The organism is Myxococcus sp. AM011, assembly GCF_013372595.1.
GTDB lineage: Bacteria > Myxococcota > Myxococcia > Myxococcales > Myxococcaceae > Myxococcus > Myxococcus eversor.
The window spans coordinates 1-56,402 of sequence record NZ_JABXEM010000013.1; the positions used below are offsets into that span (position 1 = coordinate 1).

Annotated in this window: 53 protein-coding genes and 1 pseudogene; 26 read left to right on the top strand and 28 right to left on the bottom strand. The window is 66.8% G+C overall.

Annotation, left to right across the window (positions count from 1 at the left end; all coding sequences use genetic code 11):
• From HUW62_RS04485 to HUW62_RS04510, 6 genes and pseudogenes are all read right to left on the bottom strand, one after another.
• Positions 1-400 (bottom strand): annotated as a pseudogene (locus HUW62_RS04485) (phage tail protein); the annotation flags it as partial.
• Between the two features lie 221 nt (positions 401-621).
• Positions 622-975 carry a phage tail protein gene (locus HUW62_RS04490; protein WP_176433652.1) on the bottom strand — a complete coding sequence of 118 codons (354 nt, stop codon included), beginning with the start codon at positions 973-975 and terminating at the stop codon, positions 622-624.
• Between the two features lie 24 nt (positions 976-999).
• Positions 1,000-1,653, bottom strand: coding sequence for a hypothetical protein (locus tag HUW62_RS04495; RefSeq protein ID WP_176433653.1), 654 nt, complete (start codon positions 1,651-1,653; stop codon positions 1,000-1,002).
• Positions 1,653-2,078 carry a phage tail tube protein gene (locus HUW62_RS04500; RefSeq protein WP_176433654.1) on the bottom strand — a complete coding sequence of 142 codons (426 nt, stop codon included), beginning with the start codon at positions 2,076-2,078 and terminating at the stop codon, positions 1,653-1,655. The genes HUW62_RS04495 and HUW62_RS04500 overlap by 1 nt, the downstream gene beginning before the upstream one ends.
• Before the next feature lie 8 nt (positions 2,079-2,086).
• Positions 2,087-2,503 (bottom strand): hypothetical protein, encoded by a 417-nt coding sequence (locus tag HUW62_RS04505; protein ID WP_176433655.1) that lies wholly within the window; start codon positions 2,501-2,503, stop codon positions 2,087-2,089.
• 36 nt (positions 2,504-2,539) lie between these two features.
• On the bottom strand, positions 2,540-2,956 hold the full coding sequence (locus HUW62_RS04510; protein ID WP_176433656.1) for a minor capsid protein: 417 nt from the start codon (positions 2,954-2,956) through the stop codon (positions 2,540-2,542).
• 176 nt (positions 2,957-3,132) lie between these two features.
• Between HUW62_RS04510 and HUW62_RS04515 the strand changes: the two genes are divergently transcribed.
• On the top strand, positions 3,133-3,420 hold the full coding sequence (locus tag HUW62_RS04515) for a hypothetical protein (RefSeq protein ID WP_176433657.1): 288 nt from the start codon (positions 3,133-3,135) through the stop codon (positions 3,418-3,420).
• An 84-nt stretch (positions 3,421-3,504) separates the two neighbouring features.
• Here the strand turns inward: HUW62_RS04515 and HUW62_RS04520 are convergent, their stop codons facing one another.
• From HUW62_RS04520 to HUW62_RS04555, 8 genes are all read right to left on the bottom strand, one after another.
• Positions 3,505-3,828, bottom strand: a complete 324-nt coding sequence (locus HUW62_RS04520) for a hypothetical protein (RefSeq protein WP_176433658.1) — start codon at positions 3,826-3,828, stop codon at positions 3,505-3,507.
• On the bottom strand, positions 3,828-4,484 hold the full coding sequence (locus tag HUW62_RS04525; RefSeq protein WP_176433659.1) for a hypothetical protein: 657 nt from the start codon (positions 4,482-4,484) through the stop codon (positions 3,828-3,830). The genes HUW62_RS04520 and HUW62_RS04525 overlap by 1 nt, the downstream gene beginning before the upstream one ends.
• A gap of 80 nt (positions 4,485-4,564) precedes the next feature.
• A complete protein-coding gene (locus tag HUW62_RS04530; RefSeq protein ID WP_176433660.1) occupies positions 4,565-4,978 on the bottom strand; it encodes a hypothetical protein in 414 nt (137 codons plus the stop codon).
• 11 nt (positions 4,979-4,989) lie between these two features.
• Positions 4,990-6,081 (bottom strand): phage major capsid protein, encoded by a 1,092-nt coding sequence (locus HUW62_RS04535; RefSeq protein WP_176433661.1) that lies wholly within the window; start codon positions 6,079-6,081, stop codon positions 4,990-4,992.
• A gap of 4 nt (positions 6,082-6,085) precedes the next feature.
• A complete protein-coding gene (locus HUW62_RS04540) occupies positions 6,086-6,832 on the bottom strand; it encodes an HK97 family phage prohead protease (protein ID WP_255203225.1) in 747 nt (248 codons plus the stop codon).
• A gap of 65 nt (positions 6,833-6,897) precedes the next feature.
• A complete protein-coding gene (locus tag HUW62_RS04545; RefSeq protein ID WP_255203226.1) occupies positions 6,898-8,244 on the bottom strand; it encodes a phage portal protein in 1,347 nt (448 codons plus the stop codon).
• 8 nt (positions 8,245-8,252) lie between these two features.
• Positions 8,253-9,590 (bottom strand): terminase family protein, encoded by a 1,338-nt coding sequence (locus tag HUW62_RS04550; protein WP_255203227.1) that lies wholly within the window; start codon positions 9,588-9,590, stop codon positions 8,253-8,255.
• 74 nt (positions 9,591-9,664) lie between these two features.
• The gene (locus HUW62_RS04555) at positions 9,665-10,129 is read right to left on the bottom strand and encodes a hypothetical protein (protein ID WP_176433664.1); all 465 of its coding nucleotides are present in this window, start codon (positions 10,127-10,129) and stop codon (positions 9,665-9,667) included.
• 310 nt (positions 10,130-10,439) lie between these two features.
• Between HUW62_RS04555 and HUW62_RS04560 the strand changes: the two genes are divergently transcribed.
• Positions 10,440-11,279 (top strand): hypothetical protein, encoded by an 840-nt coding sequence (locus tag HUW62_RS04560; RefSeq protein WP_176433665.1) that lies wholly within the window; start codon positions 10,440-10,442, stop codon positions 11,277-11,279.
• A 59-nt stretch (positions 11,280-11,338) separates the two neighbouring features.
• On the opposite strand, the gene HUW62_RS04565 is transcribed toward HUW62_RS04560, so the two are convergent.
• Positions 11,339-12,163, bottom strand: a complete 825-nt coding sequence (locus HUW62_RS04565) for a sigma-70 family RNA polymerase sigma factor (RefSeq protein ID WP_255203228.1) — start codon at positions 12,161-12,163, stop codon at positions 11,339-11,341.
• A gap of 530 nt (positions 12,164-12,693) precedes the next feature.
• On the opposite strand from HUW62_RS04565, the gene HUW62_RS04570 reads away from it, so the two are divergent.
• Positions 12,694-15,042, top strand: a complete 2,349-nt coding sequence (locus tag HUW62_RS04570; protein WP_255203229.1) for a virulence-associated E family protein — start codon at positions 12,694-12,696, stop codon at positions 15,040-15,042.
• Between the two features lie 105 nt (positions 15,043-15,147).
• Here HUW62_RS04570 and HUW62_RS04575 read toward each other — a convergent pair whose 3' ends face one another.
• Complete coding sequence (locus HUW62_RS04575) at positions 15,148-16,212, bottom strand: hypothetical protein (RefSeq protein WP_176433666.1); 1,065 nt, start codon at positions 16,210-16,212, stop codon at positions 15,148-15,150.
• A gap of 134 nt (positions 16,213-16,346) precedes the next feature.
• Here HUW62_RS04575 and HUW62_RS04580 point away from each other — a divergent pair, with 134 nt between their 5' ends.
• Complete coding sequence (locus HUW62_RS04580) at positions 16,347-17,648, top strand: PD-(D/E)XK nuclease family protein (RefSeq protein WP_176433667.1); 1,302 nt, start codon at positions 16,347-16,349, stop codon at positions 17,646-17,648.
• A 29-nt stretch (positions 17,649-17,677) separates the two neighbouring features.
• The gene (locus HUW62_RS04585) at positions 17,678-19,591 is read left to right on the top strand and encodes a helicase (RefSeq protein ID WP_176433668.1); all 1,914 of its coding nucleotides are present in this window, start codon (positions 17,678-17,680) and stop codon (positions 19,589-19,591) included.
• Between the two features lie 45 nt (positions 19,592-19,636).
• Here HUW62_RS04585 and HUW62_RS04590 read toward each other — a convergent pair whose 3' ends face one another.
• Positions 19,637-20,020 (bottom strand): hypothetical protein, encoded by a 384-nt coding sequence (locus tag HUW62_RS04590; protein WP_176433669.1) that lies wholly within the window; start codon positions 20,018-20,020, stop codon positions 19,637-19,639.
• Positions 20,021-21,265: 1,245 nt separating this feature from the next.
• On the opposite strand from HUW62_RS04590, the gene HUW62_RS04595 reads away from it, so the two are divergent.
• From HUW62_RS04595 to HUW62_RS04610, 4 genes are all read left to right on the top strand, one after another.
• The gene (locus HUW62_RS04595) at positions 21,266-21,796 is read left to right on the top strand and encodes a hypothetical protein (RefSeq protein ID WP_176433670.1); all 531 of its coding nucleotides are present in this window, start codon (positions 21,266-21,268) and stop codon (positions 21,794-21,796) included.
• Between the two features lie 83 nt (positions 21,797-21,879).
• Entirely contained in the window at positions 21,880-23,889 is a 2,010-nt protein-coding gene (locus HUW62_RS04600; protein ID WP_176433671.1) for a DNA polymerase, read from the top strand.
• 58 nt (positions 23,890-23,947) lie between these two features.
• Positions 23,948-24,121 (top strand): hypothetical protein, encoded by a 174-nt coding sequence (locus HUW62_RS04605; RefSeq protein WP_176433672.1) that lies wholly within the window; start codon positions 23,948-23,950, stop codon positions 24,119-24,121.
• Positions 24,122-24,144: 23 nt separating this feature from the next.
• Positions 24,145-24,681, top strand: coding sequence for a hypothetical protein (locus HUW62_RS04610; protein ID WP_176433673.1), 537 nt, complete (start codon positions 24,145-24,147; stop codon positions 24,679-24,681).
• Between the two features lie 292 nt (positions 24,682-24,973).
• On the opposite strand, the gene HUW62_RS04615 is transcribed toward HUW62_RS04610, so the two are convergent.
• From HUW62_RS04615 to HUW62_RS04630, 4 genes are all read right to left on the bottom strand, one after another.
• On the bottom strand, positions 24,974-25,999 hold the full coding sequence (locus tag HUW62_RS04615) for a tyrosine-type recombinase/integrase (protein WP_176433674.1): 1,026 nt from the start codon (positions 25,997-25,999) through the stop codon (positions 24,974-24,976).
• Between the two features lie 464 nt (positions 26,000-26,463).
• On the bottom strand, positions 26,464-26,946 hold the full coding sequence (locus HUW62_RS04620; RefSeq protein ID WP_163870678.1) for an MgtC/SapB family protein: 483 nt from the start codon (positions 26,944-26,946) through the stop codon (positions 26,464-26,466).
• 72 nt (positions 26,947-27,018) lie between these two features.
• Entirely contained in the window at positions 27,019-28,419 is a 1,401-nt protein-coding gene (locus HUW62_RS04625) for a DUF2254 domain-containing protein (protein WP_176433675.1), read from the bottom strand.
• Positions 28,420-28,781: 362 nt separating this feature from the next.
• Complete coding sequence (locus tag HUW62_RS04630; protein ID WP_163870680.1) at positions 28,782-29,132, bottom strand: calmodulin; 351 nt, start codon at positions 29,130-29,132, stop codon at positions 28,782-28,784.
• A gap of 632 nt (positions 29,133-29,764) precedes the next feature.
• Between HUW62_RS04630 and HUW62_RS04635 the strand changes: the two genes are divergently transcribed.
• On the top strand, positions 29,765-30,271 hold the full coding sequence (locus HUW62_RS04635; RefSeq protein WP_163870681.1) for a hypothetical protein: 507 nt from the start codon (positions 29,765-29,767) through the stop codon (positions 30,269-30,271).
• A 31-nt stretch (positions 30,272-30,302) separates the two neighbouring features.
• Here HUW62_RS04635 and HUW62_RS04640 read toward each other — a convergent pair whose 3' ends face one another.
• Entirely contained in the window at positions 30,303-30,962 is a 660-nt protein-coding gene (locus tag HUW62_RS04640) for a pentapeptide repeat-containing protein (protein ID WP_240357130.1), read from the bottom strand.
• 208 nt (positions 30,963-31,170) lie between these two features.
• Here HUW62_RS04640 and HUW62_RS04645 point away from each other — a divergent pair, with 208 nt between their 5' ends.
• The 3 genes from HUW62_RS04645 to HUW62_RS04655 are packed head-to-tail and all read left to right on the top strand — an operon-like array spanning position 31,171 to position 33,298.
• On the top strand, positions 31,171-31,842 hold the full coding sequence (locus HUW62_RS04645; protein WP_163870683.1) for a carbonic anhydrase: 672 nt from the start codon (positions 31,171-31,173) through the stop codon (positions 31,840-31,842).
• Positions 31,843-31,844: 2 nt separating this feature from the next.
• Positions 31,845-32,903, top strand: coding sequence for a cytochrome-c peroxidase (locus tag HUW62_RS04650; protein WP_176433676.1), 1,059 nt, complete (start codon positions 31,845-31,847; stop codon positions 32,901-32,903).
• A gap of 8 nt (positions 32,904-32,911) precedes the next feature.
• Entirely contained in the window at positions 32,912-33,298 is a 387-nt protein-coding gene (locus HUW62_RS04655) for a hypothetical protein (protein ID WP_163870685.1), read from the top strand.
• Positions 33,299-33,304: 6 nt separating this feature from the next.
• On the opposite strand, the gene opgC is transcribed toward HUW62_RS04655, so the two are convergent.
• Positions 33,305-34,393: an OpgC domain-containing protein gene (gene opgC / locus HUW62_RS04660; protein ID WP_176433677.1), complete on the bottom strand. Its 1,089-nt coding sequence runs from the start codon at positions 34,391-34,393 to the stop codon at positions 33,305-33,307.
• A gap of 46 nt (positions 34,394-34,439) precedes the next feature.
• Positions 34,440-36,413: a CotH kinase family protein gene (locus tag HUW62_RS04665; protein ID WP_176433678.1), complete on the bottom strand. Its 1,974-nt coding sequence runs from the start codon at positions 36,411-36,413 to the stop codon at positions 34,440-34,442.
• Positions 36,414-36,595: 182 nt separating this feature from the next.
• On the opposite strand from HUW62_RS04665, the gene HUW62_RS04670 reads away from it, so the two are divergent.
• Both HUW62_RS04670 and HUW62_RS04675 read left to right on the top strand, forming a co-directional pair.
• Positions 36,596-36,901, top strand: coding sequence for a hypothetical protein (locus tag HUW62_RS04670; RefSeq protein WP_176433679.1), 306 nt, complete (start codon positions 36,596-36,598; stop codon positions 36,899-36,901).
• Positions 36,902-37,059: 158 nt separating this feature from the next.
• Positions 37,060-38,385 carry a ferritin-like domain-containing protein gene (locus HUW62_RS04675; RefSeq protein WP_163870689.1) on the top strand — a complete coding sequence of 442 codons (1,326 nt, stop codon included), beginning with the start codon at positions 37,060-37,062 and terminating at the stop codon, positions 38,383-38,385.
• Between the two features lie 17 nt (positions 38,386-38,402).
• Here HUW62_RS04675 and HUW62_RS04680 read toward each other — a convergent pair whose 3' ends face one another.
• From HUW62_RS04680 to HUW62_RS04695, 4 genes are all read right to left on the bottom strand, one after another.
• A complete protein-coding gene (locus HUW62_RS04680) occupies positions 38,403-39,674 on the bottom strand; it encodes an RNA polymerase sigma factor (protein WP_176433680.1) in 1,272 nt (423 codons plus the stop codon).
• Between the two features lie 52 nt (positions 39,675-39,726).
• Positions 39,727-40,089 (bottom strand): YciI family protein, encoded by a 363-nt coding sequence (locus HUW62_RS04685; protein WP_163870691.1) that lies wholly within the window; start codon positions 40,087-40,089, stop codon positions 39,727-39,729.
• Positions 40,090-40,192: 103 nt separating this feature from the next.
• Entirely contained in the window at positions 40,193-41,017 is an 825-nt protein-coding gene (thiD, locus tag HUW62_RS04690) for a bifunctional hydroxymethylpyrimidine kinase/phosphomethylpyrimidine kinase (RefSeq protein ID WP_176433681.1), read from the bottom strand.
• An 87-nt stretch (positions 41,018-41,104) separates the two neighbouring features.
• Positions 41,105-45,547 (bottom strand): hypothetical protein, encoded by a 4,443-nt coding sequence (locus HUW62_RS04695; RefSeq protein WP_176433682.1) that lies wholly within the window; start codon positions 45,545-45,547, stop codon positions 41,105-41,107.
• Between the two features lie 108 nt (positions 45,548-45,655).
• Here HUW62_RS04695 and HUW62_RS04700 point away from each other — a divergent pair, with 108 nt between their 5' ends.
• From HUW62_RS04700 to HUW62_RS04750, 11 genes are all read left to right on the top strand, one after another.
• Positions 45,656-46,987 (top strand): glycoside hydrolase family 2 TIM barrel-domain containing protein, encoded by a 1,332-nt coding sequence (locus tag HUW62_RS04700; protein ID WP_176433683.1) that lies wholly within the window; start codon positions 45,656-45,658, stop codon positions 46,985-46,987.
• A 134-nt stretch (positions 46,988-47,121) separates the two neighbouring features.
• Positions 47,122-48,339, top strand: coding sequence for a hypothetical protein (locus HUW62_RS04705; RefSeq protein ID WP_163870695.1), 1,218 nt, complete (start codon positions 47,122-47,124; stop codon positions 48,337-48,339).
• 7 nt (positions 48,340-48,346) lie between these two features.
• Entirely contained in the window at positions 48,347-49,324 is a 978-nt protein-coding gene (locus HUW62_RS04710) for a HEAT repeat domain-containing protein (RefSeq protein WP_176433684.1), read from the top strand.
• Between the two features lie 47 nt (positions 49,325-49,371).
• A complete protein-coding gene (locus tag HUW62_RS04715; protein WP_163870697.1) occupies positions 49,372-49,890 on the top strand; it encodes a hypothetical protein in 519 nt (172 codons plus the stop codon).
• Between the two features lie 161 nt (positions 49,891-50,051).
• On the top strand, positions 50,052-51,410 hold the full coding sequence (locus tag HUW62_RS04720; RefSeq protein ID WP_176433685.1) for an ATP-binding protein: 1,359 nt from the start codon (positions 50,052-50,054) through the stop codon (positions 51,408-51,410).
• Entirely contained in the window at positions 51,397-51,948 is a 552-nt protein-coding gene (locus tag HUW62_RS04725; protein WP_163870699.1) for a response regulator transcription factor, read from the top strand. The genes HUW62_RS04720 and HUW62_RS04725 overlap by 14 nt, the downstream gene beginning before the upstream one ends.
• A 90-nt stretch (positions 51,949-52,038) precedes the next feature.
• Positions 52,039-52,509: a hypothetical protein gene (locus tag HUW62_RS04730; RefSeq protein WP_163870700.1), complete on the top strand. Its 471-nt coding sequence runs from the start codon at positions 52,039-52,041 to the stop codon at positions 52,507-52,509.
• Between the two features lie 11 nt (positions 52,510-52,520).
• On the top strand, positions 52,521-52,715 hold the full coding sequence (locus HUW62_RS04735; protein WP_163870701.1) for a hypothetical protein: 195 nt from the start codon (positions 52,521-52,523) through the stop codon (positions 52,713-52,715).
• 121 nt (positions 52,716-52,836) lie between these two features.
• The gene (locus HUW62_RS04740; protein ID WP_255203230.1) at positions 52,837-53,469 is read left to right on the top strand and encodes an Isoquinoline 1-oxidoreductase subunit; all 633 of its coding nucleotides are present in this window, start codon (positions 52,837-52,839) and stop codon (positions 53,467-53,469) included.
• Positions 53,466-53,930 (top strand): (2Fe-2S)-binding protein, encoded by a 465-nt coding sequence (locus HUW62_RS04745; RefSeq protein WP_141642356.1) that lies wholly within the window; start codon positions 53,466-53,468, stop codon positions 53,928-53,930. Before HUW62_RS04740 ends, HUW62_RS04745 begins: the two co-directional genes overlap by 4 nt.
• A 10-nt stretch (positions 53,931-53,940) precedes the next feature.
• Positions 53,941-56,199 (top strand): molybdopterin cofactor-binding domain-containing protein, encoded by a 2,259-nt coding sequence (locus HUW62_RS04750; protein ID WP_176433686.1) that lies wholly within the window; start codon positions 53,941-53,943, stop codon positions 56,197-56,199.
• Positions 56,200-56,402 lie beyond the last annotated feature (203 nt).

Below are 56,402 nucleotides of genomic sequence, written 5' to 3' on the forward strand. Positions count from 1 at the left end.
CCGCAGCCGTCCCCCAGAAAAGGAGGCTTCCAATCGTGGCCTTCACCGAAGGGTCCAACCGCTGGAACCAACCCAGGGCGCGTTCCAGCACATCGGACAGTCGCTCAAGATGCGGCAGGACTGCATTGCCAATCTCGACGCCGACGCTTTGAAAGACAAGCCTGATTCGGTCCATCCGCTCCGTGACGGACGAGTCGAATGCGGCTACAGCCGCGAGCGCCCCGTAGAGGCCCACGCTCACAATGGCGCCAATCTCGCCAATCTTGTTCCCGAGCTGCTCAATCTTGCCGGCAGCAGCGGCGACGTCGGCGACAATCTTCCGCATCGACTTGGTGAACTCGCCGACGGCGGCCGTCACGACGACATAGACGTCACCGACTTTGAGACCGCCGCCAGCCATGTTGAATCACCTCCGACGCAAACGTCGAACGGACTGCTGTCCTTGTGGAGAAGCGCCCGAGGCGGTGGGCGAGGAAGAGCGGCGCTCCAATTCCTCGGCTTCTTTCCGGGCGTAGGCCACCAGCCCGACGACGTCTTCGTAAGCCATCGCCCGAACCGCGTCGGGGGGCAGTTTCAACAGAGAGGCGACCCCGTAGAGCAGGTTCGCTTCGGGGTCGCTGTCTATTTTCCCCGCATCTTCTCTTCGCTGACGTTGAAGACGTCCGTGAGGTCCGTCGCGAAGTCCTCCAGCCACGACTCGTCCAGCAGCTCGTCGACGTCGCTGACGGAGAACATGGGGCGCCCCGTCTCCGCGTCGTGAATCACGCAGACGGCGATTCGCGCCAGCATGCGCGCACCGGCACGGTCCCCGGTGGGCTCGTTCTTCTCCGTCATCTCGCCCGCGGCACGTGCCTGTTCAATCAGGCGCAGCCGATCCCCCATCGTCGGTTTGATGATGTCGACCTTGACGCCATCAATCTCGACGGACTTCACGACACGACGGCTCTTCGCAAGCAGCTTGTGCTTGTTCGACATGAGGCTTTCCTTTCCGGCAGTGGTTCAGGGGGTGCCGTATCCCCAAGCGATGGCGGCGCCACTCCCCGTGGGGAAGGCGTGACCGATGAACTTCACGGTGCGCTCGTAGAGGGCTCCGGGCGTCAGCTTGTGCGACAGCTCGGGCACCTTCACCCAAGCGCGAAACACCTCGGAGCCCGCGCCCTTGCTGACTTCGACGAGCAGTGGAGCTCCGTCCATGAAGCCTTCATCGAGCGCCGTCAGTCCCACCAGCTCACCGGAGAAGTCCCGAAGCGACACCGCGCGCCGCTTGTAGCCATCCCCCATGACTTGCAGCTCGACGACGTCGTTCGTCACCGACAGGGAGATGGAGCGCACCAGCGCCACCGGATGGACTGGGAGCGAGGCGCCCGAGACGCGCACGAGTGCTTCTGGCCCAGGGGCGGTGGTGAGGTAGACGAAGCCGAAGAGCGGGTCGACGTGGGCGTCGGCGGGCACCCATGCACCGGCATCCGTGTCACCGTCCGGGGAGACCTCGACGAACGCGGGCATGCCGGGGCTGAGTCGACGAAGAGCGGGGTCGACGATCCGATACTCCGTGCCGGTGAACTCCTGCGCGGGAACGGCTTCGGCGTTGAGGAACTCTTCCGGCTCGCCCGCGATGGACAGGGAGCCAACGTGCGCGGGGATGACCGACATCAGACGGCCACCGGGGCGCCATTGCCCAAGAGCTTGCAGGAGAACTCGACGACACCGCCCGGAGTCAGCTTCTCGTCGTAGCTGGTGACGACCATGGGGATGCGCTTGCCCTTGGTGCCAGCGGAGGCGCTCGGGTCGAAGATGAACGTGACATGGACAGTGCTCCCGTCGTCGCGCGCGTCTCGCAACACAGCTTGTGGCGCGTCGCCCGTCATGAAGTGCCCCGACAGGTCCGCACTCGTGTCCTTGAGCGTCTGGAGTCGGGACTTGTAGCCCGAGCCCCCGAGGTAGTTCGTCTCGACGAAGTCGCCCGTCTCGCTCAGCGACGCGTCGGTGAGTCCGTCCACGCGGTCAGCGGGCTGTGCGGCATTGGTGTCCGCACGCACCGACACGCTATCGAGGTGAGCAGCAACAGGGGTGGACATGGGAATGCCTACCGGCTCGGGAAGAGCCGCGAGAGGGTTGCAAGAATCTGAGCCGCGACAGCCTTCCGAAACTTCGCGCGCCCCTTCCGAGCGGGCTTGCGCAGGAAGTGGACGGGCTCGGCGAAACGCTGCGTGCCCCAGTGGAAACCCTCGTGAATCGCGCCCGCCGCTTCGTGCTCGTAGCCAGCCGTCGCGCTGACGCTCGACTTCTCGCCATTTACCGCAGGGCCATCGACGAACCCCGACGCGCTCAGCGGTGGCTTGCCATCCGTATCCCGCTTGCCGACGGGGACAAGGGTGCGGCTCGCCTGGAGCACCGTTGATGCATGCTCGCGGGCCAACGGTGCGAGGTCGTCGAGCACGGGCCCTTCGACCTTCCGCAACTTGTTGAGCAGTCTGAAGTCAAGCGCAACCTTGAGTGGCATCTCCCCCTGTAAATGCGTGTGGATTCCGCGAGTGGCTCAAGGGCCCTCATCAACAAACGAAGCATTCACGGTGAAGGTCCACCAATGGCGGTCACTGCCATCCGTGCCGACGTAGTTCGGGCTCCCTTCGTCGACCTCCATCAGCACGTAGGGCGCGGCATTCGCGAGATGCAGCACGTCGAGGGCCGCGAGCGCGAGGGCCTGCCCGTCCCGGAAGCTCTCACGGGCCGAGCGCACGCGAACCTGGCAGGTGACAGTTCGGTACGTCTTTCGTCCTCCGAGGTAGCCCTGCGGCGGGTCGCCTCCGGTTTGCAACACGAAGCACGACACGTCCGGCACCGACGCGTCGTCGTCCTCAAGCGTGGGTCCCAGGAAGAGGTTGCCCCCAACGCGCAGCCCGCGCCCGCCCGCAGCGAGGATGTTCGCAAGGTCTGAAGCGGCATCACGGGCCATTTGATTGCCTCATAAAGCGCGGTGTGAATTTGAGTGGGCTGGAGGCTTGTGAGTATCCCGCGCTGAGTCCCCCGAAAGCGCCCATGTGGCGGACGACCTCGGCACCCAGACAAACAAGACAAACACCGAAGCCACTGCTATCCTGGGCCTGTTGTCCACCTTGTGAGGGCACACGAATGAACCGGTTGCTTCGTAGCAGTGTGGCAGTGTCGATGCTCGCCGTTGGGGTTGGCTGCGGCGCAACCACCAGCCAGCAGGAGCCAGACGAGCTTGACTCTCGGCAGGATGCGCTCTTCCCCTGCAATGACAACGAAAGCTGGCATGTCGAGTATTACAGCGACGAAAGTCGGACGGTGTGGGTCGGCGCCGATGATTGCAACTGCGACGGTCAGCAGAATCTATTCGGGCATAGGAGCATCTATTCCCAGACGATTTTCTGGCCAACGGCTTGCGTCGAGCAGTAGGAAGAGATGACCAAGACGGCCTAACGAGAGCCCCTTCTGCGGGAGGGGCAACTCCGGAGATGGACCAGTCGTTGTTCGATGCGATTAGAGCCAGACCTTCCGGTAGCGCACCACGCCCCCACCGTCGACGTGCTCGTCAACGGCTGCGGGGCGGCGGGCGTGGTTGATGTCGGTGGTGTCGTCGCCCTGGAACCACAGCCGATGACGCAACGTGAGCGGCGCGGCGGTGTATACGACGAAGGACGCGACGAACTCGGCGCCGTTGGCGTCGCGAATCAGCTTCCGGCTCGGCTGGATGCGCGCGGGAGCGTCATGCACGGGCCCCAGGAGCGGAGCCCCCCACGCGTCGCGCCCAGTGACTTCGGCGTAGCGCACGAGTTGCCGGAAGTGCGCCGCGGGGCCGGCCATCAGCTCGCCCTCCACAGGACGTGCGGCGCGACGAGCAGCTCGGCCCGGGGACTCGCGAGACGTTGGCCCGCGCTCTTCTCTCGGTAGCTCACGGACCAATCCCCGAGGCTCTCGGCGGACACGTCCGCATCTCGCCCCCGGCCTCGGTAGAGCGCGCAGGCTTCGAGGATGGCCGCTTCCTCGACTTCGGCAGGCAGGGTGAGGGGACCCGCCGAAGCATCGAGCGCCACCTGTCCCGGCGTCACGAAGCCCCCCGTGTACGTCACAGCCAACGCCCCCGGGTGGCCCTGTCGGGTGTCGACGGTCAGCGTGACGAGCCCGCCCACGTGCGCCGTCTCGGGCCACACGCCGGCAAGCCGGTAGAGCAGGCCACCCGCCGCGAGGTCCCCGGCAATGGTGTAGGCCGTGGCGTCGAGCAGCTCGCCCCCTTCGGTGACACTCAGGACGTCGACGAGCGGAGGGCGGGCGAGGAGCACGTAGGGGCGTGCGTAGCTCGCGGGGAACTCCGTCACCGTGGCCCGCTCGAAGGCTCGGCCACACAGGGAGGCAATCGCACCGCTCGCGGCACTCACGCAGCGCTCAACGTGTGGGTCGACAGGCACGCCCAGGTCGGCGGCGACTGTCGCGGCAAGGCAGAGGTCAGTCGGACGGGCCATGGAAGGGGCTCAGGAGGGCCTAGGAGCGACGAAGCCGGGGTCCGGAGGGGTGAGGGGAGCCCCAGCTTCGTCTCGTGGGACTAGGGGGCGGGAATCTCGTCCGGGCCGCACAGCACAATCAGGCTGGACGCGCCGAGCGTTGGAGCTGTACCGCCCGTGAGCGCGACGGTTTCGACGACCCGCACGTAGCGCCGCGCGGTGGACAGGCGGACGTTCATGCGCGCCACCGCATTGGGGGCCGTGAGAGGCTCGACGGCGGCACCGGGCAGGTCGCTCCATCCGTTCTGGCCGTCGGCGCTCTCCTGGAGCTTCGCGGCGAGCGAAAGGGCCGTCGGAGTACCCGAAGCGGCGCCCGTCGAGGCCGTCAGCACGCAGGAGTCGAAGCCCATCCGGTCGATGGCCGCGCTGTTGCGGGTCCCCGCGCCGACGGCGGCGGGCACGGTGCCGGAGCGGATGCCGACGAGCACACCCGCGTCGGTGGAATTGGCGTTCATGGTGGGGCCTCTCAGGCGCTGTAAGTGATGGAGCTGAACGCCTTCGGCTGGCGGACTTTGAAGTCCCCCTTCACGATGGCGCGAACGGTGGTCTCGTCGAACTCGGCCCGCGTGTCGTGCTCCGACAGAATCAGGTCCTCGTCGATGCCGTAGATGAACTGACGCCAGTCGGCCGAGAAGGTGATTCGCGCCGAGGGGACGCGCGTCGTCATGACGAACGGGAAGCCGCGAATCGTGCCCTTGTCGAGCATCTCCTGACGGAACACCCAGACTCCGGAGTTCTGGAGCTGAAGCAGGGCGGTCGCCCGCGTCGGGTGGATGACCCAGGCCGCGTTGCCCATGCGGACATGCGCCGTCAGTGGCAGCTCCACCGCCTTGTCGATGTCGGCCAGATACGCGGCGGCAGTGGTGCCCGTCGACGCGAAGGCGTGCGCCGCGTCGAGCTGGGCGAAGAGCCCCTTCGGCGCCGCGCCCGTCCCGTCGCCGTTGAAGCCCGCGTCGTCGAGCCCGTCCGCCACCGTCGCGCGGATGTCCTCGCCCACGCCGGCATCCCCCACGCCCGGGGTGCGCAGCAAGTCGTTGCTGATGTCGGCGAGCACCATGCCCTTGTGCGCCTTGAGCACGACCTTGCCGTACTTGGGCGCGCTCTTCGGCACCGTCTCGCCTTCGCCCACCCACCTGAATTCGGAGGTGCCCGTCTGCCGCCCCATGTGCAGCTCGCCCTTGAACGCCTGGGTTCGCACGCCCAACTTGAGCAGCGCCGCTTCGGGCCGCAGGAATTCGATGACCTCGCCACTCTGCTGGATGGGTACCAGCACGCCGGCCGAGTCGAACTTGCTGAGCTGAACGGCCTTCTGCACATCGGCATTGCCGAAGCGCTTCGCGGCGTCGACCAGCTCAACGGCACCCGTGCGGCGGCCCGCCGCGATGACACTCTTCGCGAACGCGCCCAAGTTCTCGGGGCTCGAATAGACGCCACCCGGGAGCGGCCCCTTGCCCGACTCCATGCGGCCGGGCGCGCTTCGAGCAGCGGCGTCCATCAGCTCTCGCGCGACCTCGGGGCCCAGCGCCTTCACCATCTCCGCAACCTGCTCGCGAGTCATTCCTTCACACTCCTCGGATGTAGCTCTTGAATGCCTCGACGAAGCTCTTCGCCGCGTCGGAGGCGTTGAAACCCTTCGCCTTGTCGTCTTCCTCGTCGTCTGCCTTCGGCGGCTCGGCAGGCGGCACTTCCGTCTCGGACGCGGGCTCGGCGGCCTCTTCCGTCGCGGGCTCCTCGTCGTCCGTCGACTTCGCTTCGGCGCGTGCGTCGAGCAGCTCAACGACGCGCGCGGCAATCCGCTCGACGATGTCTTCGCCTTCGTCCTCGAAGGACTTCGCGCGCACGGCCCGCGCGTTGCCTGGGATGGTCACCACCGAGACTTCGAGCAGCTCCTGTCCGTCGCAGTCGTAGCCACCGCGCTCGTTCTGCCGGTACTGGCCCGGGAGCATGAGGTAGCGGACGGAGACCGCGTTCAGGATGCCCTTGGCGACCTTGCGCTCGACCCGCTTCGCGAACTCGTCTTCGTCGTCGAACTCGACGTCGACCATCAGGGCGTCGCCCTCGACGTAGACGCGCCCCTTGCCGATGGGCAACTGCGGCTCGGCACCCGCCGAAGAAGCCTCGGCCCCGTCGTCGTGGTTGAAGAGAATGACGCCGTTCGCGTTGTAGCCGTCGACGCGCCAGCCCTTCACGTTGAGTCGGTCCGAGTAGCGGTCGAAATCGCCGTCACTCGCCCTGAACTTGTAGACGCGTCGCCCACCGATGGACTCGACGGCGTTCAGCGTCGCCGCGTCCTTTTGGACGGCGCTCAACCGCAGGGTGCGTGTAATGGGGACAGGCATTCCCCATGTAAATGCGTGCGGATTCTACGAGTGGCTCAGGTGCCCTTTTCAGCTTCCGCGTTTGCTTCCGCTGAGCTGCCCTCGACGGGTGTCGGCGTCTGACCTGGCTCGTTGGGCTTCTGGCCCGGCAGCAGCTCCGCGAACCCCTGGCGTTCGGCGTGGGGCTTGAAGCCCGCTTCCGTGCGCCACTCGTCGAAGGTGAACGCGCTTGGAAGCGTACTCATCACCCGTAGCCGGTGCTCGCGGTCGGCGGGTACGGGCGAGTCGTAGGAGAGCAGCACGTCGTCACCGAAGCGCGGCGCAAGACTCTTCTGCATCGACGCCAGGAAGACTTCCGCGCGCGGCTTGGTCGCCTGTTCCGCCAGATGCTCACGCGCGGCGTAGCTCGTCGCCTTGTTGCTGCTCGTCACGTCGCCCACAATCTCCGGGGGCACGCGGTAGACCATCCTCACGAAGTCCATCAGGAAGCGGCGCAGTTCGACGAGCTGCATGTCGCGAAACGGCGTGTCGAGCCGAGCAAAGGTTGTCTTGCCGCTCGTAATCATCACCCGGCCGGCGTTGGCAGGGCCCCCGTACTCACGCGCAAGGCTTTCCTTGAACGCCTTCGCAGGGCCTGCCTGCCCCTCGTTGAAGCCTTCAATGGCGATGACCGCGCCCGGCAGCATGTTGTTGAAGAAGGCATTCTTCGTGAAGCGCGCGGCGTGCTCGTCCGTGTCGACCTCGTCACCAAGGGCGTAGGCGATGCCGATGCCGCGGCCGAGAGGGTCCGCCGGATTCAGGCGCTTCACGTAGATGACGCTCGCGGCGGGCAGAGTGAACATGCGACCACCAGCCGTCACCGTGTACGTGCGTTCTGACTTCGGCTTGCTCAGGTCCGGCAGTGCGAGCACGCAGTCGGGGGGCACCGGCCACAGCCCCACGGGGACGCCGGCCATCTCCTCGACGACAGCGAAGAACTCGCCCGTCAGGTCGTAGTGCAAACAGAACAGCTTCGAGAAGTCGCGCCCCGTCATGTAGTCGTTCGGGTCCGCGAGCAGCCGCAACAGCGGGTGGTCCGGCAGCTCCACCGCGCCAGCTCCATCGGCGAGCGACTTCAACCGCTCCCGCCGCACGTCGCCGCAGGCCCGCCGCAGCGACACGTCGACGAGCGCCTTCCGCGTCGTGGGGTCCTGCCGCACGAAGGCGCGCCACGTCACGTCCGCGAAGGCATCGCCCACCGTGTCGACGATGGTCCCCAGCCACGGCATCTCCGCGTAGGCCGCGAGCAGCGCGGGCACCTCCCGACGCGGCGGGGCCGAAGCCCAGCGACTCAGCTCCAGGCCGGTTCCCTTCCGCTTGCTGCCACCGCCCAGCGCCGCGCGCATCCTGTCCAACAACCCCATGGAGAACCTCACACCGCGAAGAACTGCTCAACGAACACGAGGTCATGGACGCCCCAACAGAAGGCATCAGCCCGGTCATCGCGACGGCCCGCAATGCCCGTGAATTTGCTGAGCTGCTGTTCCAGCTTCGGGAACGTCCCGACGAACTCGACGCGGCCCGCTTCGGCCAGGGCGGACACGGGCTCGGCGCGCTTGCTCTTCGCACTCGTGGCCCTCACCGGCTTCACGTTGACGCTCACACCCAACTCGCCCGCGACGGTGCTGATGAGCGTCTCCACCATCTCCCCGCCCGTGTTCACCTCCACCACGAGCGCGTCACACCCCCATTCGAGATAGGCGCGGATGGCCGTCGTCGCCCACTCTCGAGGACTTGCCCGACGCGACAGGTCGGCGAGCACCGACACGCGCTTGAGCGACACACCGTCGGCCCCGAAGAGCACGCTCGACTTGCACCCCTCGACGATGATTCCCGTTTCGTCCGAGCCCGTCTCACTCGTGGGGCTCGGATCGACGCTGACGATTCTCCGGTCGAGTTGCTGGGCATACTCGTGAGGGTCCGCGTCGACGCGCTTCCACTTCGCCGAGCCGAAGATGGCCCCGGGCACGTCCATCAGCAGGCGCCCGAGAACCTCTTGCTGACCCCAGCGGGTGTTCGCGAGCGCTCGCATGTTCGCGACTGCCGTGGGTGCCAGGTTGGCCGCGTTGCTCAGCGACGAGCCCGTGCGCAGCACGACGCCCGGCTTCAACTCCTGGGTCTCCGTGTTCGCGAAGAGCAGCTCTTCAATCTTCTTCAGCGGGCGCGGCGTCCCCGTGAGTAGGAGCTGCGGCGGGTCCTCACGCGAGCCGATGCGCAGCACCAGCGGGAGCTGGTCAACCGCGGCCATGTCGTGCTTCCACGAAGCCGGCTCGTCACCCCAGCCCCATCCGGCATTCGGGCCGCGCAGCCGGTCGGGCTTATCCGCCGAGTAGCAGATGGCATAGACGCCGTTCGGCCACGTCACCCGCCGCTTCGAAGGCTCGTACTTCGGGGTGAACCATGGGGGCGACAGGGCCAGGATTCCGGACGCACCGCGAATCATCGTGTCGCGCACGTCGGCTGCCGTCGGACCAATCAGGGCGCCGACGCTCTTGGCCTGCCACGCTTTCTTGATGACCCACCGCGCGCCACACCATGTCTTCCCGAAGCCGCGCCCGGCCATGACGAAGCAGGTCGAAAACTTGTCCGGGGGGACCTGCTCTCGGCGCGCCCAGAAGTCGAGGTCGTAGACGAGCAGCTCGGCTTCTTTGTCGTCGAGCCCTCCGAAGAGCTTCGCGAGCTGAACGCGAGACCCGGCCGTCTGAACCATCCTGGCAGCGGGCGACTCATGCGGCGCGAGTCCTTCGGCGAACTTCCCCCAGGCCCCTGTCAGCACGCTACGCATCACTCGCCCCCCTTGTCGTCGAGCGGCACGGGTGTGGCGGCATCGGCGGGCGGGGGCGGCTCGTCGGGGAGGAACTTCCCCAGCCGGTCAATCAGCAGCTCACGCAGCGCGGCGGTGTCGGCGGTCTGGTCCTCGGGGCTCTTCGCCTCGACGTTGTCCCGCCTGCCATACAGCTCGGGGAACCGACGGCTCAGCAACCACTGGACGTGCTTGGGGTTCGTCGTGGACGCGGCCTGGAGCGTCTCCGTCGCCGACTGCATGAACTCGGCTTCGGCCCGATTCACCGCGACGAAGAACTCGCGATAGGGCCCGCGCGCCTCGCTCGCGCCTCGGTGGAACCACCGGGAGAGGGTCTGCTCGTCGACGCCCACGAGGCCCGAGGCCGCGCGACGGAACAGGCCCGACCTCAAGTAGTCGCAGATCTGCTTCTGAATCTCAGGGGTGAGTTTGGTTGGACGAGCCACACCATGTAAATGCGTGCGGTTTCTCGAACTTTTTCATGGGTGTGCCCTGCAAAACGCATCACCCCAGCGGTTTTCCGCAAAATTTCTCAAAAGTGGTGCGCTCCGAGCAAGCCAGGATCCGGCCCGTGAGAGGAAATACTCGCCGGGGGGGCCCATGGGGAAATTTCACCCATGGCGGAATCCGCAATCCATCATGTTATTCTTGTTTTACCTGGATAGCTTCGCCTTCGGCCGCAGCGGTTTGCCATGGACTCCATCTACCGAGACCATACCCCATGCAGATCTCCCCTCATCGGCATACAATCCCCACATGGACAAGCCGACCAAGAGCCATGACGCCACAGAAGACACCGTTGCCTTTCCCGGGCTCGAAACCGTCTTTCTTGTTGGTTCAGGCATTGACCACAATGGATGGGGACCTGTTCTCGCAGCCATCAATGAGCAAAGACCAGAGGCTCGAATCGAAGCTGACCCCGATGCAGCCAATTACTTCTTTGCTACCCACGTGTATCAAAGACGCTTTCTCGAACGAAACAAGAGTCATCACTCCGTAAACCAAGAGATCAACACGCAACTGATCTCCCAGTGGACGGATTTCGATCTACAGCTCAAAAAGAGCATCTCCACGCATCTTGCCGAGGCAACAGCCAAAGGGGAGATGCACCTTCGAGATGCATTCATGCAGAACCATCACTCCGGCAAGTGGGGAAAGCATGTCTTCATTACAACAAATTGGGACATGCTTCTTGAGCGACAGGGTTGCAAGCCCTCATCGGTCTTGCATGTTCACGGAAGCATCGAGACTCCCTCGCTTTTGTATCTCCCGAGCGAAGTAGCGGACGAGCCCTTTCGCGCGACTGGCGACCACGAGCAGATGGGCAGATTAATGGCCACCATGTGGAAATCTATCGCCCAAGCTCCAAGGCTCGTTGTCTATGGGCTCAGTCTATCTGCCCTGGACGTAGAACTTGGTCACATTCTTAGCGTTGGACTTGGTGAACACAACGATGGGAACCCGTGCGAAGTACACATCTTCGATTGCAGCGATCAAGTTGAGAAAGTGGAGCGCCGGGTTCGCATGTTCCTCACAGGCGAAACCAAAGTACAATTTGTGCGACGGCCTCTGCATTGCGGTTCCGCACGGACATAGACCACATATACATATTACCCACTTGAGTCGATGCCACACAGCATTCAGGATGGCCGCTTTCAAGGGGCACCAAGGACTCCTCTCAGCTCCACCAGGGCTCGCGCCAGCAACCGGTCGACTCGGCTCTTTGGCGCGCCCCATGCTTCGGCCACGGAGCGCACCGATTGCGCAGGGCGGTTGATGCCGAAGACGCGGGACACCAGCTCTCGCTGCTCGGGGGCCAACTGCCGCACGGCCTCGAACACGAGGGCTCGACGCTCAGCCGCCAGCAGCATCGCCTCGGGCGTCTCTTCGTCGGCATCTCGGCCCGACCTCTCGCCGAGTGCGGCTTCCAGCGCATCGACCAACGGGTCGCAGCCCAGGTCACCGTCCGAAAAATGAGACGGTATGTCTATTCGCTGGATTCGGATGGCGTTACTTCCGGTGCAAGGGGTTGAACGCACGGTGCGGCCCTTGTGCGCGCCATCGCTCGGGTGAACGTCGCTCGCGTGCAGTCGCGCGTATTGCTCGCATGCGGTCCTCGCGCGGAAGTATGCGACGTCACCGAACGACTGCCGGCCCCTCGTGGGGTCGAACTTGTCGACGGTGCGAAGCACGGCCACCGAGGCGACCTGTTCGAGATCTTCAGGGGACAGCGTGCCCGCGAACGACAGGCACTTTCCGACGGCGCGGCGGATGACTGGACGCACGGACACGAGCAGCTCGGCGGACAGACCTCGCTCAAGCGCGGCGTCCCCGTCCTCTCGGGCCTGCATGATGCGCGACACGAGGACAGTCTGCTGTGCTGCCTCAGTGGCGTAACCGTAGCGTGCAATGGCCCTCCCAGCGGCGGCCCTGAAACATTTGGGCGAGTGAAACATCGCCGCGCGGGTAGCACGCCCCATGCCGACCCCATCCGACTCACACACAGTCTCAGTCACGGTGATACATCGCCCCTCGGAATTGGACCGCGCAGCGGCAGCCCAACGGCATGAGCGCCGTCTCCGAGTAAATGCGTGTGACTTCCGCCAGTGGTTCACCGAAGTCGCAAAGGGCGGCAGTGGGGTTCAGGGCATCGACGCCCCGGCATCAATCAAGCTCTCTTCCTATCCTCTCTCCTTCTCCTCTTTAGAAAAGATGGAGTAGTAGAAAGGAGGATAGGGAATAGAGAAGGATAGGGATTTGGGGCACACGCTTCGGTGCCGTATGACGCCGGACGCCCTGTGCCTCGACGGCTGAGCCACTCCCGAAATCCGCACGCATTTACCGGGGGCAGCGCGAACACCCTGCCGCATCCGTCCGGCTGACGATTCCGTGGGCCATTCGGAAAATCCGCACCCATTTACGGGACACCATGCACGTACCCCACACGCCTCCCGCCGCCGTCGCACTCCACGCTGAGCCAGCAACAGAATCCGCACCCATTTACCCGGGCATGAACCACGTGCCCAACAACACGCGCCTGCGCGCCCTTCGGCTGAAGGTCGCCTTCTACGCGTCCGCCCAGGACAACATCCCCCAAGCCGCTGAGCTGTCGTGGCCCGAGCTGTCAGCAAAGCTCGTCGCCCATCGTCGCAGTCAGTGCCCCACGTCGCCCTGTCTGCGTGGCTGCCCCGGCAAGAATGGCCCCGCCTGGAGCCCGGTGGACATCGTCGAGCGGCGCCGCTCGGAGAACGTGCGCGCCGTCACGGTGGGCGTGTTCGACCTGGACCACCTCAACGCGTCGCAGCTCTCGTTCCTCGACACCGTCGAGCGCAATGGACTGGCCTACGCGCTCCACTCGACGCACAGCAACCGCCCGCCCGAGGACTACTGCCTGCGGCTGGTGATGCCGTTGTCCCGGCCCGTGCTCCCACGCGAGTGGCCCGCCGTGCGCGAGGCCGCAATCCGCATGCTCGACCTCCCCGCCGACCCGGCCACGAAGGACCTGGCACGAATCTACTTCCTGCCCGACGCGCCTCTCGGTACCGAGCCCTACGCGGCCAGTGGAGACGGAGCGCCCCTCGACGTCGACAAGCTACTCACCATGTCCCGGGCCGGCCTCCCGACGGTGGCGGCGCAGGTGTCTTCCCCGAAGCCCGAGGCGCCCGTCGACCTGTACGAGCTGCGGGCCCTTCTGCGACGCATCCGCAAGCCCGAGCACCTCGCCATCGTCCGCCGAGCCCTTGCAGGTGAGTCCCTGGCCCCCGTCGGCGAGCAGGACACCACCCTGAACTCGCTCATGTCATGCGCCGCCTTCGTCCTGCCGCTCTCAACGCCCGAAGCCGTGGTCGTCGAGCTGTTCCGCGCGTCCTTCGCGGCCACGGATTGGCGCGAGGGCACCGAACACCTGTGCGAGCAGGCCGGCCTCAAGCTGCGGCGTCACCGCGAGCGTAGGAAGGCGCGGGATGCCGCACGGCTCGCGGACAACACGGCAATCTGGGAGACCCTGGGCAGTCGCGCACCTGAACCCGCGTCGAGCGACGCCCCGGGATGCGAAGAGGACGCGCCAGACCCCGACGCGTGGATGAAGGAACTCTTCCTCGACATCACGAAGGACACCCGACGGCAGATTCGCAACTGCGAAGCGAACGTCGCCATCGTCCTCGGCAAGTCGCCCGAGTGGCGCAGCGTCTTCCGCTTCAACGAAGTCACGAAGAAGTTGGAGGTGGAGGGCGGTCCCCTCGGCCCCAAGGTGGATATCGAGACGCTCGACGTCCTGGTGGCCAACTGGATTCAGCTCAGCAAGTACGGGCGGCTCGGGCTGATGCCGAAGGCGCACGTCGTCGCACACCAAATCCTCGCCGTGGCAAAGGCCAACAGCTACGACCCGGTCGCCGACTACCTCGCGGAACTCGTCTGGGATGGGAAGCCGCGGCTCGACGGGATGCTCGCGACGTACTTCGGCGCGCAGGGGGATGCTCGATACCTCCAGGCCGTCGGCGCGAAGTTCGCTATCGCCGCTGTCGCGCGTGCCCTGCGCCCCGGGTGCAAGGTCGACACGGTGATGATTCTGGAGGGACCCCAGGGACTGCGGAAGTCGACGGCGTTCAGCATCCTGGGAGGCCGATTCTTCAGCGACGCGCCCATCGACGTCACCAGCAGAGACAGCGCCATGCTCGCCTCTCAGTTCTGGTTCATCGAACTGGCCGAGCTGAGCACGTTCCGGAAGAGCGAGGACCAGGCCCTCAAGGCGTTCATCACCCGGACGGAAGACACCTATCGGCCGCCCTACGGGCGTTCCAACGTGCAGGCCCCTCGTCGATGCATCTTCGTCGGGACGACCAACGACGACGACTACCTGCGCGACCCCACGGGACAGCGGCGCTTCTGGCCGGTGAAGTGCTCCCGCATCGACACCGACGCCCTCAAGCGCGACCGTGACCAAATCTGGGCCGAAGCCGTCGTGCGCTTCCACCAAAGCGAGGACTGGTGGTTGAGCAACGAAGAAGCGGCGGGAGCCGAGCAGCAGGCCGCGTTGCGCATGGAGAACCACGGGGACAGCCGGAAGGAAGTCATCCTGAAGTGGATTCTGGAGATGCCGCCCGAGAAGCGGCCCTCGGACGTGACCCATCTCCAGGTGGGCGTCGAAGCCTTCTCCCTCCACCATGCCCAGGTCGACCACCGGTTCTCACGGGAAATCGGCGCGGCCTTGAAGTCGCTGGGATTCACCCGAGGCCAGCGCCGAATGGGAGGCGGAAAGCGCCCGCTCGTCTACTACCTGCCGGACGAGCTGAAGAACGCGCCGATGGAGAAGCGCGGCGAGCATCGGTCAGGGTTCGGCAACCCCGCCGGCTACGAGTGATCCACTCGCGGAAACTTCACGCATCTCGACCGCCAAACAACGGAAGAACTGAGGTGCTCATCTAACGAAGGGATGACACCTCGTCCGGACAGCCACCAAGCGTACCTATACGCAGCCTTCTTCCGCAAGGACCTCCGGCAGTTGTGTAAGGTCCGCCATTATTCGCACACCATAGCGCTCGGAGAGCCCAGTTTGGTTTGCATGGTGAGCCCACTTATTCTCCGTGAGAACGATATTGGCATGTGGGATGGTCGTCTGAAGGTACCGCCAATCAAGCCCGTCGTTCGAGTCTGTTGCAGCGTTTGGATCGCGATCTCGCGCAAACATCAACGTCAACAGGATGTCGGTAGAAGGGATACCGCGACAGAGGCGCTGGAGGTTCTCGTCTTGACCAAGCCAAGACATAAATTCCCGATGTTCAATTCTCAGCCGCAGAAGAGCGTCAGCAAGAACAAGAACCACAGACTTGATCCAGTTCCCGCATTCAATTCGCTCACGCGTGCCAGGATCAAGTGCAGCATCGTGCGCCCGGACACTCGCAACGGCCTGCATGGTTTCCGACTCACTTGTCCGAAGCGAGGCATATGTGCCATTGCCACGTGCGCTCAATATAGTCCGTACAGAAGCTTCAGGTGACAACAGCGCGGCCCTGCACCTTTGGTCAATTCTAGAGTTTCCACTCACAGGAATCGAAAGCTCAGTTTGCCCGAAAGCCCCACTCACTCCCCAGTGGACGACTGTTTCGCGTAACTCCTCGACCTCTGTAGCTCCCTGGAAAAGCCGCCTTACAGCATTGCGCAACTCTGCGGCCTGAAGAGAGGTATGCGGTAACATGGACTTATTGTCCGACAGCTCAACAATGAAGCGGACAAAACGCTCGCGGCGTTCGGGGTCAGTGCTTCCCACAGCCTCAAAGACTGGCGTACTAAGTAATGGGACCACCAGTCGACCATTTCGAATCCCCTCACGAACGGCATCAAGCGTTCGCTGAAACCGCTGGCCGTGTGAACGTTGGTGGTGAGCCTGCCCCAAAGCGATCCAGTCTTTGGTGTCGAGACACAGCAGCTTTGGATAAGCCTGCTTGGAGGCAGGGAGTTGTGTCTCCCTGGGAGGAAACTTGCGCCCACTCTTCATGACCGCAAGAAGGGTCTTTCTGTCGACAGCTTCCATGTCATCCACCTTGGGCTCACTCGGCGACTATTCGCGAACGGCAGCATAGCAATAGAGGGCATGAGCCCGCCCAACACAAGCAGTCCGCCACACGACAGTGAGCCACTCCCGAAAGCCGCACTCATTTAGGGAGGGTGACGGCCTCTCTCGACGCTCCCAGCAACAGCCCCTCCGTCGTTGCCGGAGTCATCCAGCGCTTGAGCGTCTCGCAGCTCAAGAAGCACAAGCTGTGCCCCCGTGCTTGGTACTTCGCCAAGGTGTTGCGGTTGCCCGAGCCGACCACGGGGGCACAGCAGGTCGGCACCGAAGGCCACGCGCAGCTTGAGCACTACCTGTCGACGGGCGAGGACGTGCTGGGCGCATTCGCGAAGGCGGGTGCCCATCTCCTGCCGACTCCCGGCCCCGACCTGCTCGTCGAACAGCCCCTCGACGGTGCTCCGCCACTGACGGCGGGTGGCATCCCGTTCACCGGCTTCATCGACCTCGTCGACGCGCGGAGCCTCGCCTCCGACGGCGTCCTGCGAATCACCGACCACAAGTTCACGAGCAACGTCGCGAGAAACGCCGCGACGCCCGAGCAACTCGCCGACGCCAACACGGAACCCGGCCTGCAAATGGTCGGCTATGCCGCGTGGGCACTCAGCCAGGTCGAGCGATTCCCTGGCCTACGCGAACTGGAGCTGGAGCACCTCTACTACCAGACCCGGGGCCAGCGCCTTGCCGTGTCCGTCCTTGCCTCCGTGCCTGTCGGGCACGTCGAGCGCGAGTGGCGGGCCAAGGTCGAGCCCCAGGTCGAAGCGATGAAGGCGCACGCGCAAGCCGCCCGAGCTGCCGACGTGCCCGCGAACTACGGCCCCGCATGCACCAAGTACGGCGGGTGTCCGTTCATGGCGAAGTGCCTCACAGGAGAGCCCAAGACGATGTCCCTACGCGACAAGTTGCTCAGCAAGCCTTCTGAATCCGTCCCCGCCACCGACGCCGCGGTTGACCTGCCCGCCATCCTGCCGCCCGACGCGCCGCAGCCCACGCCCGTCCAGGTGGCCCTTGAGGTCGCCGAGCAGCCCGCGCCGAAGCGACGAGGGCGCCCGCGCAAGGCTCCCGAGCCCGCGCAGTCCACGAGTGACCTTCGCGTGCTCTTCGTCGATTGCGTGCCGACCAAACACGACGGGCCGCGCCCCGAGTCCCTCACGGGCTACGTCGACGACATGCACCGCAAGGTCGCCGAAGCGGGCGGCGTCGACGACGTGCGCTTCGCGGGCTCCGATTCGTCGCTCGGGTTCGGGAAGTGGCGTGGCGCGCTCGCGATGGCCGCGCGTGCCGAGCTGCCCCCGCCCGGCATCTACACCGCGCTCGGGGTCGCCCAGTCGGAGCTGATGCAGGTCATCGTCGAGGCGCTCGAACCGGCGTTCGACGTGGTCGTTCGCGGCATTCGCTGATCACAGGCGGGGCGCCAGCTCTCTCCAGCATGAGACTTCTCCACCGGCTCAACCCGGGTGCGGCGATTTCCGCTGAGCGCCCCGCCACCGCTGCGCCCGTTGCTCTTGCGAAGCTCACGGGCGACCGTGCCACCATCGCGAAGGGACAGCCCGTTGGCTGGTCTCCCGACCTCGCGCGCGTGCTCAGTCTCCCGCGTCGGGACCTCGCGAGCACTTACGGCGACCGCGACTTCGCCACGCTGGAAGCCGCCCTGCGCGCCCCGCCTGAGACTCGTTGCACCTGCCGGACGCTCGGGAAGCGATGCCCGTCCTCGTTGCTCCCCATCCAGCGCCTTGCCCTCCTGGAAGCCGCGCGCGCGGGTGGCGGGCTCTTCCCCATTGGCGTGGGACACGGGAAGACGCTGATTGACCTGACGCTTCCGCTCGTGATGCCCGAGTGCAAGGTTGCCGTGCTCCTCCTGCCGTCCAACCTGCGCGCGCAGCTCGTCGACGTCGACTGGCACTTCTACGGCGGGCACTGGCGCTTGCCCAACCTCGCGGGCGGCAGGTGGTTCCGGCCTGGCTTGCCCGTCCTCCACGTCATCACCTACGAGAAGTTCTCAACCCAGGAAGGCACTGACCTCCTGACGCGCATCCGGCCGGACCTCATCGTCTGCGACGAGGCCCACAAGCTGAAGGACCGGAAGAGCGCGCGCACGGGCCGATTCCTTCGCTACCTGGAACAGCACCCCGACACGCGCCTTGTGGCCCAGTCGGGCACGCTGGCGACGAGAACGGTCAAGGACTACGCCCACCTCGCGGAGTACGCCCTACGCAACGGCAGCCCGCTCCCGCTCAAGCAGCACGTCGTCGAGGAGTGGGCTGCGGCACTGGACCCCGGCCATGCCGTTGCGCCTCCGGGCGAGTTGCTCAAGCTCGTCGACCCGTCCCAGCCCCTCGCCCCGCTCGAAGGCGAGAACGAAGCCGAGCGCGAGCGCCGTCGGGTGCGGGATGCCTATCGACGGTGGCGCAACGCAACGCCGGGCGTCGTCGCGACCGACGAGAGCGCCGTCGGCATGTCGCTGGTCATCCGGACGCGCGACCCGGGCAAGGTCCCCGACGAGCTGGTCGCCCACATTCAGACGGCGCTCGGCGGCCAACGCCCAGACGGCGAAGAGTTCGTCGACGAGCTGCAACGGGTCGTCTGCGCGCGGCAGCTCGCGAGTGGCTTCTTCCATCGCTGGCGATACCCGGCCATTCAGGGAGTGCCGCAGGACCCGGAGCTAATTCTTCGCTGGTTCTCACGCCGGCAGGAGTTCAACCGGGAGCTGCGCGAGCGCCTCAAGCGGCCCGCCGAGCACCTGGACTCACCTGGGCTGCTCGTGCGTGCCGCGATTCGCGCCCACCAGTCCCCGGCCTATGACGGCGACCTCCCGACGTGGCGCGCGGTGTCCTGGCCTGCCTGGGGTGAGATTCACAAGCGCGTCGTCCACGTCACCGAAGCCGTGTGGCTGTCCGACTTCATCGTGAACGACGCGGCGAACTGGGCGCTACGCAAGGGGCAGCCAGGAATCGTGTGGGTGGAGTTCCCGGAACTGGGGGAGCGCATCGCGAAGGCGGCGGGTGTGCCCTTCTATGGCGGTGGCCCGGAAGCGTCGGCGACCATCATCCGGGAGAGTGGGAAGCGCTCCATCGTCGCGTCGCTGCGCGCTCACGGGACAGGGAAGAACCTGACGATGTTCTCGCGAATGCTGTTTGTGAACCCGCCTGCCGACGGCGCCGCGTGGGAACAGGCCATCGGCCGCTGTCACCGACAGGGGCAGCTTGCCGACGAAGTTGAGGTGGAGCTGTACCAGCACACCAACGAGCTAGTCGGAGCCTTCCAGAAGGCCCGCGACTTCGCCCGGTTCATCGAACAGACGGAGGGCATGCCGCAGAAGCTGTGCTTCGCGAAATACTGGTGAGCCACATGTCCGGACCATCTCTACATCGGGGCCCCTAGTCAAACACTACTTCTTCGGCTCATACGCAGACGAATAGCGAACTTGAATATACGTACACATTCCGCTCGCGTCCCACTGCACCTGGACAAGACTGCTGTCGGTAATCGACCGAATTGCAGCCAGCAGGTTCTGGTTGTACGTATAACAAATCGCAGCTACACCAGCAGCATCTCTTGCCGAACATGCCCCGTAGACTTCAGTCGCCGTAGTCTCGGTGAAGCAGTGAAAGCTTTCCAATGGCCGATCGGAGTTCCTGGCCATAGACATTGTTGCATTGAAATACCTACCATCGAGAGCCACCATCACAGGATAGTAGTGCTTCTCACCCGCCCACGCCAATCCCCCCAGAAGTGCACTCACCGCGACAGCAGCACGCATCGAGATCTTCATATTGCCTCCTCAAGGACGCAAGGGGTACGGAATGTCGTCCCAAGACTGAGCTTGCCCTCTCCGCGAGCTTTGTCAAACAATCCCACTCAGGCAGTTGCTAGCCGACACCGTCCGGGCTAACTCGACGATGAGGTTGAGGCGGAGCTGTACCAGCACACCGACGAGCTTGTCGGGGCCGTCCAGAAGGCCCGCGACTATGCCCGCTTCATCGAACAGGTGGAGGGCACGCCGCAGAAGTTGTGCTTCGCGAGCTACGACTGGGCAGCGCTTTGACAATTCGCGCTCCATGCCCCCGCCGGCCTCATGTCATCGATAGCATCCCGCACGCTAGGGTAGATTCCCATTCTGGAACGTCACCCGAGTGCCTGCTAGCTTGACTAAATGGACAAGAGAACGAAGGCCAGAGGGGCTCAATCAACTTGCGTCTTCTGCTTGGTGCGCCCAGCAACCGAGGACGAGCATGTATTTCCGAAGAGCTGGTACCCGAAGAACACGCCGCCAACAGTCCAGCGCGTTACCGTTCCAGTCTGCGGAGACTGCAATGACGATTTTGAGGTCGCCGAACGCGCTTTCAAATTGCCTGTGCTGATGGGAATGGACCCCACCAACCCTGATGGGGCAAGCGTGATCGACGGCCTTCGGCGCTCTTGGCAGTTCAACAATGCCCCTACGCTCAAAGAGTCCGTGCGACGGGCGGCTACACTGCGAAAAATATCGCGCCAAATTAGGTTTGAATTGCGTTCGCCAAACGACCCCACACCTAGGCGATTAGAAGTCCCCGTGCGCACACCTGCGGGCCTGTATGTCAGGGCATCGCCGGTACTTCACCTTGAACACTCTGTTGCCGTGAAGATCTGCGAGAAATTTGTCCGAGGCTTCCACTACGATGAAGTCAACGTGCCTCTCCCAGTGGACACCCCAATCTTGTTCCAATGGGTTAAGAATTTAGATCCAGAAGTTCAGGCGAGCATTAGACAACTTCCGCTGAATACCCGCCTCGCCCCAGGCTTGAGGTATCGCGTGCGTCGCGAGGGCGCATGCTCGTTCTGGGTATTCTATCTGTGGGGACAAGTGGAGTTCGTAGCATTTGCTGGGAGGCCGCCGCCTGAGTCGAGCGAGGAATTGGCAGAAACAAGCCTCAAGTAGAGCGTCTGGGGTCGGGCCACTTCTAGAATCCACACTCATTTACGTGGGGTCAGCGCATTTCGCCGCTGACGCAACCCAAGCCGAAGGGCCCACGTAACCATGAACAACGCACTCACGAAGATTGCCACCGCGCAGGCTGCGGCGGGTGGCCGCTATCCGCGTTTCGGGAACTACCTTCTCGAAGTGGCGGTCATCCGAACGAAGGAAGGCTTCAAGGGCGACAGCGCCATCGCCGAGCTGAAGGTCCGCGAGTCCGAGCCCCTGGTGGGAGGCGAGTCGCCGAGCCGGGCCGGTGAGACGGTCGACTACGTCGAGAACCTCAGTGACGCGAAGAAGGGCGGCGGCGGGCGCTTCAAGTCCTTTCTCATGACGCTGGTGGGTGCCGACGAGCACGAGTTCGCGAACCCGGCCGTCCTGAAGAAGTTCTTCGACGAGCGGCAGGCGGGCACCCATCTCCTGGTTCGCTGCGAGGTCTTTCCCAAGCAGCTCCCCGCGAAGGAGGGCCACACCGGCAAGGTCATCAGCGGCTATCGCTGGTCGCACGTCGAGCTGAACGACGAACAGCTCGCGCAGGTCGAGCAGGCCCGCAAGGCCAGCAAGCTCCCCGCGCTCGCCGACGCCCTCGCCTGAATTCGGGTGGCGACTGACGGCGCGCTTTCCGTCGGCGGCTGGCCCACGACACGGGCCGCTCTCCCTTCCACACAAGGCACACCGTGAACGTCTGGTCGTTCGACACGGAGACGTGGCTGATTCAGCCCGGCTTGCTTGCGCCCCCTCTCGTCTGCGGCAGCATCGCGACGCGCGAACCCGGTAGCGAACGGCTGCTGGACAAGGAACAGGCCCGGAAGTTCTTCCGCAAGGCCATCACCGACCCCGACACCGATATCGTCGGCGCGAACCTCGTCTACGACATGGGAGTGATGGCGGCGGATGACCCGCGCCTTGTCGCGCCCATCTTCGCGGCGCTCGATTCCGGACGGCTGCATTGTGTCCAGATTCGCGAAGCGCTCATCGACATCGCTCGCGGAATGTACGGCGTAGACCCGTCAACCGGCCGGAAGCTCGACGACGACGAGGGAGCCCGCTACCCGCTCGCGCTCCTCGTGCAGCGCCATCTGGGGCTCGACATCAGCGAGGAGAAGAAGAACCCCAGGGCATGGCGCCTTCGCTACGGAGAACTCGACGGCGTCCCAGTCGAGCGCTGGCCGAAGGAAGCCGCTGACTACCCGAAGCGCGATGCTCGCTTCACGCTCGACGTTTACTTCCGGCAGGAGGCCATCGCCCAGGAGACGCCCAACGGCGGCAACCTGCATGCCGAAGCCGACCAGATGCGCGCCGCGTTCGCGCTCCACCTTGCCTCAATCTGGGGCCTGCGGACGAACGTCGCGTCGGTGGCCCAGCTCCGTGAGCGCGTCGAGCGAGAGTGGAGCGAGAACCGGGCGAAGTCCCAGGCGGCTGGCATCTACCGCGAGGACGGCACGAAGGACTCGAAGCGCCTCGCCTCGCTCGTAACTGCCGCCTATGACGGGCAGCCTCCCGTCACCGCGCCCAGCGACCGATTCCCCGACGGCCAGGTTGCGACTGACCGCGACACGCTGCTTGGCTCGGGTGACGCACTCCTCGAAGACCTGGGGAAGAGTGGGCGCGTCGACAAGTACAAGTCGACCTACCTGGACGTCGTCGAGGCCGGCACAGAGGCCCCCATCAACCCGCGCTTCAACGTGCTGGTGTCCACGACGCGCGTCTCCAGCGACTACCAGCAGCTCCCCCAGAAGGGCGGCATTCGCGAGGTCCACGAGGCCCGGCCTGGGTTCGTCTACTGCTCGGTCGACTATGGCGGGCTTGAGCTTCGCACAATGGCTCAGCGGGCTATCTGGGAACTGGGCTTCTCGAAGATGGCCGACGCGTTGAACAGCGGGCTCGACGTCCACACCCTTGCCGCGGCCGAGTTCCTCGGGGCGAACTACGACGAGCTGCTCGCGAAGGTGAAAGCGAAGGACCCCGTCGCGGTCGCCTTCCGCCAGCTCGCGAAGATTCTCAACTTCGGCAAGGGCGGCGGGATGACGGGTGGCTCGCTCGTCTACAACGCGCGTGCGAAGGACCGGGTTTCGTTCTGCCTGCTGGCGAAGCGCGCAGACGTCTGCGGTGTCGAGCGCGTCGTCGTAACCGTCCAGCGAAAGCCGAAGATGGTCTGCCGGACGTGTGTCGAGGTCGCGAAGGATTTGGATAAGCGGTGGCTCAACGCGTGGCCCGAGCAGCGCGAGCTACAGCACCGGGCGAAGTCGCGCACCTACGGGGGCGGGTTCGCCGACGTGATGATTCCGGGCGCCAACATCCTGCGTGGGGCATGCGGCTACACCCAGATTCTCAACACGCCCTTTCAGGGCCTGGGGGCCGTCGGGTGCAAGCGCGCGATGTGGCGCGTCAGTCGCGAGATGTACGTCGTTCGCCGCTCCCCGCTCTATGGCTCGCGGCTCAACCTCATGGTGCATGACGAGCTGATTAGCGAGCTGCGCGCCGACGACCCGCAGCGGTTGCACGACGCGGCCGAGCGCAAGGCGTTCCTGATGCGCGAAGCGATGAAGGAAACAACTCCTGACCTGGCACCGGCAATCGAAGCCGAGCCCGCGCTGTCCCGCATCATGTCGAAGGACGTCGCCACCGTGCGCGACAGCTCCGGAAGGCTGCTGGTCTGGGAGCCACCTGCGAAGCACGCGGCCTGAGCCACGGCCGGAATCCGCACTCATTTACGGGAGGACTACTCACCCTGAATGGTGTTCCATGGCCGTACCGAACGACGCGCTCGAACAGCTCCCGCCGCCTCATTGTCCGTACCTCGACGTGGACCTCGACGACGCGGTCACCTTTGACGTCGCCGACTTCCACGAACTGCGCTTGCTGTCGGCGGTGGGTGGGGAACCCGAGGCCCTTCACTTCCAGGTGGCCGACCTGTGACGGCGCCCGCTCGAACTCTCCTCGTGGCGCTCGACCCGGGGCTTCGCGAATGTGGCGTCGCGATCTTCGACCTGGACTCGGGCGAGCTGCTCGCGGCGGGCATGCCCACGAATCCCGAGCGGAAGGCCCGAGGGCTTCCGGCATGGTCTCGGATGGCCGAAGGGGTGGCCACGTTCGTTTCGTCGCTCCTGGAGCCACTCAGGGCCGCAGGCGGGGCTGTCTCCATCACAGTCGCGAGCGAGTGCCCCCAGGTCTACACGGCTGGGAAGAGCAAGGGCGACCCGAACGACCTCATCGAGCTTGCCGGTGTCGTCGGCCGCGTCGCAGGTGCGTTGGGAGCAACGTCGGAACGGAGCTACCTGCCGCGCGAGTGGAAGGGGACCCTCGACGGTGACGTGATGGTCGAGCGCATCAAAGCGCGCCTCGGCGAGCGACCGCACGAACACCTTCGCGTGCAGCTCCCGCGCGCGTCGGACAAGCACCACAACGTTTGGGACGCCATCGGCATAGGCCTTCACGTCGTCGGCCGACTCACGCCCCGGAAGGTCTTCCCGAGGTGAACATGAGCGCCCCTGGAACGAACCGTCCGCTTCCGCTGCTACTGTCCAAAAGGAAAGCCGCCTTGCTACTCGGCATTGGGCGCGGCAACACACTCCAGTCCCTTATCAACAGCGGGGCAATTCGCACCGTCAGCGTTGCCGGGAGAGAGCGGATACCACTACAAGAGGTGGAACGCATCGCGAGAGAAGGAACGCACGCGCATCCGTCCACGCGCTGTACACACCACGCTCCGCGTCCCCGACGGAAGCAAGTAGCAACCGTCGGGGATGCCATACGCGCAATCCGGCTGGATTAGAACGGGGTCGGCACCTTCTGCGGAACGGCGTGCGTCGCATAGAATCGCTTCGTTGTGCGTTCGCTCTTGTGGTTGAGGAATGCGGCAACTGCTGCGGGATGCGCTCCGGCATTGATTGCCCACGTGGCGACCGAGTGCCGCATGTGCCCGGGCCGAAGATGCTCTTTCAGCCCGGCAGATGTGCTCGCCCGCTCAAACTCACGATGGAGCGCCCAATAGTCGACGGCGCCAGCCGCTCGCAATCGGGTGGCCGCTTCTGCAACCCCGGCACTCACTTCAGTGCGCAGAGGTTCGCCCGCTTTTGTTTGAGGGCACGCGAGCACGCGCGCACCATTCATCGGATGAACCTCGACTGATCCACCAGCAACGAAGCGAGACAGCTCGTTGAAGTGCCACCCGGTACCCGCCAGCACATCGAGCGCATCACGCCATGTGCCAGCAAGATGCTCGCGGACCGCACGGAGCTGTTCGAGCGATACAGCTTTCACTGTCGTCCACTGCTCCGGGCGAGCCTGCGGCACCGAGAGACCAGCGCTCGGATCTTCGCGCTTCTCCATTACGTGGCGAACCTTGATCAACCAGCCACAGAATGCCTTCAGCGTGGCAATGTGCTGTTTTCTACCAGTCTTGGCATCATCAAGCGCCTCGACGAGCCGCGACGTCTTCAGCGTGCGGAGGTCAGACGAGCCGAGGCGGTCAGACCACCACGCAAGCGAGCGCTGCTGGTCATTGACCCATTTCTCCGAGTTCTTCTTCTCGGCCTTTGACCAGCGGAGGAACTCTTCAGCCAGCTTTGCGGAGAGATGGATACCAGCATCTTGTATTTGAGCGACTCCCGCTGGCTTGTAGTTAGCCGGGTCCGCTTCAAACCGTTTGAGCTGTTCATGTGCTGCTCGGCTCGTATGGCAGCGGGTACTAACCTCAAACAGCCTCCCGCTGATCTTCCGATAAATGTAGTAGGTCTCGCGCCCTTTGCTGTCGGCACGAATGTATCCGCCGTCCCATGGTCGTCCCTTGGCCATACCTGGATCCTAGCGGTTCCTGGGGCCGGTAGGAAGCAAGTAGGGACAGGGCACTTCTGGCGGTGGTTCTCCCTCTGAGGACATGCAGGTTTTAAGTCCGCTGCGTCTGCCTGTTCCGCCACTCGTGCGCCAGCAATTCCAGCACTTTACCGCACGCCTCTCCTCTTTGCACCCGAGTGAAGGCGTCCAAGACCGCTTGCTACCCAAATTCCCTGACGAGGTGAAGCAGATCATTTCCGAGTGGGCCGAAACCCAGGCTGGCGGTAGGCCATACCATGAGTGCGCGTATCGCTTCGTCAGCTCAATGAAGGTGTGTCGAAAGACATGCCATCCATTGCGGATATGCGGTTCCGTGCGACTGATCACCGCTGTGAGGCCGCCAGCCCCCAGCAGGTGTGCGCGAGAGCGCCCACACGAAGGTGGCCTCCAGGCTCGAGGACACGCATCACGTCACGAACCCTGGGTCAGGACCGCCCGCCTTCCTTCTGCTTCTCACGCAGCTCTCGAAGCTCATGCATGACGCGTCTGCGATGGAAGACCTTGAGCTCCAGCAGACCTATCAACCAACTCGAGAGGGCGATGGATGGCGCGACGAGGGCGGCGAGCCGGGGGCTGCCCAGCGCGGCCTCACAGCCCACCGCCGCGGCAATCCAGATGGATGCGGCCGTCGTGATTCCAAAGATGGAGCTTCCCTTCTTGAGGACACTCGCCGCTCCCACGAACCCGATACCCGACGCCACGCCCTGGATGATGCGCAGCGTCTCGGCGGGCTCCGCCCCCACCAGGTTCGCCCCGGAGGTACAGAAGAGCGCGGCGCCGAGCGTCACCAGGTAGTGGGCCCGAACCCCGCCCGGTCGCTTGCGGTAGGGCAGGCCCAGGATGATGCCCGCGCCTCCCGCCACGAGCAGTCGGATGAGCAGCTCTCCATTTCCAAGCTCCGCTGCCATGTCAGGCTCCTTCTCCGCGAGCGCACGCCCAGGAGGGTCTCTCCCGCGGAGTGCTCGCCAGGAGCATTCCGCTCAGAAACCGATGGCCGGGAGCGGCGGCCAGGGCCCGCCCGCGAGCGCCCGCTCCAGGGCTTCCGTGTGCTCGCGAAGGGCTGAAGCTGATGCCGTGCCTGGCTGGGTCTGCTCCGAGACTGTCCGGATGGAGTGCAGCAGCTCGCGAGCCACGCGCCGGTCCTCCGAGGCTGTCGCGCGCTGTCCCACGGCGGCTGTCATTCGCAGGAGCCGGAGCACCACGGCGGGCTCGGTGGCGCCATAGCGGAGGATCTGGTCTGTCGCCAGCGTGAGGTAGTCGCCCAGCGAGGCCCCTCGCAGGAACACGCGCGGAGTTCCCGCGTCATCCGCCAAGACGCGAGGACCCAGTCTCATCGTGCTCAGCCCGCACAGCATGAAGGTCAGCTGGTCCACGGCCTCGACGGCCGTGTACGGGTCATTGATTCCCGGCGACAGCGCCTTGATGGCCACATCCACCAACTGACGCACGCCCAGGGCAATGTCCCGGTCCTCGTCCCGCCAACGGTCCATGCGGATGGCGCGGAGAATGAGCTCCTCGGCGGCCTCGCGCTGAGCGGATGGTCCAGAAGCTTCCGGCTCGGCCCAGCCCACCTCTTCTCCCTGAAGCACCGGCTCGCCAATGGCTCTCTCCAGGTGGATGGCGAGTCGCTTCTCCGTCGCCACGGACAGGAGCGCCCTCGCATCGATGGTGGCGATGAAGCCATCACTCCGGACGAGGATCGGCCACGCTTCCGCCAGGCGAGCACGCGCTGGCGGCGGCGCCTCCATGTCTTCCGAGCGGAATCTTTCGAGCATTCGCGCGACGCCCAGCGTGTCATGACGTACTCGCCTCACCAGGTTCTCCACGCGCATGAGCTGAAGCGTATTGAGCACCTGGAAGACGAGCGCGCCCTCGCAGGCGATGAGCAAAAGCATGGCCAGTGCGAGCGCCGGGCGCGGTAGGCTCTCGGAGCCGGAGACAAACCCAAACTCATGTGTCGCCACCAGACAGAAGACGCTCGTGGCGACGAAGACCGGGATGACCACGCGGATGCCCGCGCTATGCAGATACAGCCGCAGCAGGCGCGGCGAATACTGGCTCGCGGCGCTCTGCACCACGAGCATGGTCAGCGACAGAACGATGCTCAAGGAGGTCAGCGCGATACCCAGCGTGGCCGAGAGCATGCCCCGTGCCTCGCCGGCCGTCGCCTGCCAGGCCGCGCCACTCAGGCCCCTGACCACGGTGTGCGGCGCATCCACGAGGAAGACGCCCAGGCAGGCGCCTGCCACCGCCGCCGAGACGGGTGGAATCCACAGTTGATGGCGCATCCACCAGCGGATGGCCGGCTCCTCACGCGGGCCCGTCCGTCTGCCCCCGTCAGGTCGTGCCTCCGCTCGGGTCAGCGCTCGAACGCCCGCCATGTGTCCTTCCCCCTTGGGCCGGCGGTCCTGCCTGTGCTTCACCCCTCGGGCGCCAGCTCCCGCGGGTTGTCACGGCGGACGAGTGAGTGCTCCATCCTCTGGATGCCGCCAGGACGAAACCTCCCTTGACGAAGCTGGGGCCTTCCGCGCGAAGGAGCAATGACTGCCCGACCCGGACAGCAGGCGTTCGCACCGTCAGCCGTGTCATGTCCGCGCGGGTCCAGCGCGGCCTCGTCCGCCGCATGCGCCAGCGCGTTTGCCTTGGATGAACGAGGTGGACGGGAGCCGCTGTAGGTGCTGCTGCCCGTCCCGCCAGGTCCGCCACAGAAGGGCGAAGAAACGCGCGAGTGCCGTGGTGCGCGCTACGTCACTTCACGCGTGAGCCTGGAGTCCCACGGGCACCAGTGGCTGCCCGGCAGGAACGCGCCTCCCGCTTCATCCAGGTGGTCCTCCGCGTACAGCATGTTCGCGTCACAGACCTCGATGGCCATCGTGAAGAACGCGATGGTGGACGGGTCCAGATGGAACGAGAACTTCGGATTGTACGGCTGCGTCCTCTTGATGATTCGCCCATGCACGTGGATTTCGTTCGTCTCCTCGCCAGAGAGAATCCGCCGTGCATGGGTGTTCGTCTTGTCATCCGTCAGCTCGATGATGAACTCAGCTACAGGCGAGCCTGGCTGGGTGAATGCGAAGCGGACCGCGTTTGCCATTGCGGACTCCGGGGTTGGGAGTTGTGGCTTCTGGCGTTCGAATGGTGTGTCGTGGAAATGAATGACCCACTTGGGGTGGTCATCACCCAGGGTCGGCTCAGCCGGACCCCGTTGTGAAACCCACCTCCCAGCAGTCATGTGGGTCTGTCTTGAAGTCGTGGTGGCGCAGATGTGTAGGTCTGACGTGTATCATTCACACTCCGGCCTCTCGCTGACTCGTTGCGACTGGGGCAGACGCCTTGAGATACAGCCGCCTCATTGGGAGGCGTCGATGCCATTCAGACCGAATCTCGGAAACAGCCTGAGCAGACTTGGACAAGGGATGAAGCCCTTGTTGAAGCCGCCTGACCTGAAGCACCTCAAGACGAACGTGGGCCCACCGCCCGGGCAAAACAAGCCCGCCCCCAACGCGCGCCTGGAAGCATTCGCCCCGACGTCCAGGCCGCCATCCACCAGGCCCCTCACCACGGATACCAGGCCGAAGCCCACCACCTCCACGAAGCCTGACCCCAGGCCCGGACCGACAGCTTCACCTCTGCCCCGAAACCCAGCAATTCCCCTCCCATCAACCCCAGTGTCTCGGTCCCGACAAGAAGTCGCTCGTCGCGGACACGCCGTTTGGCCCGGTGACGTTGACGCCATTTCCGAACAATGACCGGGGATTCAAGGTCTCCACCCGCGCCGAGAACTTCAACAAGGTCCCGGTGGGGGACAAGTACACGGACCTGGTCCATGCGCTGCGTGAGAGCAAGGCCAGCGACGCGGCCATCGCCAAGGAGCTTCTGGACGGTATCGAGGGCAGCGCCCTTCCTCCGCCAGGAAGGCGGGCCATCTCCGAGGGCGCACCGACGAATGCCGCGGCCAAGCTCCTGGCCATCACCCACATCTCCGAGCCTCAGCGGTTCAACGGGGCCGACAAGGTGGCGCGCGGCGCACTCCATGCGGTGATGGATGGCTCGATGACGCTGGACCAGGCTTTCGGGAAGGAACGACCCGGCTTCCCCATGGCCGATAAAGCCGACTACATGCGCCGCGTCGTCAACCTCGAGAACAAGAATCTCCGAAATCGCCCGGAGCTGCCTCACGGGTTCGAGGACCTCGGCGGTGACATGACCGATAGCAGCGATGATGAAGCGTAGTCCGCTCACGATCGCGGGATGAGGCTCTGCGCTACCGGGCCTTCTTCTTCCCTCGGGGTGCCACCTCGTCGTGATACCCCGCGACGAGCATGCCGAGCGTCTTGGCCAGATGGACCACGGAATCCAACGGCACCCGGGTGTCCTTCATCCGGTTGTGCGCCGGGTCCAGGAACGCTCCCTGCGTCCCCGAGAAGTCCGTCCGCGTGAGCGTGCAGCCCCGGAAGGTGCTTCCAGTCAGTTCCGTTCCGGTGAAGTCCGAGTCGGTCAGGTCCAGGTCGAAGAAGTTCACCTCGCGCGCCACGCAGCGCAGGAACTCCATCTTCCTCAAGCTGAGTCCGACGAACGAGCAGTAGGACAGCCCTGAGTCCGCGAAGGAGAACTCCGGGTTCGACCCGATGTTGCTCCAGTCGATGCCAATCAACTTGCAACTCTCGAATCGCACGTCCCGCAGCGCGACCCGGCCGAGCTGCGCTCGGGTGATGTTGCTGCCACGGACGATGCATGCCTCCAGGATGGTGTCCTTCCAGCGGCTCTCTTGGAGCTGACAGTTCTCGAAGGTGCAGCGATAGAACTCCTTGTCGGCCAGGTCGGCGTTCTGGAGGTCGAGGCTCGTGAAGGTCTCGTTCTCGAAGTACGCCTCTCGCAGCAGGCGCTGCGTTCCCTCGGCTCCGGCTCCATCGTTCTCGCTCACGAAGCCAGTATCTCCATTTCCCCAAGGTCCATCGGCTGCGATGAAGGGAGGCGCCGTCGCGTCGCTTCTGGCGGCAATCAGGACTCTGAAGTTGCATCGCGGGGCCCAGGTGTGGGCAACGCGGGCCGCTTCGATGTGGCACGGAGGACGACACTCTTCTCGACATCGGGGTTGTCGGCGCCCCCGCTCTTGGGGAAGTCTCCTCTCCATGGAGAAACTCATCCCCGGCCTGCATCACTTCCAGACGGAGGTTTTTCGCTCCAAGCAGGAGCTCTACTCCCGACTCGCGGAGGCGCAGAGCCCCGAGGTGCTCTTCATCACCTGCTCGGATTCGCGCGTCCTCCCCAACGAGCTGACCAGCGCGGGGCCCGGCGAGCTGTTCATCATCCGCAACGCCGGCAACATCGTCCCTCCACACGGCACCCCCAACAACGGCGAGGGGGCCACCATCGAATACGCCGTGGCTGCGCTGGAAGTGCGCCACATCATCGTCTGCGGCCACACCCGCTGCGGCGCCATGCAGGGCCTCCTCCATCCCGAGCAGCTGTCCCGCCTCCCGGAGATGCGCGACTGGCTTCGCCACGCGGAGAACACCCGCCGCATCGTCCAGGAGAGCTACGGCCACCTGACGGGCCCCGCGCTCCAGGACGCCGCGGTGATGGAGAACGTCCTCGTGCAGGTCGAGCACCTGCGCTCGCTTCCCGTCGTCGCGGAGGGGCTCGCACGCCGCAAGCTCAACCTCTACGCGTGGGTGTACCAGCTCGAGGACGGCTCGGTGCACGCCTATGACCCGGACCTGGGACAGTACGCTCCCGTGGTCGCCGTGGACGGTGACTCCGCTCGTGCCCGCGGTCGCTTCGGCCTCCGTCAGGTGTTCTGAGCATGCGCTGGGCCGCGATGGCGGGTCTTTGCCTGACGCTGACGGCATCGGCGTCCGGACCCAATCCTCCGCGCCTGGAGGCTGTCGCCGCCACGGCTCGGCGGGAGGCCCTTGGTCGCGCGCTGTTCTTCGACTTGTCCCTGAGCGCCGATGGTCGGGTCGGCTGCATGACCTGCCACCTGCCGGAGCGCGTCTTCTCCGACAGGGATGCTCGCTCACTGGGCGCGCATCTCCGCGTGGGCACCCGGAATGCGCCCAGCCTGCTCGACGTGGCCGAGGCTCGGACGTTGTTCTGGGACGGTCGGCGCACCTCCCTGGAGGCGCTCATCCTCGACCCGCTCCTGCATCCCCAGGAGCACGCGCTGCCGTCCGCCGAGGAGCTGGTGGTTCGCGTGCGCAATCGCCATGCGGCGGCCCATGCGCTGGCCTTTCCCGACGAAGAGGTCTCCGCGCGGACCATCACCGGATCCATCGCCGCCTATGTGCGGACGCTCAAGTCCGGCGAGTCTGCGTTTGCTCGCTTCCATTTCGGCAAGGACTCCACCGCGCTCGACGAGGCCCAGCGCCGGGGACACACGCTCTTCATGGGCCGCGCCGGCTGCGCTCGCTGTCACACCGCGGGGCCCAAGGCGGCCCCCTTCACGGATGGGGCATTCCACGCGGGTGTGTTGCCGAAAAAGCTCCGCTCCAGGTTGCCCACCGTGGCCCGCGAGGTGGCGAAGCTGTCCGAGGCCGAGCGCTTCTCCGCCGTGGCCTCACGAGAGGAGGTGGCCGCGCTGGGGCGCTTCGTCGTGAGCCTGCGTCCGGAGGACATCGGGCGCTTCCGCACTCCCAGCCTGCGCAATGCGGCCCTCACGGCGCCCTACATGCACGATGGCAGTGTCCCCACATTGAGCGAAGCCGTGGCGCACGAACTGAACTCCCGCGTGAGCCGGCGGACTCCGTTCACCCCTCGAGATCATGCCGACCTGGTGGCCTTCGTCGAGGCGCTCACCAGCGCCTCGTTCTCCGAGCTGGGGCACACTGAAGTGATTCCGAACCTCAGCAGCGTGAGCCAGTAAGGACCTCCATGCCACGGCCTGAAGAGACCACGTTCCTGAATGTCGACCTGGACCTCAAGAGTTCGTTCGGCATGTCCAAGTTGCTGAGCGCGTTGGGCGACTCGGTTGCCCCGCTTCACGCAGAGGACGGGTTCGCGTGCCTGGAACTCGACGAGCAACCCGAGTCGCCCGAGGAGGCGGTGACGCGTCTGGCGACACTCATCACCCGCCTCCCCATGGATGCGCGCGAGGAGTGGGACCGGTGCTCGGAGCGGACGCTGGACATCGGCATCCAATCCGGTGCCACGCCGCATCAGGTGTGCTACCGGCTCCCCGTGGCGGCACTCGCACTGGCGGCGAGCATCAACGCGGAGGTCGTCATCACGGTCTACGCGTGCCCCGCGCCGTCGCCCTGACCTCCGTCACCCCGTGAGCGTCGCGCGCCGTCGGTGATGCAGGGCGACGATGACCATGCTGGCGAACGTCACCACCAGCACGGCGAGTTCCTCCAGGCTGTCGAGCGGGGCCTCGTTCTCGTTGATGAGCGCCAGACTCAGTAGACACAACACCAGGTGGACGCTGAAGACTGGCAGTGACGCGCTCCCCAGGAGCACCAGCATCCTCGGCTTCAGCCAGTGATAGATGTGCGGTGAGCCCCGGTCCGCGAGCACCGCCAGCGCCAGGAAGTTCACCAGCCGCAGCGGCGCCAACGTCCACTTGTCCAGGAGCACCGGCTCGCTCGCGAGCCACACGAAGGGCTCCACCTCATACCGCGCCAGGAGGAACAACACGCCCAACACCCACGCGCTCCCCAGCACCACGGAGGACGCGCGCTCCTCGGGCAGCTTCACACGGGTCCGCTGACTCCCAGTCCACACACCCAGTACCCAGAGGAACTGCCAGGCGAACAAGTCGAACGCACCGGACTGGTCGATTCTGACCGGCAGCCAGGTGAGGTCTCCCAACCACGTGTACAGGGCTCTCTTCAATCCGAGCTGCGCCCAGAACCACACCAGTCCACTCAGGCACAACACCTTCGTCCAGCCCGCCGTCCTCGCCGCGAGCAGGACGAACGGTGTCAGGAACAACAGCACGACATACAGCGGCAGGATGTCGAGCAACGGCGGGCAGTACAGGAGCAAGAGGCTGCTCAACAGCGCGGTGAGCGGCTCCTGATGGTAGAAGTCGAGCAGGTTGCGGATGGCGGGCCGGTTCGCCAGCCAGCCCACCGTGCCGATGACCGTGAAGGCGAAGAGCAACAGCCCGACATGGTGCGCGTAGACCTTCAGCGCCCGCCTTCGCAGGCTCGCCCACAGGCTCAATGGCGTTTCCCACGTCTTCCCATGCGAGACGCCCACCAGGAACGCCGACAGGAACACGAAGCCCTCGGCCGCCGAGACGAACCCGAACGGCTGGCTGCTGTACGCGTGCAGCCGGGTGGGCAGGTGCGTCAGCGTCATCAAGACGAGGAGCAACCCCCGCAGGGCATCCAGCTCGGGTCGGCGTGGCATGAAGACGTGGGGCGTCCGGGCGCGGAGGGCGGGCGCCCTCGGCCCGTCACGGCGCGCCCAGCTCCTGCTCCAGGTGCGCTCGCAGCGCGGCAGGCCGCCGCATCGCGGTGTCTCGCATGGCCTGGATGGCCTCCCTCCAGCGCTCCATCGAGGACGGGTTGCGCCACCGGCCGATGTGCTCGGGCATCTCGGGCGCCAGCCTCGCCTCCGCCGCGTCGAGCCACGCCACGACGCGCTCCGGTGCGAAGGTGTTCTCCAGGTGCCAGTGGAAGCGGGCGATGAACAGACCCTTGAAGTCCGGGGACTTCAACAGGCTTCGCAGCAACACCTCGAGGGGCTCACCGATGCCGTCGCCACGCAGGAGCCTGCCCAGTGAGTTGACGTCGGGCCCCTTCATGAAGGTCGCGTCCAGGTCATACAGCAACCAGCGCCAACGCCCATCGCCCGGGCCCGGTGTGCCGTCGCCCGTGCGGTTGCGCCAGAACTTGATGTTGTTGTTCGGCCAGTCCTCGTTGTCGAAGTAGAGCTGCGCGATGTGGTAGTCGATGAAGTCCTCCACATCCATCCGCTCCAGCACGTGCGCGTAATGCTCGGGCACGGACAGGTCGTGCTCCCGCACATACGTCAGCAGCTCCTCGTACGGCAGGATGTCCTCCAACTCCCCCGTGTCGAGGCCGCCGGCATTCTCCAGGATGACGATGTCCTTGCGCTTCAGCCCGTGGTGGGCCGCCAGGTAGTACTCGTCGTACCGCTCGCGCAGTTCGTGCAATCCCCAGTACTCGCCATTGAGGAACACCACCGCGGGCCGACAGGCCTGGAGCGCCAGCGACGTGTCGCGCAAGAGTCCCTGGAGGACGCAGTCCCTCAACTTGGAGACCTGCTGGTCCTGTCCCGAGGTGCGCACCAGCAGGCGCTTGAACTCGCGCAACGAATGGCCCGGGAAGAGGTCGGCCTGGAACAACTCCGGGCCATAATCTTCCTTCGCATACAATCGCAGACTCTTCTGCGGCAGCGCCGCGCTCCCCGAGCCGTGGATGCGCACCCCCGCGTTCTGCGCAAGCACGGGCGCGCCGGATGTCTCGAACCACTCGACATGGACCGGGCGCTCCCAATCCTTGCCATCCTGCATGTAATTGCCCGTCCCATAGCCCTCCGACCAGTCCGGAGTCTCTTCATGGACGCGGCCCGGCACATAGATGCCCTGGACGGAGTCGAAGAAGTTCGCCGCGTCCGTCACCAGGGACAGCACGGGCAGGGTGTAGGGCCGCTGGCCAATGAGATACGTCCGCGCCTGTCCCGCCCCCACGGGCAGCTCACCCTCGAACCGCTGGACGCGCACCACCGTGCCGAGTGTCACGGGAGACGTGGGAGGCTGCCAACGCCAGGACTCGGGCGCGTCCTCCGGATTGGTCCGGATGAGGCTCAGCGGGGCCGGCTGTCCGGCCCGGTTCAACAGCGCCAGCGGCGCGGTGTAGACAGGAGAGGAGGGGCCCGGAGTCGAGCCGTCCAGGGTGTAGCGCGTCGTCGTCTCAGGCGACGTGGGCAGCGTGAGGAGCGCCTCGGAGGCATACAGTCCCTCCGGCGCCGCGAAGCTCAACCGCTGGAAGTCGAGCCGGGTGCGATTCTCCGTCCCGGTGTCGTGATAGGCGATGATTTCCAGGGCCTGGCTCTCGTGAGTCGGCTGCCAGGGAATGCTCCACCGCCCATCGGGCTCCAGCACCGCCTCGCCGACGAGCACCGTGCCCTCATAGACAACCACCCGGACGATGCCCGCATCGACCCGGAAGCCCCCACGCAGGACGTGCTGCTCATTGTCCATGGCGTCGATGGTGAGGTCCGCATCGGGCTTCTGCTCCACCCGCTCGCCGGCGTCCTCACTCGGAGTGTCCCGACACGCTCCCAACGACAGCAGGAGCAGGGCGAGCGCCCCGGGAAGCGTCAGCCTCCCTGGCGAGCCGCGGCCGCGCGGGCGCGCCAGGACCTGGCGCCCCGGAACTTCGGGATCTGACGACGGAGTCATGTGGGGGGCACGCTGCTGGGGACCTGGGGGGTGACAAGAACCACGGGTCCAACAGCAATACTCGTGCCTCAAACTATCTCCCTGAATTCATGGAGTAGTGTCGGAAGGGCGTGGCAGTGTGCCACGCTGGGGATGGCGGATTGCCATGGCGGCTGCTCACTCGAGCGAGGGTGGGACTTGCGATGACGGAGCCAAGACCCCGGCACTGTGCGACGTGTGGGCGTGCCCTGAACCCCCGCGAGGTCTACTACCGCTTCAACCTGGTGCTGGAGGGCGAGCAGGACGTGCTCGACTCCGGTGACGAGGCTGAAGACGGGGACAGGGACGCACTCGCGGAGCTGGTCCAGCGGTTGGAGGATGGGCCAGAGGACGCCAGCGAGTTGGAAGACCAGGTCCACTGGGAACGTGCGGGCGTGGTGTGTTCGGCCTGTCGCATCGTGGTGGTGCGCATGCTCGACGAAGGCGCGGCGACGCCGCGGCCCCACTGACGTCCCGGGCACCGGGAGGCGTCTTCGCCACCTCAGATTTCTGAGCAGGTGGGGAGAAAACGGCGTGCGCTTGTCAGCGTTTCAGACGTCTCTCCGAGTGACGCGCTCCTGGCCCCTGCATTGCTTTTGGCACCGGGTTCACTCGATGGGAGCCTTTCATGGACTCGAATCAACTGCGGCAGCTCTTCGCGAAGGCCCTGCGAGCGTCGCTGGCCTCTCCATTGTTGTTGGCCGGCTGCGGTGGCCTGGACCTGAAGGGCTACTCGCCTCCCGTGTGTGAGGATGGTTGGAAGCTCGCGATGAGCGGCCTGTCCCCCGCGACGCAGCCGGACCTGGTGCAGCTCCGTCGGAGCCAGGACACCGGGGACCAGCGCGACCCGCGCTTCCATGAGGTGCTGTCGTCTTCGGGCACGGCTTGCGCGACGGCGTCCCAGCCCGCGACGTGTCAGGCGGAGCTCGACGCCCTGGCCCCCGAGGGCGGCTTTCGTTCCTCCTGTGACTTGTTCTGCGAGTCGTATTACCTGGCGACCACGGAGGGCGACACCGTGGCGGCGAAGGCCTCGCTGGAGGCACTCCTGAGCTTCCTGGGTGCCATCGACACGCCCCAGGAGGCCCTGCTGCGGGTCTTCGCGGACGGCTACACCGTGAGCTGCTCCCAGTTGGAGCGCGGCGCGGTGAAGGCGAACGGGGACGGCACCTTCAACGTCGTCGCGAGCAAGGGCTTCGCCTGCGGAGAGGGGACGAAGGAGACGCAATACCTCTTCCAGGTGTCGGCTACGGGCGAGGTGGTCGAGAAGGACAGTGAGGTCCTGAAGCGCGGCGACAAGGGCTGCTCCGTGGGGCGTCGGCCGGCGGGACTCCAGTCGGATGGCGTCGTCGAGTGCGCGGATACCGTGGGGCGGCACCTGGCGCTCGTCGCCCACCTGGAGGCGGTCTCCATCCAGGCGTTCCTTCGGCTGCGCGCGGAGCTGGCGCTTCATGGCGCTGACGTCGAGCTCCAGGATGCGGCGCTGCGCGGCGCGATGGACGAGGTGATGCACACGGAGGTGTCCGGGCGTCTGGCCCGGAAGTACGGCGCGACGCCGGAGCGGCCCCAGGTGGCTTCGCTTCCGCCCCGGCCGCTCGCGGAGGTGGTGTTGGACAACGCCGTGGAGGGGTGCGTGCGCGAGACGTATGGCGCGCTGGTGGCCCACCACCAGTCCCTGCACGCGGAGGACTCAGAGGTGCGCGAGGTGATGGCGCGCATCGCCGAGGACGAGACGCGGCACGCGGACCTGTCGTGGGCCGTCGACCGCTGGGCGAGCGCGCGGCTTGCCGAGAGCGAGCGGACGGCGGTGCGCGAGGCCCGGCTGCGCGCCGTGGAGACCCTGCGCGCGGAGGTGGCCGAGCCAACTGATGCCGCGCTCATCCGCGAGCTCGGTCTTCCCACGCCGGAGGTCGCCATGGCGATGGTGGACACGCTCTCGCGCGAGCTCTGGAACTGAGCCGGGAGTCATTCGCGTCAGGACGTGGGCGGGGTGCTCGCGAGCACCTCGCGAAGGCGCTCCTCCAGGAAGCGCCGCTCGGGCTCGGTGCGCACCAGCGCGAGGGCCCTGCGGTACGCCGCCTCTGCTTCGCGCCAGCGCCCCAGGCGGCGAAGCAGCTCCGCGCGGGCCGCCGGCAGCAGGTGATACGCGGTCAGCCTGCCAGAGGACTCCAGGTCGTCGACCAGCGCGAGTCCCTGCTCCGGGCCGCGCGCCATCGCCACCGCCGCCGCGCGATTGAGCTCGACCACCGGGCCCGGGGCCAGCTCGGTGAGCCGTCCATAGAGGGCGGCGATCTGCTCCCAGTCGGTCTCCGCCGCGTGCTTCGCCTGGGCATGGAGCGCCGCGATGGCCGCCTGGACGGTGTAGGGCCCGTGCGCGCCCAGCGCCAGCGCCGCGTCGAGCTGCTCCAGGCCCTCCTTCATCTCCGAGGCATCCCACAAGCTCCGGTCCTGCCGGTCCAACAACACCAGCCCCCCGTCGTCGGCCACGCGCGCGCGGCGACGTGAGTGGTGAAGCAGCAGCAACGCCAGCAACGAGGCCACCTCGGGATGGCGCGGCAGCAGCGAGCGCGTCAGCCTCGCCAGCCGCAGTGCCTCCGCGCACAAATCCATGCGCAAGAGCTCCATGCCCTCCGTCGCGGAATGGCCCTCCGAGAAGAGCAGGTAGATGGCGTGCAGCACGCCCCGGGTGCGCTCGGCCAGCGCGTCCGGCTCCGGGATGACGTAGGGGATGCGCGCGTCGCGAATCTTGCGCTGCGCCCGCACCAACCGCTGCGCCATCGTCGCGGCGGGCACCAGGAACGCGCGCGCCACCTCCTCCGTCGTCAGGCCGCACAGCGTGCGCAGCGCCAGGGCCACCTGGATGTCCTCCGCCAGCGCCGGGTGACAGCAGGTGAAGAGCAGCCGGAGTGAGTCATCCGGATGCGCCTGCCAGTCCCTGCCGTCGAGCGTCGGGGCGAGCTCCTGCTCCACCCTCGCGATGACCTCCAGCGCGTCCACGCGTGCGCCGAGCCGGGCGCTTCTGCGCACCCGGTCCACCGCCTTGTTCTTCGCCGCGCGCAACAGCCACGCGCGCGGCTCCGTCGGAACACCCTCGCGCGGCCACTGGAGGAGCGCCGCCTCGAAGGCCTCCTGCACCACCTCCTCGGCCGAGCCGAAGTCTCCGCCCATGACGCGGATGACCGTGGCGACGATGCGGCCATAGTCGTCGCGCCAGGTCCGCTCGAGCAGGGACGGCAGGTCCGTCATGAAGGCTCCACCCAGGCCCCGACCTCCACGCCCGGGGCCCGGGCTTCGGGCCTCAGCCCATGGTGCCGGAGAAATCCACCACCGGGCGGATTTCCACGCAGCCCAGCCGCACGCTCGGAATGCGCGAGGCCAGCGCGATGGCTTCGTCGAGGTCCTTGGCCTCCACCAGGAAGAAGCCTCCGAGTTGCTCCCGCGTCTCCGCGAAGGGGCCGTCCGTCGTCAGCCGCTTGCCATCGCGCACGCGCACCGTCGTCGCCGTCTGCGTCGGCTGCAGCGCCTCACCCGAGACGAAGTTGCCGCTCTTCTGGATGGAGTCCGTGTAGGCGGAGTACTCACCCATGAGCTGCTCGGTCTCCGCCTTGGGCATCGTCTCCCAGGCCTTCTCGTTCTCGTAGATCATCAGCAGGTACTTCATGGGGTGGGTCCTCTCGATATGGGGGAGCGCAGTCTCCCGCCGAGGAGTCGATTGGGGATTCGGGAAATCGACAGCGGTTTTCGGGAGGATTTTCCGGACCGCGTCAGGAGGGCGTCCCCAAGGGGGAGAAGTGGCTGAAGGGGCCATGGCCGCGCCCCAGGGCGAGCGGGTGCTCCAGGGCGGAGGTGACGTGGGCCTTGGCGCGACGGGTGGCTTCCCAAGGACTCTGTCCCAGGGCGAGCCAGGCGGCGATGGCGGCGGACAGCGTGCAGCCGGTGCCGTGGGTGTTGTGCGTCTTCACCGCGCGCAGGAACAGCGTCTCCAGCCGCTCGCCGTCGAACCAGACGTCCAGCCCGCGAAGCTCGCCGGCCATGCCCCCGCCCTTGACGAGCACCGCGCGCGGGCCGAGTTGATGGATGCGCCGCGCGGCCTCCTTCATGTCCTCCAGCGTGTTCAGCTCCATCCCCGCGAGCAGCTCCGCTTCGTGCCGGTTGGGAGTGACGACGTCGGCGAGCGGGAGCAGGTGTTCCTTCAGGGCCCCGACGGCCGAGTCGTCGATGAGGCGCGCTCCGGCGCGGGACACCATGACGGGGTCCACCACCAGCGGGCCCAGCTTCAGGGCCTTCAGCCGCCACGCGACGACGGAGATGATGTCGGCGTTGACGAGCATGCCCGTCTTCACCGCGCCCACGCCCAGGTCCTCGGCGACGGCGTCCAACTGCGCGGCCACGGCGGCGGCGGGGAGGACGTCCACGCGGGTGACGCCCCGGGTGTTCTGCGCGGTGATGGCCGTGAGCGCGGTGGTGCCGTGCACGCGGTGGAAAGAGAAGGTGTTCAGGTCCGCCTGGATGCCGGCGCCACCACCGCTGTCGGAGCCGGCGATGGTGAGCGCCGTCGGCACGGGCTTGGGAGTCTCCATGGGCCGCATGCTGCGGCACCCGGAGCGTGGGAGCCACCCCAAATTCCGGGGGCGGGCCCGCCTCGTCGCGAGCCCGCACCCGGAGTCACCCCGACGTCAGATGGCGCTGCCCAGCGTCAGGAAGACGACCTCCGCCGCGCGCACCTGTCCCACGCCGGTGAAGCTCGCCGTGTCGATGAGCAGCGTCCACTCGCCCAACAGGCTCCGGTCATGGAAGGAGTTGGTGGCTGGCGTGGAGCCACCCAGGGCGATGCTGCACGCGTCCACGAACGAGGCCGCCTGGAAGGGCGTGGCGCAGGCCGCGTTGGCGATGTCGCACGCCGGCAGGCCGGACCCGCAGGCGGAGAAGGACACGTAGTGGAGCACCTGCCGGGTCCCTCCAGAGGTGTAGTTGTCCCTGCTGAGCAGCTCGAACTCGGCGAAGTGGTTGCCGAGCTTGAAGCCATCCATCGTGTCGCGCACCAGCACGGCCGGCACGGTGGCCGTCGTGCCGCTGGTCGTCACCACGTTGACGCGCACGTTGCGCACGCGGTGGCCCTTGCGCAGGGCCAGGAGCGGTGAGGCCGCCAGGTCCGTCGCCGTCACCTGGAAGCGCGCGCCCCGGTACGTCGTCGCCCCGTTGACCAGCTCGCCCAGGGGCTTGAGTCGCTCCAGCTCGTTGGCCGACAGCGCATGGAAGTCGCTCGCGGGCAGGCGTCGGTAGTACTGCGCCGGGCTCTGCACGGTGTGCGAGGCCAGGCTGTCCAGGCCCTCCACCAGCCGCGTCTTCATGTCCGGGTAGTTGCCCAGGTGGAAGTCGATGTTGTCGCGGAACGAGGCGGGAATGGCGCTGCCACCGGTGCTCGGGTCGAAGGGCAGGTACTGGTACTCCGCCACGCGGATGAGCTCCCAGTAGCGCATCGTGAGCTGGTCCAACGTGCGCAGCGCCCGTGCGTACACCTGCTGGCCGATGAGGAGCTGGTCGAACTTCCGCAGCTCCGTGCCGCTGCCGAAGTTGAGGATGTCGTTGAGCGCGTCGCGCGCCGCCACCGCGTTGCGCTGGCGCAGGAGCACCGTGTCGCGCTCCATCAGCGCCAGCTTGTAGTCCGCCTGGGCCTTGACGAGCTGGGCCTGGAGGTCCAGCAGGTCCAGGGTGATCTCCACCTGGGACTGGGCCAGAATCTCCTTCTTCACCTCGTCCGAGATGACACTGCGCGCCGGGCTCTTCTGGCTGCCGGAGACGACGTCCCAGAGCTGCGTGCCACCCGTCGTCAGCGTGTCCTTGAAGGGCTTCGTCTTCGCCGCCTCGGTGGCGCTGGTCTTCAGCGCCTCCCACACCAGGGATTGCACGGACGTGCTCGCGCTGCTCGTCGGCCCGGCGCCGGGCACGGGCGTGGCGCTGGTCTCCGACTTGAAGCTCTTCTTCACCTCACTCCACAGGCTCTCCGCGCTCTTCCCCGCCAGGGCGGTGGCGAACTGCCCCCCGTACGCGGCGGCCACCTTGCCGATGAGGTCCAGGACGAAGTCTCCGAAGTTCTTGTTGTTGGAGTTGTAGTGGTTGGTGATGCGGGTGTCCGTCGCCTGGATGCTCTCGGTGAGCTGGGTGATGGCGGCCTTGCGGTTGTTCATGGACGTCTGCAGGGCGGTCAGCGCCGCGTTCGCCGCGGTGATGCGCTGGTTGGCCACGGCCTCCTCTGCCTCCAGCGCGACGACGTCGGCGTTCATCGCGGCCTGGTTCTGCGTCATCCAGGCGGACAGCTGCATGCCATTGGAGAGCGCGAGCCACTGGTTCACCGAGCTGTCCAGCACGTCGTAGAGCGAGTCGAACTCCGCGCGGAGCTGCTCGTAGCGCAGGTGCGAGTTGAAGGGGGTCTCCCTGGCCAGGCCGTAGAAGTTGCGCTGGCCCTGGATGTAGCTCAGGCGGGTGACGTCGTGGGCCATCAGCGGGCACAGCGCGCCGTACAGGTACGCGGAGGAGAAGGGCGCCTGCGCGCCGAGCGGCTCGTCACACACCAGGCCCGCCTGGGCGAGGATGCCACCCATCTCCATGACGTTCTGCATGTAGATGAAGGCGGCCTTCCGCAGCTCACCGCGCTTGAAGTACGTGTTGCCGTTCGCCTGGGCCACGCGCCATGACTGGGGCGCGAGCAGCGCGCGGAGCATGTCCACGTCCCGGCGCGCCGAGCGGAGGATGCGCTGCGTGCCAGCGGTACCGGTGGCGCCAGCCGTGCCGGCGGTGGACTTGGTGCCGATGAAGCAGGTGCGCTGCTCCTCCCGGGGGGTGCAGAGGTAGGTCTCCCAGTGCTCACACGTGCCAGGAGGGGACTCCAGCACCGTCACCGTCACCGTCTTGGATGCGCGGTTGCCGCCCAGGCCCTTCTTGCCGCCCACGGGGGCCGCGGTGACGAGCTCCGCGCGCGTGTCCACGTAGCGTCCGTTGTAGGACTCGGACAGGGACACGGAATGCCACGTCTGCACCTTGTTCCTGCACGCCAGATCGCCGATGAAGGGGCTGTTGCGGCAGGTGGTGTCGGCGCAGTCCTTGAACCCGTCGTTGTCGTTGTCCAGGCCGTCCGTGCACTGCGCATAGGTGTTCTCCTGCGCGCCGCAGACATTCCCCGTCAGGGGGCTGTTGCCGCACTGGAAGTCAGCGCAGTCCTTGAACCCGTCGCTGTCGTTGTCCAGGCCGTCGCTGCATGTGGCCGCGGTGGCTTCCTGGAGGAAGGGATAGTCGTCGGGCTCGCACACCTTCACGTACGGGTTGTTCGCGCAGTTGGAGTCCTGGCAGTCCGTCTTGCCGTCGCCGTCGTTGTCGATGCCGTCCGAGCAGGCCTGCGGGGTGCGCTCGGTGCCACACGCGGAGAGCACGCGAGGGTTGAAGCGGCACTCGTAGTCGTCGCAGTCCTTGTGGCCGTCCAAGTCGTTGTCGATGCCGTCCGCGCAGGCCGCGTCGCTCGCCTCCTCCAGGCCGTTGGTGAGGACCAGCGCCGGGCCCAGGTTGCAGTATGGGTTGCCGAAGCAGCCCGGGTCCGAGCAGTCGCCCAGGCCGTCATTGTCGTTGTCGATGAGGTCCCGACACTCCTCGTCGCCGCCTTCACCCGCCTCCCCGCACGTCGTCGAGTAGTTCTGGCAGGAGAAGTCGGCGCAGTCGGTGTACCCGTCGCCGTCGTTGTCCTTGTCATCGTCGCAGGCGTCCTCGGAGAACTCGCTGTTGGACGGGCGCGACTGCTGACAGAAGCCGCGCAGGCGGCACTTGGTGTCGGCACAGTCCACCGCGCCATCCCCGTCGTTGTCCTTGGCGTCGCTGCACGCCTCGGCGGAGGACTCCTTCTGGATGGGGCTCCACGTCGCGTCCGAGCACACGGTGACGTGGGGGTTCTTCGAGCAGGCGTAGTCCTGGCAGTCGGCGTAGCCGTTGTTGTCGTTGTCGATGCCGTCGCTGCACTGGGCGTTGTCCGCCTCCGTCAGCAGGTCGCACAGGGCGATGGCGGGGTTCCACCGGCAGCGCAGACTCTGGCATTGCAGGTCCTCGTCCATGAAGCACTGCTCGGGCGTCACGGGCGAGGCCTTGTTCGGTTCGTTGACCAGGCCGGGACCGCGCAGGGACGTGTAGCGGATGACGACGTCGCCCGAGCGTCCACCGTTGCCGCCGTTGCTGCCATTCTGGGGCGCCTTGATGACGGTGCCGGTGCAGTTGAGCTTGGGGTCGGGGCCGTTGTTGCCGGTGATGGTGTGGTTGATGGCGGTCGACGTGCCATCCGCGCCCAGCCAGCCGTCCTCGCCGCGCTCGGCCGTGGTGTTGACGCGCACGCCGTTGAGCTCGTTGGTGTAGAGCACGAAGCTGCCGCCGTTCTGTCCGCCGCGCCCGGGCGGCAACACCGCGTCGTCCGGATTCGGGTCGGCCTGGGCGGTGCGCACGCCGGGGACGGTGCGCAGGGGGAAGCCTCGGGACGTGTACGAACCGGAGGCGATGACGAGCGTCGCGCCGCCCGTGTCCACCGGGCCCGCCAGCTCCACGCTGGGGGCGACGATGACGATGGCCGCGTACTTGCGCTGCGTCGGGTCCTGCTCGGAGACCTCATACAGGTTGGCGCAGGCGTGGCTGAAGCTGCACGCGTTGCCGGGCAGTGTCTGCCAGGTGACAACCGGGTTCTGCAGGGCTTGGACGCCGTCGGCGTTGGGCAGCAGGGCCTGGTTGCCCTTGAGGAACACCGGATAGTCGCGGGCATACGACGTCAGCACGCGCACCTTCTCGGTGGGCTGGTGGCGGCCGGTGAGCACGCCCCGCAAGTCGTCGAAGCGGGGGCTGGGGAGCACCGCGAGCAATTCGCCCACCGTGGTGTCCATCGTCGCCGGGCCCGCGGGCAGGCCGCGCAGCTCCGAGAACTCCATGGGCGAGGAGAACGCCAGCGGCTGCGAGGTGGTGCCCGTCTCCAGCTCCTCCGCCGGAGGCCCGTCCTCTCCTGGCGGCAGATTGTCTCCACAGGCACTCAACACCAGCGCACAGGCCATTCCCCAGACTCGCCGCCGGCTTTGGCGGATGCTTCCCAAGAAGTTCATCGTGGTTGCTCCTTTGCTGGCGAGGTGAACGGCGACCCCCGGATTCCTTCTCTGGGAATTCATGGGACGCCGGAAATGGGAGCTGAAACGAGTTACCATCCCCGCCCCATGGCCCCTTGCCTTCGCCCCACTCGCAGCGTCCTGCTGTTGTTGTGTGCGTTCGTGCTGTTCCCGGCCCTGGCCGCCGAGGCCCGGACCGCCCTCTCGAGGGTGGACGGGCAATGGCAGCTCCAGGTGGATGGGCGGCCCTATGTCGCCAAGGGCGTGACCTTCAGCGGCAGTGGCGGCTCGGCGGCGTATGAGCAGGACTGCGCGCGGCTGGCGGCCCTGGGCGTCAACACGCTGCGCACGTGGGGCGTGGGCGCGGAGACGACGCTGCTCCTGGACGCCGCGCACAAGCATGGCCTCAAGGTGCTCGTCGGGCTGTGGATGCGGCATGGCCAACCCGGCGCGGAGGATGACGACTCGTTCGACTACCTCACCGACGTGGCGGGCATGAAGAAGCAGCGCGCGGACACGTTGGAGAGCGTGAAGCGCCTCAAGGACCACCCGGCGGTGCTGGCCTGGGGCCTGGGCAACGAGGTCATCCTCAACAGCCCCAATGACGCGGCGAAGGAGGCCTACGCGCGCTTCCTGGAGAGCGTGGTCCAGGACATCAAGAAGGCGGATGCAAATCACCCGGTCATCTCCGTGGACGCTTGGGTGCTCGCGGTGAAGTGGTGGGAGAAGTTCGTCCCGTCGCTCGACGGGTATGGCCTCAATGTCTATGGCCGGGGCGTGCACGTGCTGCCGGACGCGCTGAAGAAGGAGGGCGGCACCAAGCCCTGGCTCATCACCGAGTTCGGCGCGCAGGGCGAGTGGGAGGCGCCCAAGGACGCGAACGGCATCGCCCGGGAGCCGGATGACCAGGAGAAGTACGCGGTCATCGTCGACGCGTGGAACAACGCGCTGGCGCCCCACGTGAAGGCGGGCAACTGCCTGGGCCTGTTCGTCTTCAACTACAGCGCGACGTTCGACCACACCAGCCTCTGGCTCGGCATGATGTCGGGCAAGTCGACGCGGCCCTCGTGGCACGCGGTGCGTGAGGCGTACACGGGCCAGAAGCCGGCGACGCCCCTGCCCGAGCTGAAGGGCCTCACCGTGGACGCCGTGAAGAAAGAGCCCACGGGGACCTGGGCCGACGTGCGTCTGGACGTGAAGAAGGCCGACGACGCGCCGCTGGAGGTCTCCTTCGCCTACAACTTCCGGGGCGCGGCCACCCGGTATGAGCGCGGCGAGGTCATCCGTCTGCGCGCCAGTCCCGGCGCGACGCCGGACTCGTGGCGCGTGAAGGTTCCCGCCACGGTGAAGGGCCCCATCAAGCTGTATGCGCTGGCCAAGGACGCCTCCGGCAACCTGCTGATGGCGACCAGCTCCCTGGTGCCGCCGAGCGCTCCGTGAGCCGTCTTGGGGCCGCTGAAACACACTCCGGGCGTTGTCGGCTGGACTCCCAGTTTGTGTGGTTGGTCCGAAATTACCGTTTTTTAAGATATCAAGAGGAAGACTCGGAGTCCGCGTAGTAGGGTCGGTGCGGCATGAGTCCCGAATCGTCTTCGCGTCCTACACCCCCGGACGGGCCCTCGCGCTTCAACCGTCGTCGAGCCATCGCCCTGCTGGGCGGTGGGCTCCTGTTGCTGACCGTGGTGGGGCTGGTGGCCTCTCGAGGGGGCGACGGGGGTGCCCACGTCGCGCCGGGGGAGCCTCGTTCCGCCTCCGGTGGTTCCGCTTCCGCTCGCGCGCAGGGACGGGCCGGCGCTGCTCCGGCCGCTGAAGCAGGGGAGGCCGTGGCGGGGGCGCCCCGGTACGACGCCACCACGTGTTGGCGCGACCTGGAGCGCTTCAACGAGGGCGTGAGTATCGACACGTTCCGTGAGTGGGCCGCGCCGCTGCTGGCTTCCAGGGACCCGCTGGTCCGCATGTATTTGAAGGAGCGGCTGACGGAGCTCATCGGCAACGACGCGGGCCGGGCGAGCCAGGTGCTGGAGTGGACGCGCGACGCGGGGCCGAAGGAGTTCAAGGTCTTCGCGATGGCGCTGAAGGACTCGGAGGCCGTCCACCTGCCAGAGGTCTCCCGGAAGATGCTGGAGCTGGGGATGGACGTGGCGCTGGAGCCGGAGCGGCGCGCCGGGGTGCTGTCCTCACTGGACACCCAGAAGCAGTTGTCGCCCGACGCGCTCGGGAAGCTGGCGGACTTCGCCAAGGACCCGGCCTCGGGTGAAGCGGGCTGGGCCGCGGCGCGAACCATCGCCCGGGTGATGAAGAACGACCATGAGCGGTCGGCGAACGCGGCGCCCTACCTGGACAAGCTCTTGAGCATCGGCACGCAGTCGCTCGACGAGCACGTGCGGTACATGGCGCTGTCGACGCCCATGGAGACCGCGCCCGTGTTGGACGCGAGTGCCACCGACGGCTTCGCGAAGGTCCTCACCACCGAGGGCAGCCCCGACGGACGCGGCGCCGCCGCGCACAACCTGTCGCTGTCCGCGGACCGGGCGAAGGTGCTGGAGACCTTCGCGCGCGCCTTCGAGCCGGAGCAGGACGTGTGCGTGCGCTGGTCGCTGTTCCGCTTCTCCGCGCGCGCCGCGGGCAAGGACGCGCTGCCTGTCATGGCGAACATGGCGCTCGTCGACCCGCGCTTCCAACCGACGTACCAGGACTTCGAGCGCATCTACGCCAGTGGTGTCCTGGACTTCGAGCGTGTGTGGCTCGCGCTCGCGGACCAGGACCCCTACGGCTGCCTCCACCGCGACTGAGCTCTCCATGACGCGCACCTTCCTGCTGGCCCGGGCCCTGTGCCTGCTGACGTTGTCATCTCTCGCGCACGCGACGGAGACGCCGCCGCCTCCCCCCGCGCTCCAACCCGAGACGTGCTCCGTCGAGGGCTTGATGGACTCCATCCGGCGCGGGCTCCAGTCGAAGTCTCCGGCCTACCGCCGCTATCTGCGAGAGCTGTTGAAGGAGTCCGCCGTCACGCTGCCGGAGGAGCAGCTCCGCGCGGCCTTCGAGCGCGAGACGGAGCCCGTCATGGTGGAGCACCTGGCGGCGGCGCTGGTCGCGAAGACGGAGCGGGGTGAGAGCCCGGCCACGCTCCAGCTCGTGGGGAAGCGTGCCTCCACGGACGCGGACCCGGCCGTGCGCGCGGCCTCGACGCGGGCTCTGCGCCGCACGAGCGCGGAGGAGCACACGGGCGATTTGTACTCGCGGCTGGTGCGCGACGCCTCACCCGAGGTGCGGATGGAGGCAGCCACCAACCTCATCGAGGACAACCAGTTCGTCTACGCCGGACTGCACGGGCCCGCGTCGGACATGGCGGTGGCGGCGGCCGTGGCGTCGAGTGATTCGAAGGTGACGGCGCGAATCCTGGACAACATCTCCACGGCGGCCATCAGCAAGGAGTCGGCGGAGCAGCTCCACACGCTCCTGGGCGGAGATGATGCCCAGGTGCGCGCGGCGGCGGCGAAGGCGCTGGGCGGCGTGCCGCCGCCGGAGATGTCCCGCGCGCGGCAGACGCTGGTGGCGCTGTATCGCGGCGAGTCGGACGTGGGCGTGCGCACGGCCATCCTCCAGAGCCTCGCGCGGCTGGGCTTCGCCAGCGCGGTGCCGGAGCTGACGGCCTTGAGGAATGTCGACCCGCGCCTCGCGCCGGAGGTCGACGCGTGGGTTCGGGCATTGAGTACAGGTCTTCATGAGTGGAGCCTGATCCTGAGGGAGAAGCAGCGGTTGCAGCAGGCTCGATGAGCAGCAGTCCTTCTGGGGGCCGCACAGTCGGCCCGAAAGGAACAACGATGCGTAGCTCCAAGTCGCGCCTCGCGGCGCTGACGGCCCTGGTAGCACTCCCCACCGCGGCGCTCGCGTACACCGCCGTCGCGCCGTACCCCAGCACCGTGACGGCCACCACCTACTACTCCAGCGGCACGTACCACGGCGCCGTGGACGTCGCGAACTCGCGCTGCAACTACTGGGGCGCCGAGACGGGCGTCTCCGCCAGCGTCCGTTGGAACGTGACGGTCCGCACCTCCGGCGTCGTCTGCAACGGCAATGGCAGCGGCAACCAGAACGAGGCGAAGCTCGACCTCGGCAGCGGCTGGTCCTTCCGCCAGTGGCATTGGATCAAGACCAGCGATTCGTATGACCGCACGTGCAATCGCTGCCAGGTCGGCAACCTGGGTGGCACGGGCAACGCCACCGGTCCCCACTCGCACTTCCAGAAGGACCAGTACGGGACGAAGAACACGTCCTGGTACTCGTCCTACACCTCGAAGGGCGAGGCCTTGGACCGTGCCGAGCTGATGGGCTACATCTGACGGCCCACGGGCTGGCGTCACGCTGCTTGAGCAAGCGTCGTCGGCCCGCACCGGCCAGGGAAGCAGGGGCCCTGTGTCCCGCCTCCCTGGCTCGGTGACTCGAAGGCCCTGCGTCAACTTGACGCGCTCGCGACGAGGGGACTCCCGGGGTAAGAAGAGGCGTGTTCCGCCCGCTCACCGACTCGCAGGCGGCCCCGCGCGGCCAGCGCTCCGCCTTCCATCGCTCCACCCAGGACGTGGTGGACCTCTTGTCGTCCAGCGCGATTGCCCTCGGCTGGCTGGTGCGCCTGCGCTGGCACGCCGTCGGGGGCTCGGCGCTGACGGTCTTCGTCGCCGTGCGCGGGCTGGGGTTCGACCTCCCCGTGTTGCCATTGCTCGCGGTGGTGGCGACGACAGGGGTGTCCAACCTGCTCCTCACCCTGTGGCTCCTCCGCGCGCCGGTGGTGAAGGCCCATCACCTGGGCGGGGTGCTCGCGTTCGACACGATGCTGCTGACGGCGCTGCTCGCGCTGTCCGGAGGGCCCGACAACCCGTTCGCCATGCTGTACCTGGTGCACGTGACGCTGGCGGCGCTGGTGCTGGGGCCTCGCTGGACGGTGGGCCTGTCGCTGCTGTCCATCCTGGGGCCCGCGCTCCTGCTCCACGTCCATGTCCCGCTGCGGGAGCTGGCGCACGTGTCGGGCTCGGCGCCGAGTGGCTCGCGACATGTGCTGGGCATGTGGGTGGCCTTCATGCTGACGGTGATGCTCATCGCGCTGATGGTGGCGCGGGTGTCCGCGGCGCTGAGGGACAGGCAGGAGGCCCTGGTGCGCGCCCAGTTGCTCGCGGCGCGCGCGGAGAAGCTGGCGTCGTTGAGCACGCTGGCTGCGGGCGCGGCGCACGAGCTGGGAACGCCGCTGGGGACCATCGCGATTGCAGCCAATGAATTGGAGGCCCTCATCCTGGAGGAGCCGCACGAGGCGCTCGAGGATGCGCGCCTCATCCGGGACCAGGTGGAGCGGTGTCGGGACATCCTGGAGCGGATGAGCGCGCGGGCGGGGCAGACCTACGGCGAGGTGCCGGAGCAGACGACGACGGGCGTGGTGCTGGAGCGGCTTCGCGAGCAGTTGTCGACGGGGGAGCTGGCGCGCCTGCGTTTCGAGGAGAGCCCGGACCTGTCCCTCTGCTTCCCCATGCGTGGGTTGGTCCAGGTGCTGGCGAACCTGGTGCGCAACGGCCTGCACGCGAGCGACGCGTCCCAGGCTCCCGTCACGGTGCGCGTGAGTGGCGACGCGGGGCGGACGACCTTCGTGGTGGAAGACCAGGGCACGGGCATCTCTCGCGAGGTGCTGGAGCGCCTGGGGGAGCCGTTCTTCACCACCAAGCCTCCGGGGCAGGGGATGGGGCTGGGCTTGTTCCTGGGGCAGACCTTCGCCGAGCTGTGCGGCGGGCGACTGGAGCTGTCGTCGGAAGAAGGCAGGGGCACGCGCGCCACGCTGGAGCTGCCGTGTCGGAGGGAGCCCATCCATGTCGCCGCCTGAGGTGTCGCCGGTGGTGCTCGTCATCGACGACGACGAGCCCTATCGCGAGCGACTGGTGAAGGCCTTCGGACGCAAGGGCTTCGCGGCGCATGGCGCGGGCAGCGCGAAGGAGGCGCTGGAGCGCGCGCGGGTGTTGCGCCCGGGGTATGCGGTCATCGACCTGCGCCTGCCGGACGGCTCGGGGTTGGACCTGGTCCGCGAGCTGAAGGCGTTGGATTCGCGCACGACGATGGTGGTCCTCACCGGTTACGGAAGCATCGCCACCGCGGTGGAGGCCGTGCGCCGGGGCGCCACGCACTACCTCGCCAAGCCGGTGGACGTGGACGACATCCTGCTGGCCTTCGCGGGCGCCACGCTGCCGGCGGGCGAGGCCGTGGCGCTGGAGCATCAGGTGCCATCCCTGGCGCGCGCGGAGTGGGAGCACATCCAGCGCGTCCTCGCGGACTGCGGCGGCAACATCTCCCAGGCCGCCCGCCTGCTGCGAATCCAACGCAGGAGCCTCCAGCGAAAGCTGTCCAAGCACCCCGTGCGGCAGTGATTGACGTGGGGTGCGTCACCAAGACGCACGAGGCGGCGCTCGCGGTCCATTAGGGTGACAGACGTCCGAAGCGCTGGAGAGGTGAGTGCGATGGCGTATCCGGTGGTGCTCTTCCTCCATTCGTGGCTGCGCTGGGCGGTGGTGGTGCTCGTCCTGCTCGCGCTGGGAAGGGCGCTTCGCGGCTGGCTCGGTGGAAGGGGCTGGACTCCCGCGGACCGTCGGCTCCAGGTGCTCGTGGTCTCCGCCTTCGACTCCCAGATGTTGCTGGGGCTGATTCTCTACTTCGGCCTGAGTCCCTTCACGCCTCCCGCGCTGGAGGGCGGCCTGCGCGCGAGCCTGGGCGTCCCCGCGCTGCGCTTCTTCAGTGTCGAGCATCCGACGTTGATGCTGCTGGCGCTCACCGCCGTGCATGTGTCGTCCGCGCTGAGTCAGCGCGCGGAGGCGCCCGTGGCCCGTCACCGCCTGTGGGCCCTGGGCCTGCTGCTCGCGACGCTGCTCGTCTCCTTCGCGATTCCCTGGGCCGGACTGTCCCACGGCCGTCCCCTGTTCCGAGGCTTCTGAGGTCCACGTCCATGTACGACTTCCTCTGGCTGCTGATGATGGTTCCCACCGCCTCCAGCAAGCCGCGCGCGGCGAGGACTCCCGTGCCCCCTCTGTCGGAAGTGCCCCGGCAGGGCCCGCGTCGCGAGCCGCCCGCGCCTCCCGTGCGTCGCTCGCGGCGCATGCGAGTGCCCGCTCGGCGCCCGCGAGACTCCGCTCCTCGGTGAAGCGCGAAACAGGGGCGTGACTCCCACCTTCCGTCCGGTGGTGCGCGGCCCTGGAACATTCAGCTTGTGGTGATGGCCGACATGCCGGAACCTCGCCGCGATGATGCGTGCTCTTCCGGTCATGGCGTCCGTCGTCTTGCTCGCGGGTGCCGGAGGGTGTCGGCGCCAGCCCGACTCCGATGCGACGCGATGGGAGTCGTTACCTCCGGTGGACGCGCGGGACTTGCGTCCGCTCGACGTGTTCCAGCGCATCGAGGACCCGGCGCAGCGCTCACGCGCGCTGTTCCTGGAGACCAGTCGCGTCTACCTCCATCCGCGCTGCTCGAACTGTCACCCGGACGGCGACAGCCCCTATCAGGACTCGGGCGAGACGCTCCACAACCCTCCGGTGACGCGAGGCCCCGAGGACAAGGGCGTCGTGGGCATGGAGTGCGCGGGGTGTCACCAGGAGAAGAACCTGGAGCTGGCGCGGGTACCGGGAGCGCCCAACTGGCACGTGGCCCCGCGCTCCATGTCGTGGGTGGGCAAGAGCCCCCGGGAGCTGTGCGAGCAGCTCAAGGACTCCAAGCGGAACGGAGGCAAGACGTTGGAGCAACTGGTCGAGCACAACGCGCATGACGAGCTGGTGGCGTGGGGCTGGGCGCCGGGTTCGGGCAGGCAGCCGGCGCCGGGGACGCAGGCGCAGTTCGGAGCGCTCGTCGCGGCCTGGGTCGCCACGGGTGCGCAGTGTCCCAGCGAGGAGGCGCGGCCATGAGCATCCGAGTGCGAGTCAACGGCGTCGAGCAGGAGCTGGACGTCGACCCCGAGATGCCGTTGTTGTGGGCGCTGCGAGACGTGCTCGGCCTCACCGGGACGAAGTACGGCTGCGGTCAGGCGCTGTGCGGCGCGTGCAGCGTGCACCTGGATGGGCAGGTGGTGCGCGCGTGCGTGACGCCCATCCGTCGCGCGGACGGGCGCGAGGTCACCACCATCGAGGGGCTGTCGCCCGATGGGGGCCATCCGCTCCAGCGCGCCTGGGTGGAGCTGGGCGTGCCGCAGTGTGGGTTCTGCCAGTCCGGGCAGCTCATGTGCGCGGCGGCGCTGCTGGCGAAGAAGCCACAGCCCACGGACGCGGACATCGACCAGTCGCTCGCGGGCAACCTCTGCCGTTGTGGGACGTACACGCGCATCCGCGCGGCCGTGAAGAAGGCCGCGGGCGTGCCTGACTCGAAGTAGCGAGGATGCGATGAGCCAGCAGCCCGTGGTGTTCACCCGGCGTTCCTTTCTCGAAGGGCTCAACCTCTCCGTGGGCGGCCTGGCCCTGGGGCTGGTGCCCACGGTGTCGGCCGAGGCCGCGGCGCCGGGCGTGAAGTCGGCGCCGGAGCTGCGGCCCAACGTCTTCGTGCACGTGGCGGCGGATGGGCTTGTCACCATCGTCTGTCACCGCTCGGAGATGGGGCAGGGCATCCGCAGCTCCATGCCCGTGGTCGTCGCCGACGAGCTGGGCGCGGACATGGCGCGCGTGAAGGTCGTCCAGGCGGTGGGCGACGCCGTCTACGGGGACCAGAACACCGACGGCTCCAGCAGCATCCGAGGCGTCTTCCAGGACCTGCGCCGCACGGGCGCCACGGCGCGCACCATGCTGGTGGCCGCGGCGGCGAAGCGCTGGAAGGTGAAGCCGGAGCAGTGCGAAGCGCGCGAACATGCCGTGTACCTCCGGGACGGGCAGCGCTCGCTCGGCTTCGGTGAGCTGGTGGCGGATGCGGTGAAGCTGCCCGTTCCCAAGGCGGAGGCCGTCCAGCTCCGACCGCTCTCGGAGCTTCGGCGCGTGGGCTCGGAGCTGCCGCTGTTGGATGGGCCGGCGTACGTCACGGGCAAGGCCGTGTTCGGCGCGGACGTGAAGCTGCCGGGGATGCTCATCGCCGTGGTGGCGCGTCCGCCCGTGGTCGGCGGGAAGGTGGCGCGCTTCGATGCGACGCGCGCGCTCGCGATTCCGGGCGTGAAGCAGGTGCTGGAGCTGCCCCCGCCCCATCGTCCCTACCTGTTCCAGGGCTGGGGTGGCGTGGCGGTGCTGGCGGAGAACACCTGGGCGGCGATGCGTGGGCGCCAGGCGCTGGACATCACCTGGGAGAACGGGCCCAACGAGTCCTACGACTCGGAGAAGTACCGCGTGGCGCTGTTGGAGTCAGTGCGAGCGCCGGGCAAGCCGGCCCGGTCCGTGGGTGACGTGGATAAGGCGCTGGCGAGCGCGGCGCGCGTGGTGGAGGCGGAGTACTACGCGCCGCACCTGTCCCATGCGCCCATGGAGCCTCCCGTGGCCCTGGCGCGCGTGGCGGGGGGCGTGTGTGAGGTGTGGGCGGCCACGCAGCACCCGCAGGCGGCGCGCACGGAGGCGGCGAAGACGGCGGGGCTTCCGGAGGACAAGGTGACAGTGAATGTCACGCTCCTCGGTGGTGGCTTCGGGCGCAAGTCGAAGGCGGACTTCGTCGCGGAGGCGGTGTTCCTCGCGAAGACGGCGGGGGTGCCGGTGCGCGTGCAGTGGACGCGCGAGGACGACATCCGTCACGACTACTACCATTCGGCCAGTGCGCAGAAGCTCAGCGCGGGGCTGGATGCGCAAGGCAAGCCGACGGCGTGGCTGCACCGCACGTCCTTTCCCGCCATCCGGTCCACGTTCTCCGAGGACGTGACGGGGCCGGTGGCGAGAGATTTGAATCAAGGCGTGCTGGACCTGGCGCTCGACATCCCCAATGTCCGGGCGGAGATGGGTGAGGCGCTCGCGAAGGTGCGCATCGGCTGGCTGCGGTCCGTGAACAACATCTTCCATGCGTACGCGGTGGGCTCGTTCATGGACGAGCTGGCGCATGCGCGTGGAGTGGACCCGCGTGACAACCTGTTGGAAGTGATTGGCCCCGCGCGGAAGGTGTCCGTGGCGGAGCTGGGGGTCACGACGCTGCCGAACTATGGCGCGCCGGTGGAGGCGCACCCGGTGGATGCGGGGCGGCTGCGCCGGGTCATCGAGCGTGTCACGGAGATGTCGGGCTGGAACGAGCGTGCGAAGAACGGGCGCACGCTGGGCCTGGCGGCGCACCGCAGCTTCCTCAGTTACGTGGGAGTGGTGGTGTCGATGACGAAGGACGCGGTGGGCAAGGCGCGGGTGGACGAGGCATGGGTGGTGGTGGATGCGGGGCTCGTCGTCAATCCGGACCGGGTCCGCTCGCAGATGGAGGGCTCGGTCATCTTCGGGATGAGCCTGGCGATGTATGGCTCCATCACGATGAAGGAAGGCGCGACGGAGCAGTCGAACTTCCGGGACTACCGGCTGGTGCGCATCGCCGATGCGCCTCGGGCCATCCATGTCGACATCGTGCGCAGCGAAGAGGCGCCCGGTGGAGTAGGGGAGCCTGGTGTGCCGCCCGTGGCGCCCGCCATCGTCAATGCCATCTTCGCGCTCACGGGGATTCGGGTCCGCGAGCTGCCCATCATCCGGACGGTGCCTGTGTAGAGTTGGGGTGATGCTGGCCGCGCTATGGGTTTGGGCGCGCGGCTGGCCGCGTCAATGCGTGGACTTGGGGTGGGGATGCTGGCCCCTCCGTGAAGGTGCCGTCCGAGCCGAGTGTCTTCACGGTGCGTGTGGTTTGATAGGCATCGAAGTGGCGTTCACGCTTTGAAGTCTGTCTCTCCGCGCAGGACGAGGAACTGAGAGTC

Coding starts and splice junctions, on each gene's coding strand:
- HUW62_RS04490 (WP_176433652.1), bottom strand. CDS start 975: ATGTCGAACAAGCACAAGCTGCTTGCGAAGAGCCGTCGTGTCGTGAAG.
- HUW62_RS04495 (WP_176433653.1), bottom strand. CDS start 1,653: ATGTCGGTCATCCCCGCGCACGTTGGCTCCCTGTCCATCGCGGGCGAG.
- HUW62_RS04500 (WP_176433654.1), bottom strand. CDS start 2,078: ATGTCCACCCCTGTTGCTGCTCACCTCGATAGCGTGTCGGTGCGTGCG.
- HUW62_RS04505 (WP_176433655.1), bottom strand. CDS start 2,503: ATGCCACTCAAGGTTGCGCTTGACTTCAGACTGCTCAACAAGTTGCGG.
- HUW62_RS04510 (WP_176433656.1), bottom strand. CDS start 2,956: ATGGCCCGTGATGCCGCTTCAGACCTTGCGAACATCCTCGCTGCGGGC.
- HUW62_RS04515 (WP_176433657.1), top strand. CDS start 3,133: ATGAACCGGTTGCTTCGTAGCAGTGTGGCAGTGTCGATGCTCGCCGTT.
- HUW62_RS04520 (WP_176433658.1), bottom strand. CDS start 3,828: ATGGCCGGCCCCGCGGCGCACTTCCGGCAACTCGTGCGCTACGCCGAA.
- HUW62_RS04525 (WP_176433659.1), bottom strand. CDS start 4,484: ATGGCCCGTCCGACTGACCTCTGCCTTGCCGCGACAGTCGCCGCCGAC.
- HUW62_RS04530 (WP_176433660.1), bottom strand. CDS start 4,978: ATGAACGCCAATTCCACCGACGCGGGTGTGCTCGTCGGCATCCGCTCC.
- HUW62_RS04535 (WP_176433661.1), bottom strand. CDS start 6,081: ATGACTCGCGAGCAGGTTGCGGAGATGGTGAAGGCGCTGGGCCCCGAG.
- HUW62_RS04545 (WP_255203226.1), bottom strand. CDS start 8,244: ATGGGGTTGTTGGACAGGATGCGCGCGGCGCTGGGCGGTGGCAGCAAG.
- HUW62_RS04550 (WP_255203227.1), bottom strand. CDS start 9,590: ATGGTTCAGACGGCCGGGTCTCGCGTTCAGCTCGCGAAGCTCTTCGGA.
- HUW62_RS04560 (WP_176433665.1), top strand. CDS start 10,440: ATGGACAAGCCGACCAAGAGCCATGACGCCACAGAAGACACCGTTGCC.
- HUW62_RS04565 (WP_255203228.1), bottom strand. CDS start 12,163: ATGGGGCGTGCTACCCGCGCGGCGATGTTTCACTCGCCCAAATGTTTC.
- HUW62_RS04570 (WP_255203229.1), top strand. CDS start 12,694: ATGAACCACGTGCCCAACAACACGCGCCTGCGCGCCCTTCGGCTGAAG.
- HUW62_RS04575 (WP_176433666.1), bottom strand. CDS start 16,212: ATGGAAGCTGTCGACAGAAAGACCCTTCTTGCGGTCATGAAGAGTGGG.
- HUW62_RS04585 (WP_176433668.1), top strand. CDS start 17,678: ATGAGACTTCTCCACCGGCTCAACCCGGGTGCGGCGATTTCCGCTGAG.
- HUW62_RS04590 (WP_176433669.1), bottom strand. CDS start 20,020: ATGAAGATCTCGATGCGTGCTGCTGTCGCGGTGAGTGCACTTCTGGGG.
- HUW62_RS04595 (WP_176433670.1), top strand. CDS start 21,266: ATGAACAACGCACTCACGAAGATTGCCACCGCGCAGGCTGCGGCGGGT.
- HUW62_RS04605 (WP_176433672.1), top strand. CDS start 23,948: ATGGCCGTACCGAACGACGCGCTCGAACAGCTCCCGCCGCCTCATTGT.
- HUW62_RS04615 (WP_176433674.1), bottom strand. CDS start 25,999: ATGGCCAAGGGACGACCATGGGACGGCGGATACATTCGTGCCGACAGC.
- HUW62_RS04620 (WP_163870678.1), bottom strand. CDS start 26,946: ATGGCAGCGGAGCTTGGAAATGGAGAGCTGCTCATCCGACTGCTCGTG.
- HUW62_RS04625 (WP_176433675.1), bottom strand. CDS start 28,419: ATGGCGGGCGTTCGAGCGCTGACCCGAGCGGAGGCACGACCTGACGGG.
- HUW62_RS04630 (WP_163870680.1), bottom strand. CDS start 29,132: ATGGCAAACGCGGTCCGCTTCGCATTCACCCAGCCAGGCTCGCCTGTA.
- HUW62_RS04645 (WP_163870683.1), top strand. CDS start 31,171: ATGGAGAAACTCATCCCCGGCCTGCATCACTTCCAGACGGAGGTTTTT.
- HUW62_RS04650 (WP_176433676.1), top strand. CDS start 31,845: ATGCGCTGGGCCGCGATGGCGGGTCTTTGCCTGACGCTGACGGCATCG.
- HUW62_RS04655 (WP_163870685.1), top strand. CDS start 32,912: ATGCCACGGCCTGAAGAGACCACGTTCCTGAATGTCGACCTGGACCTC.
- opgC (WP_176433677.1), bottom strand. CDS start 34,393: ATGCCACGCCGACCCGAGCTGGATGCCCTGCGGGGGTTGCTCCTCGTC.
- HUW62_RS04665 (WP_176433678.1), bottom strand. CDS start 36,413: ATGACTCCGTCGTCAGATCCCGAAGTTCCGGGGCGCCAGGTCCTGGCG.
- HUW62_RS04670 (WP_176433679.1), top strand. CDS start 36,596: ATGACGGAGCCAAGACCCCGGCACTGTGCGACGTGTGGGCGTGCCCTG.
- HUW62_RS04675 (WP_163870689.1), top strand. CDS start 37,060: ATGGACTCGAATCAACTGCGGCAGCTCTTCGCGAAGGCCCTGCGAGCG.
- HUW62_RS04680 (WP_176433680.1), bottom strand. CDS start 39,674: ATGACGGACCTGCCGTCCCTGCTCGAGCGGACCTGGCGCGACGACTAT.
- HUW62_RS04685 (WP_163870691.1), bottom strand. CDS start 40,089: ATGAAGTACCTGCTGATGATCTACGAGAACGAGAAGGCCTGGGAGACG.
- thiD (WP_176433681.1), bottom strand. CDS start 41,017: ATGCGGCCCATGGAGACTCCCAAGCCCGTGCCGACGGCGCTCACCATC.
- HUW62_RS04695 (WP_176433682.1), bottom strand. CDS start 45,547: ATGAACTTCTTGGGAAGCATCCGCCAAAGCCGGCGGCGAGTCTGGGGA.
- HUW62_RS04700 (WP_176433683.1), top strand. CDS start 45,656: ATGGCCCCTTGCCTTCGCCCCACTCGCAGCGTCCTGCTGTTGTTGTGT.
- HUW62_RS04705 (WP_163870695.1), top strand. CDS start 47,122: ATGAGTCCCGAATCGTCTTCGCGTCCTACACCCCCGGACGGGCCCTCG.
- HUW62_RS04710 (WP_176433684.1), top strand. CDS start 48,347: ATGACGCGCACCTTCCTGCTGGCCCGGGCCCTGTGCCTGCTGACGTTG.
- HUW62_RS04715 (WP_163870697.1), top strand. CDS start 49,372: ATGCGTAGCTCCAAGTCGCGCCTCGCGGCGCTGACGGCCCTGGTAGCA.
- HUW62_RS04725 (WP_163870699.1), top strand. CDS start 51,397: ATGTCGCCGCCTGAGGTGTCGCCGGTGGTGCTCGTCATCGACGACGAC.
- HUW62_RS04730 (WP_163870700.1), top strand. CDS start 52,039: ATGGCGTATCCGGTGGTGCTCTTCCTCCATTCGTGGCTGCGCTGGGCG.
- HUW62_RS04735 (WP_163870701.1), top strand. CDS start 52,521: ATGTACGACTTCCTCTGGCTGCTGATGATGGTTCCCACCGCCTCCAGC.
- HUW62_RS04740 (WP_255203230.1), top strand. CDS start 52,837: ATGGCGTCCGTCGTCTTGCTCGCGGGTGCCGGAGGGTGTCGGCGCCAG.
- HUW62_RS04745 (WP_141642356.1), top strand. CDS start 53,466: ATGAGCATCCGAGTGCGAGTCAACGGCGTCGAGCAGGAGCTGGACGTC.
- HUW62_RS04750 (WP_176433686.1), top strand. CDS start 53,941: ATGAGCCAGCAGCCCGTGGTGTTCACCCGGCGTTCCTTTCTCGAAGGG.